The organism is Bradyrhizobium sp. HKCCYLS2038 (assembly GCF_051167655.1).
Classification (GTDB): Bacteria; Pseudomonadota; Alphaproteobacteria; order Rhizobiales; family Xanthobacteraceae; genus Bradyrhizobium.
The window spans coordinates 394,875-452,545 of the sequence record NZ_JBNPTM010000004.1; the positions used below are offsets into that span (position 1 = coordinate 394,875).

Sequence of the window (57,671 nt, forward strand, 5' to 3'; positions counted from 1 at the left end):
AGGTGCGCTTCTTCTGGTATTCGCGGCGCTCGCGATCTGGATCGGGACTGACATGGTCCAGGAATGGCCCGCGCCAGATGCGGAAGCGCTCGCTTTTGCCGTTCGCGCCACCGCCGATTGTCTTGCCGTCCTCGGAGGTGATGGCGGCCGTGAATGCGATGTCGTCGCCGTCGTCCTTGATGTCGTCGAGCGTGACGAACATGCCGTTGACCAGGCCGACATCATTGCGGTTCTTCAGGCAGATCAGTTTTTCGCCGGCGCCTGTCGGAAACACCTCATCGAACCCGGCGGCGCGCTTCATCGCAACGTTGAGCTGGATGCGGGTTACGTTCCGCCCGCAGATGACCTGGTCGGCCCTGAGGAGCTGCTCCGGGCTGACGTCGGAGCGGCGCATCTTCCAGACGAAGTCGTCGTGGTGCCCGTAAGGGATCCACTGGCCTTCACGGGCGAGCGTCGCCAGCCGCAGCACGGCGCTCTCACCGGCCTGCCGATGCACCTCGGTCAGGAGCACGTCCGGGGTTGGCGTATCGAACGCGCCTTCGCCCTTGACCGGCGGCAGCTGCCCGGGATCGCCGAGCACGAGGGTCGGCTTGCCGAAGGCGAGCAGGTCACGCGCCATCTCGGCGCCGACCATCGAAACCTCGTCGAGAACGAGGAGCTTGCAGTCGCGGACTGCGGATTCGGTGTTGAGCACGAAGCGCGGCTTGTGCGCATCCTTCAGCCGCAGTTCCAGCGAGCGCAGCTGGGCCTCATCGAACAGTCGCTCGGCGACGCCGAGAGTGTGGAGACGAGCACGGATGTCGGCGGCTTCCTTTTCGAGCTTCTCGATCTCCTGCGGCGTTGCTTCCGAGACCCGGTAGACCAGCGAGTGAATGGTGGAGGCCGGCGTTCCCTTGCGGGTCATCACGAGAGCAGCCTTGCCGGTGAAGGCGGCATAGAGCACTTCGCCCGGCTTATCCGCCGAGAGGCCCAGCTCTTCGATGGCGTATTTGACGATCGTCGACTTGCCGACGCCGGCATAGCCGAAGACGCGGCAAACCTGCTGCTCCCTGGTCCGATTGGTGTACCAGTCCTTGATCGTCGCGATGGCCGCGCGCTGCTTGTCCGAGATGGAAATGGTCATGCCGCAGCCCTCCGATGCTGGTGACAGCGACGCGCGTAGGGGCACATCCGACAGACGTAGTGTTCGGGATCGTCAGAGATCCGTGGCAGCAGATGGCGGGACTCCACCGACCGAATGACAGCGACCGCGCGATCCGAAAGAGCCTGGGCGTCAGCGGGATCGAACGCGATCAGTTCGGGATAGAGCTGCATGGTGTCGCGGTTGAGCGCGACGAACAGCGTCCAGGCGACCGAGAGATAGGCCATGTAGATTTGGACCTGGGCCCAGTAGACCGGCTTCGAGATTTCGACGCCGCGCTTGACCGTGTCCTGCCAGGATTTTGCCGACAGCGCCTTGTGCTCGAAGAGGATCGGATAGGGCGCGCCGATCTCAGGACCGTCGACGATCACGCCATCGATGTGTCCCCGGAACCGCCCCTGCGCCGTGGCAAACCCAAATTGCGATCCGTCGCGACGTTCATTGCGCAGAGCAAAGCCGGCGAGCCGCAGCCAACGGATCGACATGTCCTCAAACCGATGGCCGGCCTCGAAGACCCGCAGGATACGGCCGTCGAATGCTGCGTCGGCATCGACCGGCGTGCCGCCGTACTCGAAGCAGAGCCTGCGCAGGCACGGCTCGCCGATCCGGGATGCGCCGAGGTAGTCGCGTGACGGGGACGCGTTGCGCTCAGTCGTGAGCGCTTTTTCCAGCAGCGCATCGAGCTGGTCGGCCAGCGCTGCACGCGGACCGCGTCCGCCGTAGACAAAGCCGGAGCGGTGATTGAGATCGATCATTGGCAGCCGCATCAAAAAGGCACATCGTCGTTCAGCGCGAGGCGGCCCATCGCCTCGCGAAACCCGTCGACGCAGGCCTCGATGATCCGGTCGATCTCGGCCGCGGTCCGCCCATCGAATGCCGGCATCAGGCCGAGTTCGCCGATGACTTCCGCGAAGGGCCGGCGGGCCTCCTTGATGGCTTTGGTCTCGATTGCAGTCTTGTCGATCATGCCGTTCATTCTTCCTGCGATGGCCGCACCTGCCCGTTGGCAGGCAAGCGAACAGAAGGCGTAGGTCGGGTGGAGATCCGGCCGCAGCGCGTGGGTGAAGAAGAAGCCGCGCGCGGACCGCGCGCAGATGGTGCAGGGTCTCAACCGATCAGCAGTTGCGAGAGCTTCCGCGACCCTGGTGCGTCCGGCGCCTGTGCGATCCGCTGCGAAGCGAGCGCGATCCAGCGGCTGGTGGCTGCCTCCGCGATGTTCTCGAGTTCGCAGGAGGTCAGGCTGCGGATCGGCCGGTTGAGGCGAACCGCCCCTTCGAGCCACTCGGCGACGGCCTTTGCGCATTGCTGTCTCACGTGATCGGCCCAGAGATCGTCGGGGTTGCGGCTCGTCGGCCCAGTCGCGGCCATGGCTCACTCGTTGAGCCAGGCGGGACCGGAGCGCTGTTGCGCCTGATGGGACGCGGCCGCCTGGTTCTGCTGCCAGGCGGGCGCCGCGCCGGCAAAACCGGTGTTGCCGTTTGCCGGCCCCGTGGCGGCCGTACGTGGGGGTGACGCGTTTCTGGCCGGCGTGGCCGGAGAGGCGGCCTGCGCGCGCCAGGCGGGCGCCGTGTCGGCCGGCGTTGCCGCGGCTTTCGGCGCTCGGCGTGTGCCAGGGCGCGGCGGCACGTCCTCGCCCTTCATCACCTTCGACCATTCCGGCAAGTCTGGGGTGACCGCGATGTCGAGGCGGTTCTGATCGGACTGACCGTCACGACCCGGCTCGACCTTGATCTTGGCGATGAAGGTGATGCCATCCAGCGCTTTGAGCGCCGGCAGCGTGCGCTTGGCCTTGGCCTGCGGGCTTTCATCGCTGGGATCGAGCCCGAGCGCGCTCTCGATCATTCCGCGAATGGTGCGCTTGGTGATGAGCCATCCCATCGAGACGCCCTTCTCGTCGACCTTGCCGCCGGACACCGTCAGTGCCTGCCAGAACTTGCGGCGGATGTGAGGTCCCTCGGTCACAGTGAATTCGCAGTCCAGCATCCGGACGTCGGAGCCGGGCTGGGTCGAGGCCTTCAGCAGCCCCGCATCCATCGGCGTGTTGCCGTCGATGCCGCCAGGACGGATGGCCATCACCACCTTGGCGAAGGATCCGTCGGGAATGAGATCGGAGGAGCGCTGCGGTTCTGCGTCATTGAGATCGAGCATGGTCATGCCTTCTGTGGTTTGCTGTGCTTGCGAAAAGGGGGCGATCAGGCGGCGCGATCGAACGGCGGCTTGGCGCCATTGATCTTGTCGAGGACGGCCATCAGGTTGGGATGCTCGGTGGGATCGAGCCGTCCGGAGCGGTCCTTTGCCGGCAGGCTCCAGGGATTGCCGGATTGGCAGACCAGGCGCCGCGTCGATCCGCTCGTGATGTTGTGGCGCCAGGCGCCGCCATCTGAACCTGGATCGGGATCGAACAGCGACAGCGTCATCACCTGGTCGACGATCCCCGGCAGCTCGCGGCCGACCTTGCCGCCTTCCATCTGCGGCTGGAAATGTTCGCGACCGAACTCGTCGACCACGCGCTCCAGGATGCCGACGAAGATCACGGTGCGGCCGGGCGCATGCTGCAGATGCTTCAGGAGCGATATGGTCTCCCGTGCGAGCAGCCCGTACGCGCCTCGCGTGTCCGGCTTGCCGGTCCGATCCGAGAACGCCTCAGGCCGAGTCTTCGCCCAGGCCATCACCTGTCGCGTTAGATCGGTGATGGAGTCGACGAAGACATACCGCTTCCTCGCGATCATCTGCGCGAGATCGGGGTATTCGGCGACGACGTGCTGGTAGTGCGCTTCGGAGAAGAACCCCTGCGCATCGGCTGCGGGATCGATGCCCCCGACCAAGCAAGCCACGTCGGCTGCATCGGGGAAGGTACGGACCGGGATGGAATCGCCACCCCAGCCTTGGAGGGATTTCATGCCGGCTTCGAGGTCGATGACGACTGTCTCGTCGGGCGGGAGCGTCCGCGCCAGAGACGTCTTCCCGGCGCCAGCCGGTCCGAAGATCGCGACCGTGGTCTTGGCATTGGCGACAGCGAGCCGCTCGTCTGCGGTAACGATGCGGAGCGCCATCACGCAGCCCTCGCCTGCTGGAATTGGGCAGAGTTCGTCTTGCGAACGTTCGCGCCTTCGAACTCCTCGATGTCGGCAACGCGGTAGGAGACCCTACCCCCGAGCTTGAAATAGACCGGGCCTTGCCGAAGCCAGCGCCAGCGTTCCAAGGTCCGAGGCGACAGCCCCCAGCGCCGCGCGAGCTGCTTCTGGTTGAGGAAATGATCCGACACTGTTTTCTCCGGGTCGCGAATTGCTTCGACCGGGAGCTAACCACTTCTCAGGGCTACCTACCGTGGGCGCCGGAGAGGGATGCGGTGTGGGATCAGAGTGGGATGGCGTGGGGTTCGGGTGGGATGCCGTGGGAGCACGCGCTGGCGGCCACGGCGCCCTTATCGACCACAGCAGCCAATTGGGCGTGACGTCAAAAAATCCAGCGTGGTCGCGGATACTCACTTTGGTCGCGCGCCCGGTTCGTTTCAAGAATCGTATCAGGTCCGGAAAGGGTCCAGAAGCCGACTTCGGTCCCTTCGAACTGGTCTTTGGGCTTGATTTCACGCGTAAAACGGGAAGATCACGTCAGCATGTTTTCGATCATCTCAGCCAAGGCTTCGACCTGGAATAGCTTATGAACGCTGCATGATGTTGGTACCCGTCCGGGCGACCGTACGAGCCGTAACCGCTGCGAAAGAGAACGGTAGGCTGCGAGCTACAGGCAGATCGGCGCGTAACCAGCTCCTTGGCAGCCCGAGCACCGGTTGTGCCTTGCTTCGCCAGCCGTCTCTTTCAAAACCCCGTTTACAATTTGAACTGATCGCGCAATGATTGCTTGCTTTAACAGCGCATTCTTTGATGGGTAGGTTGCAATGAAATTCATTTCAAACGTCGGCTTTCCTCTCAGTATTTTCGTCAATTTCTGTTTATTAGCAGAACACAGCCTGGCAGCACCATGTGACCTTGCACCTGTGACTAGCAAGACTCCGACCTATACAAGTATCGATTTAATGGGCCAAAGCACAGAAGTTATAGTTCGCGTCAGCTGGAAGTTTGAGGAACAGAAAGACGGCCTCATAAGAATTCTCGAGGTAGCCAGCGCAGAGCTGAAAGACTTCAACAATAAGGTTCTGCCGTTGATCGCATCCAAAGCCGCTATCCCACGCGACGACTGCGACGTGAACTCTTCAATAGATGGATATAGCGCTTCTCCTCGAGGGCCGTCGCTACTGTTACGCTTCGACATATCCGCAACCAAGTGGACTTGTCCAGGGATGGATGTGCCGTGTCCAACTTTTAGCCAGCCCCTACGGTTTTGTTATAAGCGACTTGCGAAGACTGTTCTCGGGAAAGGAAACGGATGGTACGAGGCGACCTTCGTCCCAAAATTTAAAGGCAATGACATTCTGTTAGACGTTACGGAAAACAGCGATTTCTCAGTCAACAATGTCTTGGGATTAGGGGGCACATTTGGAAGCATGTTTGGCGGCATTGCCAACAGCTTGGCGAATGTCGGAAAGTTCTCCGTCCCTTATCCAGAGCTAAAGCTTACAAATGATGATCTGCAAAGCGGCGATAACGCGCTCCCCGTAAAGTGGAATTGGGCAAATGAACGCGCGTATTTTAGATCAGTGTCTGAGCAGACACCCGGCGGGCCTCAGAATGGCGCACTCGAATTGGTACGAGAGCGCTCAACTGCTCAGAGGCCCGCGGTCACTTGCGTGTTTCGAGATGAAGTCCAGCACTAAATCATTTTGAGCCCACATCGATTGGAGCGATGATGGACATTAAACGAACTATAGTGGGCTCAGCCGCAGTTGTTGTTAGTTCACTTTGGCTGTCGGGTTGCGGCAACCTCGATTTATGCAAAAACAAGTGCGATTACCCCAAAGTCCATGACAGCTTTTGTGGTTGTCAAGACTACACTAGTCCTTCCAATGGCGGAGCCCCTCGCTCAGGTCCGTATGCTGACTGCATCTGCAGCTACAGTTCTGGCCTTGTTGGCGCTTGGTTTCCATATCGCCCCCCAGGGTACGGCTCTTCTCTCCAGACTATTGACGTCTACGCAAGCACGTGTACGTCGACAACGGTGTGCGAGTTGAAGAAGGACTCACAAGGCGAACACTGGGATTTTATTACGGGCAAGGTTACCATTGCTAGGCCAACTTGGTATCAAAGCACTAACATAGAAGGCCACACTGTTTGGGCTATTTTCGGCAATCCACAGCAACACGGTTCACTTGAGCTGAACTACACGCCAGTTCTATACACAAAACTTGCGAGAACGCTCGCTGACTTAGTCTCGCCGGCGGCATTCGAAAACACTTCCGAGGGTTGCCAAGTCGCCTGTGACAGCAATAGCCCGTTCTGCCAAACCTTTACTTTAGAGCCTGGACAGGCTTCTGGCCTTACCACCCTGACGAATCGTTTGCTTGATAAACCGGGAACGCTTTCTGCATCTGAGCTTCGAGAAATGTTCGAATTAGAAAGCGATCCATGTGGTCGAGGAGAAACATCCTTTAAGGACGGAATAGTCAACAACGTGGGCGAAGAGGCATGCGTGCTCCGGGCGGATGGCGACGCCGCTCGCTACAACGCAAAAATTTCGGTTCCTGTAAATTTGCAAGGAGAGTTCAAAGTAACAAACGGCGCGGTTAGCTTCAGCTTTCCGTCTCCGGAGACGCGTGCCGAGTTACACTTTCTACCAGATGAAGGTGAAGGAGACAAAAGAAAAGCTAGTTTGCTGAAGGCCTTAGACGAGGAGCAAGGAGGCCCGATTAAAAACGTTTACGCGAACAGAAAGTACGTCGATTTTTCGGTTGGAGATAAGAGCTGTTTCCGAGTTTCCCTTCCTCAAAACCGATGACTCCAGCGTAGCGACTAACCAACGAATCTCGAAAGACTAGCTGTTCCGTAGTCTTCTTGAGACAGCGTACGCTATCTAAAGTAACGCAAAACTCTAGTTATGGGTGCCCAAAGTTCGGCCTCAGCATTGCCGTGTTATGGCCAGAACTGTCTAAGGTGATGAAGTATGGGCGGATAAGGCAGCATCAGCCTGACATTCTTTGCCCGCATGACAACGTCATTTTTTCAGCGCGGAAGCGCTCTTTAGCTATTGACCTCTCAGGTCGTGCTGTCAGAATGATTCAATCCTTACTTGATCAGCTTTTTCAGCAGTTCTGGGGGAAATCATGCTTAGGACGCTAGTCGCCGTTGTGCTTATCGCGAGTCCTTGTGCTGCCTACGCCGAAAACGGATCAAAGCTCGCTGCATTGCTGAGCCCGCTAAAGCAGGTGCCGAACGCATCTATGATTTACCGTGTAAAATCCTGTAACGGGTCCTGTGGTGGTAAAGAGTATAGTTGGACGTGCCCCGACGACAAGTCGTGTTACATGGATTGCGCCGCTAAGCAGGGAAAGTGTAATTGACAGAACTTCAAGGAGGCAGCCATCAGCCGTGGCGCGCCCAGTTTAGTCGACGAGCTTCAACACTAGGCGGTCAGATTTTGCTAGGCTGCAACTTGCCTTGACCGCCTCATAGCTAAACGGAGCCTATCAGAACGACCTATTGAGCAGATGGAAGTCGACGCCATCGGCCCGGTGATCGCGACCTACGCATTCGCGTCGCTGCTTCGCCCCGAGTTTGGACGGCCACCGCGTATCCGGTTAGGTGGCGATCTCGGACCATTGGTTGCCGGGCTCAGAAATTGTTCTGGCTGCGCACCATTGAGCACAGAGATTGCGAGGCGATTTTGATCGCAAACCGCCGATACGCGCGATGCGCGGTCCGTGCTGCGGCGCGAGCCGGAACGTTGAGACGGTAGTATCCGCGCCCGTCGGAAACAATCAGCGTGCGCCAGTTGCGCTTGGCCTTGAACAGATCGACCATCCGCATAGTCGACGCATTGCAGTTCATCAGCAGTTCTTTTCCATGACGCCAAGGGTTGTCCGATTGAGCTGCATGATGAAGCTCGCGAACGACGGACGCCTGCAGGATCCCAAGCCGAAATATCTCGCCGTTGAGGACGACCTCCGCATAGTTGTTGCGATGGAGAAATGCGTCGCCGCTCTGAACATTGGCTTCGGTCGGCTGTTCGGCGGAGCGAGTTGTGCCGATGCCGTGGGCCGCCTCGAACCGGTCGCGCTCTCTCCGCGTGACCAGGAGGTCAGCTATTCGCACTCGGATAGGCTGCTCATCCGACGCGAGATCAATAAAGCCGTCAGGCGTGTTCGGCTTGAAACGCGCAATTGCGCCGGAACCTACGCGAAAGATGGGCCAGAGATCGGATGAGACGACAAGCTGAGGTCCGTGCAAGATCCTCTCGGACTCCAGGATTCGCACCATCCCGCGGTCGCCGGCCTCGAACCTGCCGGTCTCGACACGCGTGCCGATGGTCATCACCGCGATCTCCAGCAACCCGTCGAGCGTATAGCAGGCGAAATCTGGTATCGACGCGCCCCAGCAGTTTGCGATCTCATCCAGATGGAAATAGCTCTTCGGAGGCAACGCCATTTCTGCTCCTGCCGTTCGGCTGGGGTGACGAGGTTAGATGCTGGTCACCAGGCCATATTTCTGGAAGCGAACGAGCATGAACGTTGCCGAGACGCCGAACAGCTCGGCCATTTCAAAAGCAAGCGTCTCGATCGCGTCGAACCCTGCCTTGTACCCGTTGACGACCGGCAAGCCATCTGACTGTGGCACCTCCATCAAGGGAACGCGGAGCGCCGCTGCTCGCTTATGCAGTCGCACGTGCAGCAGGGAGCATGGCACCAGGAATGCGCCCATGAATTCGTTGGCGCGCCATTCCGACCAGTCGATACCGCCGTCGCTCGCCCCCTCGCCCGGAACAGACTGCTGAAAATGCCGCATAGGAAGCGCCCCCGCCTCAGGCGGTCGGGACTGCCCGCGCCTGATCCATGACGGGGCATCAAACACGGCGTGACCGAGCTCGTGGACGACGGTGCTACGGGCAAGGTCCTCGCGATCGCCTATAAGCTCACCATTGACGGAGATCATCGCGGCCGACGGCCAGCTCTCGTCGTATTCGATCGCGCCCATGACGGGATGGCCGGCATCGTCCGTCACGGATCGCCCGATTTCCCAATGGGCCTCATAGCTGAGGCCGTTCACCGTGAAGCGATTGGAGCGCGCGACGATCCGCGAAAGCTCGATCTTCGGGCGCGACATTCGCCCTCCGATCTGCTGCCGCGCGATCTCTCCGATTTGCCAGATCTCTTCGCGGCGCAGCCTGGCTGGCTCCAGCGACGGCCGGAGGTGGGGATAGTTCAACATCAACATCGCCACTTCTCTCAGCGTGAGGCCCGGCGGTAGAGCGCAAAGACCTCCGACGCCCGGCTCTGCAGGTCGGGAGGTAAACGGCGAGCAGCGGCGAAGGCCTCGTCTTCCGGAATGTCGAGGGCCCGTGCAAGGCGCTCGATCAATTCGTCACGCGGCGCGCGCTCCCGATCACGTTCGATCCGCGAAAGATACGGCACCGAGATCTCAAGGGCCGCAGCGACGTCCAGCAGGGTGAGACCGCGCTCGCCGCGGCGCTCTCGAATGAATGCACCAAAGCTCACGTGTGCCTCCGACACCCTTTTTGCTCCTTTACGCAAATCTGCAATCTCCGGTCGCACATTCGCGAAACGAGGTCACAAACTGCCGACCTCAATGTTCTTATTTTGTTCCATCGAACTTTGTCGAGTCGAATCTTGAAAGCGCACGTGCGAAATCGATCGTCGCGCGCTTTTCGCGCGTCTGCGCGGGCCCACCATTGTTGCCGCAGCATTTCGCCAAGCGATTGATACGACTTACGAACGTTTGCCGCGTCGTGCCATGGTCAGCGCTTCCCCTTGAGGACATGGGCTTCCCTGGATGAGCCGCACAATTCGCCCCGAGACCACCTCAGAACGGCTCGGAGAGATCGCTGAGATCCTGGTCGCCGGCCTGACGCGGCTCCAGGCCCGGAAGTCCAGTTCTTTATCTCGCAACTTTGGAGAGAGTTCACTCGACTGTTCCGAGCACCAGAGCGGTCATGCCGACCGGAAATCTCTGGAGGCAGATTGATGAAGGACAACGTACTCGCTCGGATCGCCGCGCTGAAAACGATGGCAGCTCCGCAGCTCAAGCAGCAATGGCGCGAACTGTTCGAGGCCGAGCCGCCGCCCTACAACCGGCGCTTCCTGGAGAGTCGGCTGGCCTATCGGATCCAGGAACTGGCCTATGGCGGGTTGAAGAAGGAGACCGTCGAACGGCTGCGGGCGCTCGCCAAGCAGTATGACGGCGGCAAGCCCAGCGCGAAGTCGAAGTTTCGCAACGATCGACTCCCGGTTGCCGGCACACGGCTGATCCGGGAATGGGAAGGCGTCGAGCACTGCGTCACCGTGCGCGGCGATCATTTCGAGTATGAGGGACGGCCCTACAAATCGCTGTCGTCAATCGCTCGCGAGATTGCCGGCTCGCGCTGGAACGGCTGGGTCTTTTTCGGCCTGAAGAACAGCCGGGGCAAAGCATGAGCCGATCAGCGCGACCAAGCCCGGCGTATGGAGGCAATCCAAGCGGACCGGTATCCGACAAGCGTCGCTCAGCCAACGCTAGCACGATCCGCTCTCCGATTCGGAAGATCCGCTGCGCGGTCTACACGCGGAAGTCGACTGAGGAAGGGCTGGAGATGGAATTCAACTCCCTCGACGCCCAGCGGGAGTCCTGTGAGGCGTATGTCGCGAGCCAGCGCGCCGAAGGCTGGCTGCTCCTGTCCGATCGGTACGACGACGGCGGATTCTCCGGCGGCACGCTGGAGCGGCCGGCGCTCAAGCGCCTGCTCGCAGATATCGAAGCCGGAGGCGTCGACGTCGTCGTCGTCTACAAGATCGACCGGCTATCGCGGTCCCTCATGGACTTCGCCAAGCTCGTCGAGGTGTTTGACCGCCGAAACGTGACATTCGTGAGCGTCACACAATCGTTCAACACGACGACCTCGATGGGCCGACTGACGCTCAACGTGCTGCTGTCCTTCGCCCAGTTCGAGCGCGAGGTGATCGGCGAACGCATTCGGGACAAGTTTGCCGCCTCCCGCCGCAAGGGCATGTGGATGGGCGGCTGGGCACCGCTCGGCTATGAGGTTCGGGACCGCAAGCTGATCGTCAACGAAGAGGACGCCAAACTCGTCAGATCAATTTTCCAGCGCTTCCTGAAAACAGGGTCGGCGACGATCCTGGCCCGACAGCTTGTGCAGGAGGGAGTCCGAAACAAATACGGCAAGCTGATCGACAAGGGGATGCTCTACAAGCTGCTGCACAACCCGGTCTATATCGGAGAAGCCGTCCACAAAGGCGTCAGCTATCCCGGCGAGCACGACGCGATTCTGGATCGAAAGACCTGGGACAAGGTGCAGGCGCATCTGCAGATCGATCCGCGCAAGCGATCCAACGCGGCAAGAGGTCAGACCCCAGCGCTGCTGAAGGGTCTCATCCATGGCCCGGACGGCACCGCTATGTCACCGTCGCACACGCGCAAGAAGGGCATGCTTTACCGCTATTACGTCAGCCAAACGATCCTGAAGCAGGCGCGGACCGATATGCCAGTCGGGCGGGTGCCGGCCGCTGAGGTCGAGAAGATAGTGGTCGACCAGGTCCGCATTCTGCTGCGATCTCCGGAAATCATCGTCAGGACGTGGCGGCAGGCGCGCGAGACGTCGCCAGAACTGACCGAGGCCGAGGTGAGGACGGCGCTGGTCGAATTCGAGCCGCTATGGAATGAACTGTTTCCCGCGGAGCAAGCGCGCATCGTCCAGCTTTTGGTCGAGCGGGTTGATGTCGCCGCCGATGGCATAGAGGTGAACCTGGGCATCGAAGGTATCGGCACCCTCGTCGCAGAACTCACGGCCAAGTCGCGCAGCCAGCAGGACGCCGCATGACGGATGAGGCCGAATCTCCCAAGATCAGCATCAGTAGGGATGAGCGGACAGTCACGGTGCGTATCCCCGTTCGGTTTCGGCAACGCGCTGGCCGGAAGCAAATTCTGACGCCCCGGGGTTCAGTCCCTTGGTCGCCCGCACCGCGCGTCGACCATTCCCTGCTCAAGGCCGTTGTCCGCGCCCACCGCTGGCGCGAAATGCTGGAGAACGGCGAATACAGCTGCGCGGCCGAACTCGCCAAGGCGGAAAAGGTCAACGATTCCTACGTCAGCAGGATTCTGCGGCTAACTCTACTGTCCCCCGACATTATCGAGGCGATCGTTGATGGCAGGCAGCCGCCCACGATGCAGGTGGATGATCTGCTGAAGCCGCTGCCGGTGGAGTGGGAGGAGCAAAGGCATCTCCTATTCGGCGAGCAATGCGCCATGCCGCATTAGCAGATACTATTTCTTGCCCTCCATGGTGTCGCGTTCCGGACAATCTCGGGCAGCCGCGTCAATGCCGCACCCTAAACCCTCAAGCGTCATATTTTCTGCGATTACGTCGTGAGGAATGAGAGCATAGGTCCAAGGCTTGCCTCCATGACCAAGGGCATGATCTGAAGCATGCTTGCACCAGCTGACGGCTGCATCCCGCTTCGCCAGCACCTCCGAATCGGTCATCTGGTTGGCCGCCTTCGGTTCCAACATGAAGATTCGATCCCGAGTCTCGGCCACGAAATCGGGCTGATACTCTGGATTGTCCGCACCCCATTTGTAGTAAATTTGGAATTGGCCCTTGGCAGGCTTAAACCACTTCAAGGCTTCGCGCTCCAGGATGATGGCGAGCTTTCGCTCAGCGTCGGACTGGAACTTCTGGACGGGGTAGAGGCATCTCGCAAAACCGCCGAAGAGGTACTTCGACATGTTGCTTTTATCGGCGGGGGACGTCCTAAAATCGAGTGGCTGCTCCCCTGCGGCAGCAGTGTAGGCGCTAGGCCGAAGCGCCGTGAAGCCCCGTGTGACGACTACCTCGTATTCGACTTCGGTGTCTTGCCAGAAATGGCTCTGCATCTGTGCGTGAACGAAGCGCGCAATTTCCTTCTGGTGAAGTCTCAGGATCTTACGAACCCCGTCCTCGGGATGCGTCGCCAACAGGTGGGTTGCGACCTGAGACGCTAGATCATAAAGCAAATCGGCATGCTCGTCGTAGGCCACGTCGTCGAAGTCGACCAGACCGCTGACGACGTAATCCTCCAACTTTTGCTCATCGATGTTGCCAGCCCCGAGGCCGATCCGATCGACTTGCCCGGTCCGCAGATGGGCAGCCCATAGCGTTTCGTTCGGCACTTCGTAGCGCATGCGCGATAGATCGAGCGTGAAGTGATGGAAGCCTGACTTCACCTCGCCCTTGGGCGTGACAAGGATACGGGGAATATCGATCGTTTGCTGGACCACAAGATCGACGGTCCTGGCGACGATTGCCGTGAGATCGGGTTGCTTAGCAATCCCCTCCAGCTCCATCTGAGCAGGCCGATACTGGCTTTGGACCTCCCGCAGAACCGCCGCCTGAACCTCCGGATTTTGAAGATGCGCGACGCCGGGCAAGCGCGACGGCTCGGTTTCCATCTTGCGGATCACGTCATAGGCGATCCGAACAACCTGCTGCTCCTCATGCGTGAATTCGGTCGGCGCTTCCTGAAAGCTCGATGCTCCGTTCGCCGCCGTATCGGAGCGCAGGCCAAGCTTCGCGGCAAGTTGAGGCCGGGACTCGACCGTGATCGTCTTCTGCTGCAGTTGCTCTTCGGTGAGGATCACCTGCTGCAGGCGGATGGCAGAGTCCGGCTTGCGTGCTTCGTCGACGATCTCCTGGAAACGGTCATGCGCCACAATGTTCAGGCGATCGACGGCGGTCACCCCTGTCCGCCGGCCATAGGGAAGTCGAAGCCCACGCCCGATCGATTGCTCGATCAGCGTGCGCGCATTGGCGGCGCGCAGGGGCACGATCGTGTAGAGATTGGTGACGTCCCAACCCTCTTTCAGCATGTTGACGTGAATGACAATCTCTGTCGGCTCATCCGGGCTTTCGACTTTGAGCAGCCTTTCGATCGTCTCCTCCTCCTTCACGCTGGAGTCGACCTGGATGACCTTGTCCGCATAGCGTCCCTCGAAAAATGCGGCGGACTTCACCAGTGTCATCAGCTCCGCTGCGTGCGTCGTGTCGCGAGCGATCACCAGCATGAAAGGCTTGACGATCCGCTCGCCGACCTGGCGCGCATACGTTTCCAATTCGACCTTGACACTTTCATGGAGGCGCACGCCATCTTCCAGCTTGATCTGCTGAAGCTGCTCGGGCGATTTCCCGGCCGCGACGAAGTTCTCGCGGGTGACGACAGCGGGCTCCTTCACGAAGCCGTCCGCCATGGCGCGGCCGAGCGGATAGTCGAAGATGACGTTCTGGAACGGCGAAGGTCCACGCGTCGTCTCGACAAACGGGGTGGCCGTCAGCTCCAAACCCATGACCGGTTTCAGCTCATTTATGGCGCGCACGCCCGCAGTCGCGCGGTAGCGGTGGGACTCGTCCATGATCAAGACGAGGTCATTCTGGGAAGCCAGATAGTCGAAATAGCTGTCCCCGATCTCCTCCTTGAAGCTGCGGATGCGCGGGCTCCGGCCACCGCGCACCTCCGAGTTGATCTTGGAGATGTTGAAGATGTTGATCGTAACCGGGAACAGATTTCCACCACTCGCGATCTGCCGCTCGAAATTGTCACCCGTCGTAATGACAGGCGGCGAAATCGCAAACTCTGCGATGCCCTTCAGGACATACTTCGGCGTGTTGGGCGTGAAGTCTGCGATCAGCTTGCTGTAGATCGTTAGGTTCGGCGCGAGCACGAAGAAGTTGTTCAGGCCGTGCGCCAGATGCAGATAGGCGATGAACGCGCCCATGAGCCGGGTCTTGCCGACGCCCGTCGCCAGCGCGAAACACAGGCTCGGGAAGTCGCGCTCGAAATCCGTGACGCTCGGAAATTCGGCTCGGATCGCCGCAAGCGCCGCCTCGAGATCGGCGTCCTTTCGCGGCAGCGACAGCTCGGTGACACGGTCGAGAATTTCAAGAGATTGCCGCTGCGGAGCTCGGAGACTGAGACGGCCAGCGATGGCGTTGACGTGACGGTTCATTGATCGTCTCCCGCAACATCGAACAGGCCCGGCTGGGAGGCGTAACGAGGTGATGCCTTGTCGATAGCCTTGGGCGAAGGCGACGCTTTTGGGAGGTTTTCGACATTGAGGCTGTAGTCATCATGACCCCATTCGCAGCGCTGGCGAATGTAGTTCGGGATCTTTTTAACCGTAAGGTTCGGCCATGCGGACAAGTTGCCGCGGAAGGCCGCGCAGAGAACGAGCAGTGTGCGTCCCTCGCCAACTTCCTCACTCAAGGCATCAAGGTGCTCCGGCGAGAGTGTCTGGGTCGTCACATAGATGAAGTCGCGTTCGGTCGAAGTGCCGTGCTGCCAATACATGTTGTCGCTGGGCGCATAGGTGAAGCCCTCGATCTTGCACAGCGCTTCGGCCAGCATCTCGGCGTTGTATACCTTGCTGATGACATCGCGGCCCCATTTGTCCTTTTCGAGGAGCGACGGCGCAAGCTTGAAATAGCGGAACCCCCCACCGCCTTTCCAACCGGTCGCCTCCGTCACGCCACCCTGGTCCTCACCGTCGATGACCGTCTTCAGCCGAGGGATGATATGCGTGTGGCAATGGTCGCCCAGCTCCACCATGATCCAGCGGCGCCCCATCTTGTGGGCGACTGCACCCGTCGTGCCGGAGCCAGCAAAAGAGTCGAGGACAAGGTCGCCCGGGTTGGTCGCAATGTGTATAATCCGCCTCATTAAACGCTCGGGTTTAGGAGTGTCGAACAGTTCGACCTTCGGGAAAAGGTTAATCATCTCCTTCTTCGCTTCATCCGTGTTCCCAACTTCTGTATGGGGCCACCAAGTCCACGGAACAGCACCAGGAACCTCAGACAGGTAACGGATCGTGGTAGGCTGGCTATTTCCGTCCCGTCCGAAATAGATGCGGCCCTCAGCCAGCATCCTGTCGAAAACATCCTTTGAATATCGCCAACAGTTTCCAGCAGGAGGATCAAATGACTTTCCCGTTGGACCAACAATTGTATAAAATTGAGATTTTGTTGCGTGGCCAGCCTGCGCGGTAATTGGTATTGTACGCCATGGCCCCTTGGGGTCGTTCGTAGGGTTTTTATATACCTTTTTCTGCTCGTCAGTAAGTTCGAGCATGTTACGATCTCTCTTAAAGAAATCCGGCGATTTTGCATAAACGACTATGTATTCGTGCACGTCACCAATCGCTTCACGGTTTTCGCGTGAATAGCGCTTTTGCCAAACGTTCGTTGCAATGTGATTTGAGCGTCCGAAAATTTCGTCCATTACGACGCGTAAATAGGGCATCTCGTAGTCGTCGATTGAAATCCAAAATGACCCTTCTGGAGACAACAGTCGCCACAAAATTTGCAGTCTTACGCTAATTAGTGACAACCACGTAGAGTGCTCTAGACCATCATCATAATGCTCGAAAGCGCTTCCCGTGTTGTATGGAGGATCGATATAAATGCACTTCACCTTGCCGGCGAATTCCTGCTCCAGCGCCTTCAGCGCAAGCAGGTTATCCCCGAAGATCAACCGGTTGTCGAAAATGTCATCGTCGCTCACTCGATGTTTCGCGTGATAGGACTTCTCCGGGTTCTCCAGCAGAATTCGCGGCTCCAATCGCGGCCGATTTTCTTTTCCGACCCAGGTTAGTTCGAGTTTTTGCTTTTTGGTCACGCTTGGTCCGTGGAGGCTGCGGCCGTTGCCGGCGCAGCCGCGCTAGCAGGGGCCTGTGGGTTCTGAGCGGCATCCAGTTCGCCCAACCGAAGGAGAACCTTCTCGGCAAGCGGTTGCGCGTCGGTGAGATTGCGGAAAATGGCAAGAAAGCCACGATCGATTTGCATAGCCTTGGAAGTCGCAAAAATCACCTCGGAAAGATGATTGGTCTGCTGCGAAATCTCGCGCTCCTCCTCGGCGGTGAGGCTAGGAGCGGCCTTTGCGATAAGCCCCGGGAGACGATGTGCGACCAAGCTCATGACAAGGTAGCGGCCGTGCCGGAAAAACATTCGCCGATCGTAGGCTGTCTCCGCCCGCTCACTCCCGGCCAGAATACGGTCAATGAACTGGTAGATGCGCACGAGCCGACAGATCCGAACGCCGGACAGCGACGCCGGAAAGAGCTGCGCGTAAATCGAGCCATCCTGTTCCCAGAGGCGGCCGATTTCACGCTTGGCGGTGACGACGAGATCGACCGCGTTCGTACCTCTTTGACCCCTTCGCTGACCATCTGGAACAGCGAATGAAAGGCAGGCCAGCGCAAGCGCCGCCTCTTCCAGCGTGAACGCGTCGTCCTGCCTGATCCGTGATTCAACTGACGGACGGTAATGGTAGCGAATACCGACGGCAGCGAGTTCCTGCCGGATGCGCTCCTGATTGGGATCGAGCGCAGCAAAGTCGACCCCTCGCACCTGGTTCTGATAGTTCCGCGCTTTCGTTACGCGCACGGCGAAATCGTCGGCAGGATCTGGGACCTCGATGATCGTGATGTGCAGCTTCGCGTTCTCGGAGATCGCGGCCGCAAGCGACGCCGTCGTGATGGAGCCGGCGGTCTGAGCGCCATTGACGATCGAGAATGCGGTGAGCCTGAACACACACCGGTCGGGTGAACCCAGCGCTTGCGTGATGGCCGTCGTGACAGCCGTAATGCCGTTGTTCAGGTAGAAGAAATCCTCCGGGCGTCGCCGGACCGTCTCTTCGATTGCAACGTTGACGCCGACCGAGCCGAGATAGTGCCGGATGTTGCGCTCGAAGAGCGCGGTTCCGTGCTCGGTCACGAGCGCCGCAAGTTCTTGGCCTTTCACCAGTCCATAGACCGCCTTTCGCGGTGCGGTCACGCTCGACCATTTCTCCAGGGTGAGACGGACGTCTACTGCCTGGTTTGCCTGCTCGGCAACCATCCAGTCATAGGTCTGGGTGATGCCCACAACAGTGGCACTCATGCAGTCCGAAAGGCTGTTGCACTGAGCGACGTAAGCGTCGAGGTCAGCCTTCGCGTGGCCGTCCAATGCTTCGCCGAGGAATGGAAGTACGAGGCAGATCTTCACGCCCGGGGTGTCCAGAGCTTCCTCTATTTCGTCCAGACGATTCCTGACCGCCGCATTGAACCCGTCGAAGCGCCGCTCCATGAGCGCTTTGGTGCCATTGATGAACTTGAGAGTTTCCGCTTGATTGGGGCCTGTGCCCTGCGGGTTCTCGGCGTTGTTCGGCCGCTTATACTTGGATTGAACCACCAGCAGTCGCTGACCGGCCCGATCGAAATGAAGCGCGTCGATACCACCGTCATCTCCTCCGTCGACCAGCGCACCTGCGGCAATTGCATCGGAGATCCCGCACGCCCCGCAGAGTGAATAGGCAGCCAGCGAACGCGAGCAACGATCAACATCGTGTTGCTCTGGTGTCCAACGCTGGGCGCGCTCTGGCACCAGCGGGAAGAATCGGCGCCGGAGCGCAGCTTCGATGTGGGCGATTTTCTCCGCAGCGTTGGGCATCGTTTTCAAACCAACTTCCAGCGGATCGTAAAGAGCGGAACAACATCGGCTTTTTGTTCCAATTTCGCCTCGATCTGTGCAATGAGCTCTGACCGCTGCTTATCGATCTGGTCCTGCGCATCAAAAAGGGCTCGTCGCTTATGATTTCTTAGCGCTTCCAAGGATTTGATCTGCTTCTGCCCCGCAAGCTTTTCCTCCAGCGTCAATGCGGTCGTCGCAGCGCGCCGCGCATCCTTGATTTGCCTGTCGATCTCTTTGATTTCCCGTTCAAGGCCGACTTTGAGGTCATCCGCCCAGCCGTCAAGCTTGTCCGCTTCGGCTTCGAAGAAGCGTGCATTGCGCTCCGAGATCGAATGCTGGACGCCCTGCTGCTGGAGACGAATAGCGCCATTCAGCCGATCCATCGTTTGCGCTGGGGCGACCACCTCTGGCCCGACCTCTCCTGCCAATGTCAGGAGGCGTAACGCGGCATCGTCGCTCAACAGTTCGCCAGCGTCCGACAAGCCGGACAAGAGCAGGTGGTCTTCGGCCTGGTCGAGGGCTTCGATGGTAAGCGCCGACGCCACAAGCCATCCTGCCTGACCCTTATGTGGATCAAGCGCGCTAACTTTCCCAGCGTGATTGGTGTAGTCGAAAGTCAGCTCCGCCGGCGCGAGCTTTCGCGCCTTCGCTCGTTCGACGATTGCTTCGCCCAAAGGGTGGCTCAGCCGGTAAAGGTGAGCCTCACCCGATCGGCGTGGCAGCTCGTAGAGGCCAAGTGGAATTTCCCGGCCATCCGCCCATGCCGGTTTGGAAGCTAAACGGAAAGACGAGGCGTTTAGGAATTCGGCGCAACCATTCAGTTCATGCCGTGTGACACGCATGAACAATTGTTCAAAGCGGTCTAGGTACACTTTCGCATCTTCATCACGAACTTTGAGCTTCTCGCGAACCTCATCATCGAAATTCTCAAGTAACTTCTTTCGAGTTTGGCTCATTGCCTCGTTGATTTCGAGGCTGAGCTCCAGTTGGAGCTGGTCAAAAGCCGTTTTGATCTCTGCCGTTTGCCGGCACTGCTGATAGATGGCGCTGATCCGCTTCTCGAAGTCTACGCCAGACTCGATGGCCCCCAACACCTCGTCACTCGCTCCGAATACGCCTTCGAACAACTTGAATTTTTCGGACAGAAGCTGATACACGCGTTGATCGGCTTCGTTCTTGCGATTGAGGAAGTTGACTACCACAACGTCGTGCTTCTGGCCGTAGCGATGGCACCGGCCAATTCGCTGTTCAATCCGCTGCGGATTCCAGGGCAAGTCGTAGTTCACGACCAGCGAGCAGAATTGAAGATTGATACCCTCCGCGCCCGCCTCGGTCGCGATCATGATATGGCCTTCTTCGCGAAAATAGTCGACCAAGGCCGATCGCATGTCTGCGGTCTTCGACCCGCTAACGCGATCCGAGCCTTGATGACGCTCGATCCATCTGGCGTAAATTTGCTTCGAGCGATCGTCAGTGTTCGTGCCGTTAAACAGCACAATACCATCGGCATATGGGCTGTCGGCTAAGATCCGTAGCAGATACGCCTGAGTCTTTCGTGACTCAGTGAAGATGATTGCCTTTGGCGCGGCGCCAAGTTCCTTGGCTTTGGCGAAGCCCACATCCAGGGCCTTCAGAAGCGCCTTTCCCTTCGCATTATGTTCGATCGAGGTGGCGAGCCGAGCAAACTCATTCAGGTCGGCGATTTCGGACTCGATCGCCATGCGATCGGTTTCGGTAAGCGGTTCAAGTTCCTCGTCCTCTGTCCACTCTTCAGCCGTAGTCTCAAGGCTCTCGTAGTCCTCAGCGAGTTCGTCTTCGAGTGTCGCTCGGACCTCATGCTTCTTCAGCTTGCCTTGCATGCGCTGCGACATTGAAGACAGCGCGCCAGCAATGGCAAAGGTAGAAGACGCGAGCAGCTTCCGCAGAACGAGAGTCATCAGGGAACGCTGACTGGCCGGCAAGGCTTGGAGATTATCTCGTCGCAGATACTCCGATACGAGTTCATACAGCCGATCCTCTCCGTCGGTCGGCGTGAACTCTTCAATCAGTGCCAAGCGACGCGTGTACGGGACGTAGGCTGTCACCTGCCGACGTAAGGTCCGGTGGCAGAGTGGCTTCAGGCGCTCTTTGAGAACATGAAAGACGCGATCCTGCTTCAGATTGGCAAATTGTTCACGGAAACTTTTGATATCTCCGAATGCGTGTTCGTCGACAAAACTCACCAGACCAAAAAGCTCCAACAGAGAATTCTGCAGTGGAGTCGCCGTCAGCAGCAGTTTCTGCTTCTGCCCGAGCGCATGCTTCAACGTGTTGGCGATCACATTGGACGGCTTGTAGACGTTCCGAAGCCTGTGGGCTTCATCGATCACAACTAAGTCCCACGGCATGGCATGAACATCTGACGCTTTGTTTCGAGCGAATTGAAACGAGCAGATGACCACCGTATCTTCAACGTCAAAAGGACGAAAACGACCCGACTTGATTGCCTCGTTGTAGGAACGTGACTCAAGGATCGTACACGGAAGAAAGAATTTCTCGCTTAATTCCTGATACCACTGCTTCCGCAGGTTTGACGGGGTAATGATGAGAACGCAGCGCTTTCGCTCCGCCCAGCGCTGCGAAATAACAAGCCCTGCTTCGATAGTCTTCCCAAGGCCCACCTCGTCGGCCAGGAGCGCACCTTTCGAGAGGGGCGATGAAAATGCGAAAAGCGCCGCGTCAACTTGATGCGGATTGAGATCCACCTGCGCCCCGGCGACAGCGCCAGCGAGCTTCTCGGCACTGTCGGGGGCACATCTTCGGGTGAGTTGGTGGGCAAAGAGTTTGGCTTGATAGTCGGTGATGGGCATCGAAGACTCGTCCACGCATAATATCCCATCCGCTGTTGAAAAGCTTCGATTGCCACCGAGGAATATCATGTGTTGCAACAATCGAACGGCTCACGAACCAAACACTGAACCGCATGTCAACTGTAGCGCGAGTTTCGAGGCCATACATCGTCTTTAAGGCCCCCGGCTGTGTAACGCTGAATTTCAGGAGACCTGCGCTAAGGCGTCAAATGCGAGCTCGACCATGGGCCCGGATTGGCTCGATGCCTCCCTCCCCATCCAACAGCAATTGCGAACCAAACCCCACTGACCATCTTGTAAGATACTGAAACCAAGGTATTTTTCAAAACCGTACTGAATCCGCGCAGTTCAGAGGTCCGGAGAAAAACTGCCCGTTCGGAGAAAAATTGGCCCCTCGCCTAATTTGGGCATCCGAACCCAAAACGAAAAAAGCCCGCAAAACCCGGGCTTTTTCGCCGCCAACATCGCCCGGAGAACCGGCGCCATAGGCCATTCTGGCGGAGAGAGTGGGATTCGAACCCACGGTACGGTTTCCCGCACACACGCTTTCCAAGCGTGCGCCTTAAGCCACTCGGCCATCTCTCCGGCGGCCCTCTCTTGGCGGGGTCGGGGGCGTTTTGCAAGCGGGGTGGAGCGGTTCGGGCCAAATTTCCTCCAAATCCTTGAGAAAGATCGAAAATCGGGCCGATCTCCAAGCTGGAGCGGTGCCCCGTCAGAGGCCTGCGGGGCCTGGTGAACCGGCCGCTGCGATGGCGCGACCACTGATTTGCGCTCCCTGGTCGGGGCGGCCCACGAGAGGACATGTGCCCATGCCGCAATCCCCCCGTTTCCGCTCCGTCCTGATGCTGACCGCGGCGCTCTGCCTCGCCGGGGGTGGCGCCGCACGGGCCGATCAATGCACCCGGCAGGGCGTCGACGTCACCTGTGACGATGGCCGCAAGGGCATCTGGCAGGGCGACGCCATCCTGTGGCCGGACGGGACCAAGTCCAGCCTCAAGCCGCACCCGTCGGTCATCGTCGGCAACAAGGCCTCGGTGGTGGTCGGGCCCGGCGTGTTCGTCGGCCAGGGCAACGGCATGGTGCCGATGGACAATCCGAGCTCGCCAAACAAGCTGCGCTGCGCGGTGCTGGACGGCGTCTCGTACTGCCATTGAGGGACGGCTGAGGGCGCAACGGCGCGCTCAGCCGCAAAGGCTCAGTGATAGCGCGCGCTCGATGACGCTAGGCGTCCGGCGAGGAAGCCGGCCGACGGCGCCGGCAGGGGCTCGATCTCGGCGCTAGCGGCGGCATCGCCGTCCTGCAGCGCCTCGAGGAAATCGGCGAACCATTGCTGGATGGAATGGCGCCGCAGCTTGGCCATCAGGATCTCGTAGCGCATCCGACGCTCGTTGAGCGGCATCGCCAGCGCCATCGCGATGGTGCGGGCCATGCCGTCAATGTCATGCGGATTAACCAGGAGCGCGGCATCGAGCTCGTTGGCCGCGCCGGCGAATTTCGACAGCACGAGAACGCCGGGATCGACCGGGCTCTGGGCGGCGACATATTCCTTGGCAACGAGATTCATGCCGTCATGCAGCGGCGTCACCACGCCGACCTGCGCGCTGCGATAGAGTCCCGCGAGAACGCTCTGGCCATAGCCCTTGTTGAGATAGCGGATTGGCGTCCAGTCGGCCTCGCCATGGCGGCCATTGACCTCGCTGACGAGCCGCGCCACCTCGCCTTGCAGCTGTCCATAAGCCTCGATCGCCTCGCGCGAGGGCGTCGCGATCTGCAGCAGCGACGCAGCACGCAGCAAGGCCGGGTGCATCGTCCACATCCGGTCGAAGGCGTTGATGCGATTGACGAGACCTTTGGAGTAGTCGAGCCGGTCGACGCCGATCGCGAGCTTCTCGCCATGCAGGCTGCGGCGCAGCCGCGAGACATCGGGATGCGCGACCGCCTTCGCCGCCTGCTGCGCGAATCTGTCGGCATCAATGCCGATCGGAAACACCGCGAGACGGGTGCGGCCATGCAGCGACTTGACGACGCCGTCGCGCACCTGCAGGCCGAGATCGGCGCGAACGCAGGCGGTGAAGTTGTCGCGGTCGTCCTCGGTCTGGAAGCCGATCAGGTCATAGGCGAGCATCGCGGTGATGAGATCGCGGTGATTCGGCACGCTGTCGATGACGCCGCGCGCCGGCCACGGCGTGTGCAGGAAGAACCCGAGCGGACTCTTCACGCCCAGCGTGCGCAGCTCGGCCCCGAGCGAGAGGAAGTGATAGTCCTGGATCCAGAACAGAGTATCCGGCTTCTGAAAGCGCAGCAGCGCACGCGCGACGAAGGCGTTGACCTCGCGATAGGAGTCGTAGTCGTCCTGCGAGACGCGGATCAGGTCGCTGCGCGAATGCAGCGCCGGCCATAGTGCGGAATTCGCGAAGCCTTCGTAGTAGCCGGCATAATGTGCCGCCGGCAGATCCAGCAGCGCCAGCGCGCCCTCACCGAGTTGTTCGATCTCGGCGATCGGTTCCATCTGCGCGCCATCGCGCACACGACCAGAGGAACCCACCCACACTGCCCCGGATTTTTCCACAACGGGCAGCAGAGCTGCCGCAAGTCCGCCGGTCATTGGCTCGTTGGCTTTGCCACGCGCCACCCGATTCGAAACCACGACGAGGTTCACAGCTCCCCTCCTGTTGGTCATGTCGGTTAACAGCTGTTCATCAATATGGTTCCGGGCCACCCTTTCAACCAATTGAAACCAAATTCAGGCAGCCGCGCGATGTCATCGCAGCGTGCGGCAACTCAGAGCATTTCTAATCGAAAACATGCTTACGCTGTGCGAACACAACGCAGGTGGAACTACAAGGTTTAGCGTGAAGCTATCGAATTAGTTCCGAGTTGCGCCAATTGCGAAAGAAATGCGCGCACATGATCCGGTGCGTCGAAATGTCCGTCGACGCCGATGGCGCGGCGTCCAACCGAGAATGACAGGCCTGCGAAGTCAGGCATGATCGCAAACACCGATTCGTCGGTGACGTCGTCGCCGATGAAGAACGGCTTGCGTCCTTCGAACGGCGCATGCCGCATCAGCTCGCGCACGCCGCTCGCCTTGGTGAATCCGGCCGGCTTGATCTCGCAGACGCATTTGCCCGGCAGCACCTCGATCGGCGCCCCCGGCAGCTCGGCGCGGATGCGCGAGACCGCTTCGTAGATCGCCTTCTCCGCTTGCGGCGCGAGCCGATAATGCAGCGCCAGCGAATAGCCCTTGTCTTCGAGCAGAATGCCGGGACTGAGCTTCGCGATCGCCGCAAGCCGGCGCTTGAGTTCCTTGTCCAGCGGCGGCGCCTTGATCGCGTCGGCCTCGCTGCCACCCGCCAGACGCATCTCCGCGCCATGACCGCCGACGGCCGGAAACATGTCGGGCGCGAAGATCAGATCGATGTCGTTCAACGACCGGCCGGACACGAGTGCGAGCGCGCCGGAGGTGCGCTGCATCAGGACGTTCAATGTCTCGGACAATCCCGGCGGCACCCACACTTCGCGCGGCGTCGGCGCGAGATCGAGCAGCGTGCCGTCGATATCGAGCAGGATCGCGACCTCGCGCAGATGCGGCACCAGGCTGACCGGCGCCGGAACGATTTCCGCGGGCGCGGAGGTCTGAGAGACGATCAGCTCGGAATTGTCAGACATGCGCGACTACTCCAACACAGCCAGCGGCCGCGCGACCTGCTCGAGCGACTTGCGCTCGGCCGCGATCGCATAGCGCCACGCCACGAACGCCGCCACGCCCATCAGCGCGGCACCGAACAGATAGCCGGCGAACACTGCGCCCCGCGCGCCGCTGTCGAGCAGCGCACCAAATAGTGCCGGCCCCGCGACGCCACCGATGCCGGTGCCGACAGCATAGAACAGCGCGATCGCGAGCGCGCGCACCTCGAGCGGAAAATTCTCCGACACGGTGAGATAGGCCGCGCTGGCCGCGGGTGAGGCGAAGAAGAAGATCACCATCCACGCGACGGTCTGGGTCTGCGCGCTCAACACGTCGATCGAGAACAGATAGCCGGTGACCGCGAGCAGCGCGCCCGAAACGCCATAGGTGAACGTGATCATGGCGCGGCGGCCGAGCGTGTCGAACAGGCGGCCGAGCAGCAGCGGGCCGAGCACGTTGCCGGCCGCGAAGGGCAGGATGTACCAGCCGACGTGATCGGCCTTGATGCCGTAGAAGTCGGTCAGCACCAGCGCGAAGGTGAAGAAGATCGCGTTGTAGAAGAAAGCCTGCGCGATCATCAGGGTCAGGCCGACGAAGGAGCGCTGGCGATAGACCGAAAACAGCGTGCGTGCGACCTCGGCAAGCGGCGTGTGGTCGCGCATGCGCAACTTGATCTTCGGGAGCGATTTCGCGCGCTCCTCGCGGTCGTGGCCGGTGACGTTGCGCTCTATCGCCGTGACGATGTCATGTGCCTGGTCCGGGTAACCGTGGATCATGAGCCAACGCGGACTTTCAGGAATCCACATCCGCATGATCAGCACGACGAGGCCGAGACAGGCGCCGATCCCGTAGGCCAGCCGCCAGCCGATGTCGGGGCCGGCGAACGCCGGATCGAGCAGCACGATGGCGCCGACTGCGCCGAGCGCGGCCCCGAGCCAGAAGCTGCCGTTGATCATCAAGTCGGTCCAGCCGCGATAGCGCGCCGGCACCAGTTCCTGGATCGTCGAGTTGATCGCGGTGTATTCGCCGCCGATGCCAGCGCCGGTGAGAAAGCGAAACAGCGCATAGGTCGCGACGTTCCACGACAAGGCGGTGGCCGCGGTCGCGGAGAGATAGAGTGCCAGCGTGATGAAGAACAGTTTTCGACGGCCGATGCGGTCGGTGAGCCAGCCGAAGCCGAGCGCGCCGAGCACGGCGCCGGCGAGATAGGCGCTGTTGGCAAGCCCGATGTCGAGATTGGAGAAGTGCAGGCTCGGGCTCTGCTTCATCGCGCCGGACAACGCGCCCGCGAGCGTCACCTCGAGCCCGTCGAGCACCCAGGTGATGCCGAGCGCCAGCACCACGCGGGTGTGGAACGGACTCCAGCGGAGATCATCGAGCCGCGCGGGGATGTTGGTCTCGATGATGCGGTCGTCGTCGGCCGACGGTTTCCGCGCGGCCTCGCCGGGCGGCTCCGATGTGATGACGCGCAGATTGGGGAACGATGCCTGCCGGGGTGCCATGGAATCCCACTGCGACGGCGCGAGACAGCACCGACAACTTGACCGGAGAGGGTGAAGCAATTGCGGCAGCGATGTCCTGCCGCTGCGACTCAACGTCCCGTCCGGCGGTGGGTTCCGGGAATGGAGGGGGAACTCGGAACACAGCGCTTTCGGCCAGCGCAGGGCGGCAGGGAGAGCCCGGACGGCGCGACACTTTCAGGTGTCGTCCCGGGCAAGCGAGCGAAGCGAGCGCGACCCGGGATCCATACCGCGTGATGCCAGATCAGGGCAGGCGATCAGTACCACGCGCCACATAACCGCCGCGGCGTATGGATCCCCGCGTTCGCGGGGATGACAGCGGAGGACTGGGCTGCGAGCCCGGCACAGGAGTGCAGAAGCCACGCCCAAAAGCCAATCCCCGCCCGTCCTCACGCCGCGCGGATGTTCGCCATGAAGCGGCTGAGCTCTTCGCGCAGCCTTGCGCTCTCCGAGGACAGCGACTGGGCCGAGCGCAGCACCTCCTCCGAGGCTTCGCCGGTCTGGGTCGCGCCCCGATTGACCTGGGTGATGTCGGTCGCCGCGGCCTGCGTGCCGGCGGCGACGCTCTGCACGTTCCTGGCGATCTCCTGGGTCGCCCCACCCTGCTGCTCGACCGCGGTCGCGATCGACGAGGCGATGGTCGAGATCTGGCGAATGGTGCCACCGATCTGCTTGATGGCGGTCACCGACTCCTGGGTCGCGGCCTGCATGCCGGAAATGTGGTTGGAGATGTCGTCGGTCGCCTTGGCGGTCTGCTCGGCCAACGACTTGACCTCGGAGGCGACCACCGCGAAGCCGCGCCCGGCATCGCCGGCGCGCGCCGCCTCGATGGTGGCGTTGAGCGCCAGCAGGTTGGTCTGCTCAGCGATCGCGGTGATCAGCTTGACCACGTCGCCGATCTCCTGCGCCGCCCGCGACAATTTGCCGATGCGGCCGTCGGTCTCCTCGGCCTGCGCCACGGCGGACTCGGCGATACGATTGGATTCGCGAACCTGGCGGCCGATCTCGTTGACCGAGGCCGACAGCTCGTCGGTCGCGCTCGCCACCGACTGGATCCGTCCGGTGGCCTGATCCGAGGAGCCGCTGACCCGGCTCGCCAGCGACTGCGTCGTCTCTGCGGTGCGGGTCAAGGTCGAGGCGGCATGTTCGAGCTGCTGCGCGGAGGTCGAGACGTTGGACACGATGGAGCCGACGGCGGTCTCGAACTGGTCGGCAAAGCGGATCAGCTCGGCCCGGCGCGCCGCGCCGGCGGCCTTGTTCTGGGCGTCCTGGCTGGCTGCGTCACGCTCCGCCTTAGCCACCGCCTGCACCTTGAACTCCTCGACCGCCGCGGCCATCTCGCCGATCTCGTCGGCCCGGCCGAGGCCCGGCAGGCGGACGTCGAAATTGCCCGAGGCGAGCTCGCGCATCGCCTTGCACATCGTGATCATCGGCTTTGAGATGCCGTTGCCGAGCATCAGCGCCAGCGCCGCGCCGAGCGCCAGGCCGCCGATCGCCAGGATCGCAATCAGCCGCTCGATCTCGCCGATGGTCGCCTTGCTGGCGGCCTCGATCCGCTGCTGGTCGGCCGCGAGGTCGGACCGCAGCCCGCCCGACAGGCCGAGAATCTCGGTCGCCGCGCTGCCCATGTCGTGCACCAGTTTGGTCAGCGCCTTCGAATTGTCCGAGAACTTGATGAAGGCGGCACGATATTGCTTGATGAGGTCGCCGAGCTCCGCAACGCGCTGGGTGATCTTCTCGTCATTGGCGTAGATCGTAACCAGCGACGTCTCCAGGAAGCGCGTCCGGGCGATGGCACCATCGGCCGTCTTCGGATCCGGCTTGGCCAGGAAGGTGCCGACCAGGGCTGAGGCGGTGAGATACTGGCCGGTCAGGTCCTTGGCCGTGGTCTGCACTGTCGGAAGCCCCGCCAGCGCCGCCGTGTCGGCGAGATCGTCGAACTTGAAGCGGATCTTGTTGCCAAGAATCCCGATCTGATCCGTGGCCAGCTTGGCGTTGTCGCGCGTCAGCGTGACGATCTCGGAAAAGATCTTGGCGAAGGTCTGAAACTGCGCTTGCAGCTTGCCGAGCTGGGCGCGCCGGTCCGCCGCGCCGGCCGCCGCCAGCGACTTGTCGATCGCGGTCTGCAACGACTGTTGAGCGGCGGTGGCCGCCGCCTCGTCCTCCGGCTTTCCGGTCAGCGCAAAATAGCGCGCGAGCGCCTGATAGGAGACGAGCTCGCGGTCGATGGTCCTGGCCGCATCGGCCTCGGCGACGCTGATCCGGTAGGATTCGACGGCGGCCGCCACCTTCTCGAAGCCGACATACGCAAACCCGATGCTGGCGGCGGAGATCGCCAGGACGACCGCAAAGCCGAGAAAGATCTTGGCGCGGAATCGCAAGGCAAGACCGTTGCCACGCCGCGACTGCGGCGCCAAACGCGCAGACATTCCCAACCCCCGACGTCGATTCTCAAATGTGACCAGAACGGGCCAGCCAAGGGCAGCGCACCCGAACGTGATCAAAACTAGGTCACAATGGCTAAGGTCCAGTAAATGGGCAGCACCCGCATACAGTCCCGGCGTCGACGCCGCACCGAACCGGCGTCCCCCGGCGCGCGCGCCCGCGGCGACAGATGCGACCGAATCGCGACGGCTCGTACAAGACGTCGCAATGACATCTCAGACGAAAATTCGAGTTGCAAAGTTCTGAGGGCGCTGTTTCTAATCAGAATAAGAATAATTCATCGGGAGGTTACTCGTGTCGACAGTCAAACTGACAGTGAACGGCAAGGCGGTCTCGGCTGAGGTCGAGGATCGCACCCTGCTCGTGCACCTGTTGCGGGATCATCTGAATCTCACCGGCACCCATGTCGGCTGCGATACCAGCCAATGCGGCGCCTGCGTCGTCCATATCGATGGCCGGGCCGTGAAGTCCTGCACCGTGCTCGCCGGCCAGGCCGCGGGCGCCAACGTCACCACCATCGAAGGCATCGCCAAGGGCGACGAGCTGCACCCGATGCAGGCCGCCTTCCGGGACAATCACGGCCTGCAATGCGGCTACTGCACCCCCGGCATGATCATGTCGGCGATCGATATTGTGCACCGCCACGGAGGGGAGCTCGACGAGGCCACCGTCCGCGAGCAGCTCGAGGGCAACATCTGCCGCTGCACCGGCTATCACAACATCGTCAAGGCCGTGCTCGACGCCGCGGGCCGCATGAAGGTCGCCCAGGCCGCCGAATAATAAAGGCTGCCGGACCGCCGGCTTTCGACGTCTTCAATCAAATACCGAGACCACGACCGCTGCGCGATGGCCGCGGCGGGACAGCAAAACTCCGGTAGGGGAGAGATTCGCATGGGTATGGAAGGCATTGGCGCAAGCGTCGTCCGCAAGGAGGACAAGCGTTTCATCACCGGCAAGGGCCGGTATGTCGACGACATCAAGCTTCTGGGCATGACCTATGCCCATTTCATCCGCAGCCCGCACGCGCATGCCAAGGTCAAGAGCATCGACTCCTCGGCCGCCGCGGCGATGCCGGGCGTGGTCGCGGTTCTGACCGGCCAACAGATCGTCGACGACAAGGTCGGCAATTTGATCTGCGGCTGGGCCATCACCTCCAAGGACGGCTCGCCGATGAAGATGGGCGCATGGCCGGCGATGGCGCCGGAGACCGTGCGCTTCGTCGGCCAGGCCGTCGCCGTCGTGATCGCCGACAGCAAGAACCTCGCGCGCGACGCCGCCGAGGCGGTCGTGGTCGAATATGAGGAATTGCCGGCGGTGGCCGACATGCCCTCCGCCCTGAAGGCCGGCGCGCCGCAGCTCCACCCGGAAGCCCCCGGCAACGTCGTCTATGACTGGCATATCGGCGACGAGGCCGCCGTCAACGCCGCCTTCTCCAAGGCCGCCAACGTCGTCAGCCTCGAGCTGACCAACAACCGGCTGGCGCCGAACGCGATGGAGCCCCGCGCGGCGATCGCTGATTACGACGCCGCCGAGGAGCACTTCACGCTCTACACCACGTCGCAGAACCCGCACGTCGCCCGCCTCGTGCTGTCGGCGTTCTACAACATCGCGCCCGAGCACAAGCTGCGCGTGATCGCGCCCGACGTCGGTGGCGGCTTCGGCTCCAAGATCTTCATCTATCCGGAAGAGATGGTGGCGCTGTGGGCCTCCAAGAAGGTCGGCCGTCCGGTGAAATGGACCGGCGACCGCACCGAGGCGTTCCTGACCGACGCGCACGGCCGCGACCATATCTCAAAGGCCGAGATGGCGTTCGACGCCGACCACAAGATGCTCGGCTTGCGGGTCAAGACCCACGCCAATTTCGGCGCCTATATGTCGCTGTTCTCGTCGTCGGTGCCGACCTATCTGTACGCGACCCTGCTGTCGGGCCAGTACAACATCCCGGCGATCTATGCCGAGGTGATGGGCGTCTACACCAACACCACCCCCGTCGACGCCTATCGCGGCGCCGGACGTCCCGAAGCGAGCTACCTGCTGGAGCGGCTGGTGGAGACGGCGGCGCGTCAGCTCAAGGTCGATCCGGCCGAGCTGCGCCGCAAGAACTTCATCACCCAGTTCCCGCACCAGACCCCGGTGATCATGGCCTATGACACCGGTGACTTCAACGCCTCGCTCGACGCGGCGATGAAGGCGATCGACTATGCCGGCTTCCCGGCGCGCAAGGCGGCCGCCAAGGCGCAGGGCAAGCTGCGCGGCATCGGCCTGTCCTGCTACATCGAGGCCTGCGGCATCGCGCCGTCGAAGGCGGTCGGCAGCCTCGGCGCCGGCGTCGGCCTGTGGGAATCGGCAGAGATCCGGGTCAACCCGGTCGGCACCATCGAAGTGCTGACGGGCTCGCACAGCCATGGCCAGGGCCACGAGACCACCTTCTGCCAGCTGATCGCGGAACGCCTGGGCGTGCCGATCAGCCAGGTCTCGATCGTCCATGGCGACACCGACAAGGTGCAGTTCGGCATGGGCACCTACGGCTCGCGCTCGGCGGCCGTCGGTCTCACCGCCATCCTGAAGGCGATGGAGAAGGTCGAGGCCAAGGCCAAGAAGATCGCGGCGCACGCGCTGGAGGCCTCGGAAGGTGACATCGTCATCGAGAACGGCGAGTTCAAGGTGACCGGCACCGACAAGTCGATCGCGCTGCCGATGGTCGCACTCGCGGCCTACACCGCCCACAACCTGCCGGACGGCATGGAGCCCGGATTGAAGGAGAGCGCCTTCTACGATCCGACCAACTTCACCTTCCCGGCCGGCACCTACATCTGCGAGCTCGAGGTGGATGAAGCCACCGGCAAGACGTCGTTCGTCAACTTCGTCGCGGCCGACGATTTCGGCCGGCTGATCAACCCGATGATCGTCGAGGGCCAGGTTCATGGCGGTCTCGTCCAGGGCATCGGCCAAGCGCTGCTGGAGCATGCCATGTATGACAGCAATGGCCAGCCGGTGACCGCGTCGTTCATGGACTACGCAATGCCCAGGGCCGACGACGTGCCGTCGTTCAAGCTGAGCCACACCACCACCCTCTGCCCGGGCAATCCGCTCGGCGTGAAGGGCTGCGGCGAGGCCGGCGCGATCGGCGCCTCGGCGGCCGTGATCAACGCGATCACGGATGCGATCGGCAACAACAAGCTCGCAATGCCGGCAACGCCGGATCGCGTCTGGCACGCGATCCACGGCAACGCCTGATCGAACGGAGGAGCAACCATGTACCAGACGACCTATCATCGCGCCTCCTCGGTCGACGAGGCTGCAGCGCTGTTCGCCAAGGGCAGCGAGGCCAAGTTCCTTGCCGGTGGTCACACCCTGATCCCGGTCATGAAGCAGCGCCTCGCCAGTCCCTCCGATGTCATCGACATCGGCAAGATCAAGGACCTGATCGGCGTGCAGCTCTCGGGCGACACGCTCGTCATCAAGGCGGCGACGACCTATTACGACATCATGACCAATGCCGACGTGAAGAAGGCGATCCCCGCGATCGCCCATCTCACCTCGGTGCTCGGCGATCCCGCCGTGCGCTCGCGCGGCACGATCGGCGGCTCGATCGCCAACAACGACCCGGCGGCGGATTTCCCCGCGGCGTTGGTGTCGCTCGGCGCCACCGTGAAGACCAACAAGCGGTCGATCTCGGCGGATGATTTCTTCAAGGGCCTGTTCACGACGGCGCTGGAAGACGGCGAGATCATCACCGAGGTGTCGTTCCCGGTTCCCGAGAAGGCCGGCTACGCCAAGATGCGCCACCCGGCGTCGCGCTTCGCGCTCACCGGCGTGTTCGTCACCAAGACCAAGGGCGGCGACGTCCGCGTTGCGGCGACCGGCGCATCGCAGAGCGGCGTGATGCGGGTGTCGGCGATTGAGGCGGCGCTGAAGTCGAACTGGTCGGCATCGGCCATCGACGGCGTGAGCGTGTCGGCGTCGGGCCTGCTCAGCGACATCCACGGCTCGGCCGATTACCGCGCCAATCTGGTGAAGGTGATGGCGCAGCGCGCGGTGCAAGCCGCGGGCTGAGTGCACGACGCGGGTCATTCCGCATCACGGCACAACAAATTCCAAACGGCGCGCAGCAATGCGCGCCGTTTTGCTTTGCGGCATACAGCGCGCTTGCGTTGGCCTGATGCACGCAGGACAATTGCGGATCAGGATACGCAAGCGACAAGACGCGCGAAGCAAGGACACAACGACGTGCTCGACAAGACCGCACCAAACACTCAGACCCGCGCCACCGGCCCGCTCGCCGGAGTTCGCATCGTCGAGTTCGCCGGCATCGGCCCGGGTCCGTTCGCCTGCATGCTGCTGGCCGACATGGGCGCTGAGGTCGTCACGCTCGATCGCGTCGGCGCGCGCAAGACCATGAAGTCCGTCGCCGGCCGCGGCCGCAAGGTGATCGAGCTGGATCTCAAGGACAAGGCCGTGATCGCGGATGTGCTCGACCTGCTTGCCGGCGCCGACGCGCTGATCGAAGGCTTCCGTCCCGGCGTGATGGAGCGTCTCGGGCTCGGTCCCGATGTCGTGCTCGCGCGCAATCCAAGGCTGGTCTACGGTCGCATGACCGGCTGGGGCCAGGAAGGACCGCTGGCGCAGGCGGCCGGCCACGACATCAACTACATCTCGATCACCGGCGCGCTCGCCGCGATCGGCCCGAAAGAACGCCCAGTGCCGCCACTCAACCTGGTCGGCGATTTCGGCGGCGGCGCGCTGTATCTCGTGGTCGGCGTGCTCGCGGCACTCTTGGAAGCGTCGAAGTCCGGCAAGGGCCAGGTGGTGGATACGGCGATGTGCGACGGCGCCGCCTCGTTGCTGGCGATGTTCTTCGACCTCACCGCGATGGGCCGCTGGACCGAGGGCCGCGAGCGCAACTTCCTCGACGGCGGCGCACATTTCTACGGCGTCTACGAATGCGCTTGCGGCAATTTCATCTCGATCGGCTCGATCGAGCCGCAATTCTACGCGCTGCTGCGCCAGCACGCCGACCTCTCCGATCCCGCCTTCGACGCCCAGATGGACCCGCGCGCCTGGCCGGCGTTGAAGGACAAGCTGGTCGCGGTGTTCAAGAGCAAGACGCGCGAGGAGTGGTGCGCGATCATGGAAGGCACCGACATCTGCTTCGCCCCGGTGCTGACGATGGCGGAAGCGCCGAAGCACGCCCACATGGCCGCGCGCGGCGTGTTCGTCGAGCGCCACGGCGTGACCCAGCCCGCGCCCGCGCCGCGATTCTCGCGGACACCGTCCAACATCCGCGAGCCGGAGGTGACAGAGATCGGCGCGCTGGTGAATGCGTGGAAGGCGGGACGGTGAGCTAAGCGTCCCGTCCGCGCACGACGCAACCACTCCAATCGAAATGAGTTGACGACACTCGCGCCTCAATTTCAGTGTCATCCCCGCGAACGCGGGGATCCATAACCACAGGCCGTAGTGGGACGAAGATCGTCTGCCACCGTGCGTTACCGCGGCATCACGCGGTATGGGTCCCGGCGTTCGCCGGGACGACACCATTTGTGGAGCGACCGTATGCCTCCAACGCTCACCGCTATTGCGAGCGAAGCGAAGCAATCCCAGGGCCACGGCGATCGCGTCAGCGCCAACAACACGCACCGACCAACCGCCCTACTCCGCCGCCTCCACCTTCAGCACACCGCGGCGGATCTGGTCTTCCTCGATCGATTCGAACAGCGCCTTGAAGTTGCCTTCGCCAAAACCGTCGTCGCCCTTGCGCTGGATGAACTCGAAGAAGATCGGGCCGATCGCGTTGGCGGAGAAGATCTGCAGCAGCACCTTGGTGTGGCCGCCCGCAACGACGCCCTCGCCATCGATCAGGATGCCGTTGCGCTTCAGGCGGGTGATATCCTCGCCGTGCTTGGGCAGCCGCGCATCGATGCGCTCGAAATAGGTGTCCGGCGGCGACGGCATGAACGGCAGGCCGGCGCTGCGCAAACCTTCCACCGTCGCGTAGATGTCACGCGCCCCGCAGGCGATGTGCTGGATACCCTCGCCGCGATAGGTCTTGAGATATTCCTCGATCTGGCCGGCATCGCCGGCGTCCTCGTTGATCGGGATCCGGATCTTGCCGTCAGGGCTGGTCAGCGCGCGCGAGAACAGGCCGGAGGCGCGGCCCTCAATGTCGAAGAAGCGGATCTGGCGGAAGTTGAACAGTTTTTCGTAGAAGCCGGCCCATACGTCCATACGGCCGCGGTGCACGTTGTGGGTCAGGTGATCGATGTAGTACAGGCCTGATCCCGCAGGCCGCGGATTGCGCGCGCCGGTCCACTCGAACTCGAGATCATAGGCCGATCCCTTAGGCCCGTAGCGATCGACCAGATACAGCAGGCTGCCGCCGATGCCCTTGAGCGCGGGCACGTCCAGCGTCTTCTGCTGTGACGGCAGATCCGCCGGCTCGGCGCCGAGCGCGATCGCCCGGGCATAGGCCTTATCAGCATCGACTACGCGAAACGCCATCGACGGCGCACAGGGGCCATGCGCGGCGACGAAGTCATGGCCGTGGCTGCCGGGCTCCTCGTTGACGAGGTAGTCGATGTCGCCCTGGCGGTACAGCGTGATCGCCTTGGTCCTGTGGCGCGCGACCGCCGCAAAGCCCATCAGCTTGAACAGCGCATGCAGCTCGCCGGCGTCGGGATGGGCGTATTCGACGAACTCGAAACCATCCGTGCCCATCGGGTTGTCGGCGGAGATGGTGGCAGGCGGCGCGTCGTGCGGAAACGGACCCATCGGCGGAAGCTCCCTTGGCTGTCTTGGCCAATGATCTCCCGGAACGCGCGCACGGAGCATGCAAACCATTGTCATTTTCGCCTGGATATGCACGATCCGCGCACAATCTTGGAGAATAACGCATGATCTCCGTCGACAGCTTCGATCTCCGTCTCCTCGCCGCGCTTCAGGACGACGGCCGCCTGACCAACCAGGAGCTGGCCGAGATCGCAGGCCTCTCCGCCTCGCAATGCTCGCGGCGGCGGATGCGGCTGGAGGAAGACGGCGTCATCGCCGGCTATCGCGCCCAGCTCGCCGCCCGCGCGCTCGGCTTCGAGCTGATCGCCTTCATCCAGATCACGCTGGCAACGCATTCGCCCGACAACGCGCAAAAGTTTCGCGCGCTGGTCAACCGCGTCGACGACATCCAGGAGGCCTATGCGCTCACCGGAGATTCCGACTATCTGCTCAAGATCGTGCTGCGCGACCTCAAGAGCCTGTCGGACATCGTCAACAACGTGCTGATGCCGCATCAGAGCGTGGCGCATGTGCGCTCCTCGATCGTGCTCGACCGGCTCAAGGAGAGCGCGAAGCTGCCGCTGGGATCGCTGTCCCCAGGCTGACCGGCGTGTCGCGAAACGAGGGAATTGTGCCATTCCCGCGCGCCACGGCTTCTGCGACAATCGTCCCGTTCCCAGACCCGCGAGACGACCATGGCACTGCAGCTTCGGCCCAACTGTGAATCCTGCGACAAGGACCTGCCGCCGTCCGCGACGGATGCGCGGATCTGCTCGTACGAATGCACGTTCTGTGCTGACTGCGTGGAGACGAAGCTGTTCAACGTCTGCCCGAACTGCGGCGGCGGCTTTGCGCCGAGGCCGATCCGGCCGTCGCGGGAATGGCGGCCAGGCGTCTGCACGGCGAAGCAGGCACCGTCCGACAAGCGCGTGCATCTGAAATACGCGGCCGAGGAGGTCGCGGCGTTCGTGGCTGGGGTGAAGGACGTCATGCCGGAGAATCGCTGATCTCTCTCCTCGTCATTCCGGGGCGGCACGCAGGGCCGAGCCCGGAATCCATAGCCACCACTGGACGTGTGGATGGAATGCATAGCCACGAGCAGCTCGCACGACATGTCCGCCTGTGAGTATGGATTCCGGGCTCGCGCTGCGCGCGCCCCGGAATGACGGCGGTGGATGAGGTGGCTATTCGGCGGCGGCAACGATGGTGCCCTCGACCTCGCCGAAGCCGACGCGGTAGCCCTGCCCCTGACACCAGCCGCGCATCACCAGCGAATCGCCGTCCTCCAGGAACGCGCGCTTCACGCCGCCGGCGAGTTCGAGCGGCTCGGTGCCGTTCCAGCTGATCTCCAGCAGGCTGCCGCGCTGATGCTTCTCCGGGCCGGAGATGGTGCCGCTGCCCAGGAGATCGCCGACACTCATGGCGCAGCCGGAGGAGGCGTGGTGCATCAGCTGCTGCACGCTCGACCAGTACATGTATTTGAAGTTGGTCTGCGAGATGGTCTGCGCGGAGTTGCTGCCATCAGCACGCAGGGCAACGTCGAGCGCGAGATCGTAGTTCTGCGCGGCCTTCTGCTGCAGATAGGGCAGCGGCGTCGGATCCTGCGCCGGTCCGGCGACACGGAACGGCTCCAGCGCTTCCCGTGTCACGACCCATGGGCTGATCGAGGTCGCGAACGCCTTGGCCTGGAACGGTCCGAGCGGCACATATTCCCATTGCTGGATGTCGCGCGCGCTCCAGTCGTTGAGCAGCACGAAGCCGAAGATCATCGCCTCAGCCTGCGCCTCGCTGAGCATCTCGCCGAGCGATGAGGACTGGCCGATGACCACGCCCATCTCCAGCTCAAAATCCAGCCGCTTGCACGGGCCGAAGCTCGGCACATCGGCGCTTGGCGGCTTGAGCTGGCCGCGCGGCCGGCGCACCCTGGTGCCGGAGACGACGACGGTCGAGGCGCGGCCGTTGTAGCCGATCGGCATGTGCAGCCAGTTCGGCTGCAGCGCATTGTCCTTCCCGCGGAACATCACGCCGACATTGGTGGCGTGCTCCTTCGACGAGTAGAAGTCGGTATAGCCGGCGACATGGAACGGCAGGTGCAGCGTCACGTTCGAGCGCGGCAGCAGCGCCCGGCTGCGCAGCGGCTTGTCGTCGCGCAGACGCGGATTGTCATCGCGGAGCAACGTGCTGATCGCCGCGCGGGTCTTCGACCACACGGCAGGGCCGAGCGCCATGAAGGCGTTGAGCGAAGATTGGGCGAACACCTCATAGGCCGGCGACAGGTCGAGCAGGCCTTCGTCCTCCAGCACGGCGAGATCGAGCACGAAGTCGCCAATGGCGACGCCGATGCGTGGCTTCGGAGAGTCGGCGGCGGAGAACACGCCGTAGGGCAGGTTCTGGATCGGGAAGTCGGACGAGGGATCGACCGGGATGAAGGAGCGGAGCGAGGGGTCGTTGGGGTGGGGCACGTCGTGTTCCTGCGTTCGCGCCAAGCCTTCCGGTGTCGTTCCGGGGCGGCCCGCAGGGCCGAGCCCGGAATCCATAGCCACAGGAAGATGTGTGAGGCGAGTTGGTTGTGGCTCAACTTTCCATACACACGGTCTGTCGTGGTTATGGATTCCGGGCTCGCCGCTATCGCGGCGCCCCGGAATGACGGCGAGAGTCTTTGTTATGGTCGGTTCGGATCGAACCGCTTCTCCAATCCGTTCCAGCAATCTGCGTAGTCGCTCTGCAAGGTCCCGGACTCCGCGGCGTGCTTGGTGATCCGCTGCGGGAAGCGGGTTTCGAACATGAAGGCCATGGTGCCCGTCAGCTTGACCGGCTTCAGCTCGCCATTGCTGGCGTGGTCGAACGCCTCGCGATCCGGGCCATGCGGCAGCATGCAGTTGTGCAGCGACATGCCGCCGGGCACGAAGCCTTGCGGCTTGGCGTCGTAGACGCCGTAGATCAGGCCCATGAACTCGGACATGATGTTCATGTGATACCACGGCGGGCGGAAGGTGTTGTCGGCGACCATCCAGCGCTCGGGGAAGATCACGAAGTCGATGTTCGCGGTGCCGGCCGTCTCCGACGGCGAGGTCAGCACGGTGAAGATCGACGGATCGGGATGGTCGAAGCCGATGGCGCCGACCGGCGAGAACGTCCGCAAATCGTATTTGTATGGCGCGTAGTTGCCGTGCCAGGCGACGACATCGATCGGCGAGTGCTTCAGCTCGGTCTTGAACAGCGCCCCGCCCCATTTGACGTAGAGCTCGGTCGGCGCGTCCTTGTCCTCATAGGACGCCACCGGCGTCAGGAAGTCGCGGGCGTTGGCGAGGCAGTTGGCGCCGATCGGGCCGCGCTCCGGCAAGGTGAAGGCCCCGCCGTAGTTTTCGCAGAGATAGCCGCGCGCCGGTCCCGCGGGGATCTCGACCCGGAATTTCACGCCGCGCGGGATCACGACGATCTCGCCGGGCTCGGCGTCGATGCGGCCGAACTCGGTGACGAACAACAGGCGGCCCTGCTGCAGCACGAACATCAGCTCGCCGTCGGCATCGTAGAAATGCTGATCGACCATCGACTTGGTGATGACGTAGACATGCGTCGCCATGCCGGCCTGCGTCGCGGCGTCACCCGCCGTCGTCATCGTCTGCACGCCCTGCAGGAACGTCACCTCGCCCGCCGGCAGCGGCGTCGGATCCCAGCGCAGCTGCTGGACCGTGATCTCCTGCTCGTGGCAAGGCGCGGTGCGCCACAGCCCGGCATCGACCTTCGTGAAGCGACCGGAGTGCTTCACCGAGGGACGGATGCGGTACAGCCAGGAGCGCTCGTTGGAGCCGCGCGGCGCCGTGAACGGCGAGCCTGAGAGCTGCTCGGCATAGAGCCCGTAGGCGCAGCGCTGCGGCGAGTTGCGCCCGATCGGCAGCGCGCCGGGCAGCGCCTCGGTCTCGAACGAATTGCCGAAGCCGGACATGTAGCCCGGGGTGACCTGCCCGGTGGCGCGGTTCAGCTGGCCAGGTGATGTGTTGACGTTCATCATCCTTCTCCTTGCAGGCGGGCCCACATCTCGCGGTCACGCTCGGCGGTCCAGATCACGGGATCGTCGATGCCACTGGCTTCGTCATAGGCACGCGACACGTTGAACGGCAGGCAGTGCTCGTAGATGGCGAAGCTCGAGAATTTGGGATCCATCACCTCGCGCGTCGCCGCCATCGACTCCTTGAGGCTGCGTCCCTTGGCGACCGACATCTCAGCGGCCCCATACAGCGAGGAGACGAAGTCGCGGGTCATCGCGATAGCTTCTCGCACGGTCGACTCGCCCTTCAGCGCGTCACCACGGCCGGGCGCGATCGCCTTTGGATTAAAGTCGCGGATCTCGTTCAGGGTCGACGGCCATTCGCGCAAATACGCATCGCCGCAATAGCAGGCCGAGTGGTATTCGATGAGATCGCCTGAAAACATTACCTCGGCGTCAGGCACCCAGGCGACGATGTCGCCGGAGGTGTGGCCGGCGCCGAGCTGGATCAGCTGCACCTCGCGCTTGCCGAGATGGATGGTCATCTCGCCCTCGAAGGTCAGCGTCGGCCAGGTCAGGCCGGGAATGCTCTCGGCGTCCTGGAACAGCCGGGGAAAACGGCCGTACTCCGAATCCCAATCCTGCTGGCCGCGCTCGACGATCAGCCGGTGCGTCTCCTGCGAGGCGACGACCCCTTGCGCGTGATACGCCGAGGCGCCGAGCACGCGCACGGCGTGATAATGCGACAGCACGACATATTTGATCGGCTTGTCGGTGACCGTCTTCACTCGCTCGATCACCTTGTTGGCCATCGCCGGCGTCGCCTGGGCGTCGAACACGATGCAGCCGTCGTCGCCGACGATGACCGCCGAGTTCGGATCGCCCTCTGCGGTGAACGCGTAGAGATCCGGGCCGATCTCGGAGAACGTGACCTTCTTCTCGGCCATGTCGGTGGTGGACGCGAAACCTTTCGCCATCAGTTCATTCCCTGTGTACGCCGCAGCCTATTGCTGCTGCTGTTGTTGCTGTTGACTGGTGTCGGCCATGCTGCGTTTCGCGAGCGCGATCGCCTCGTGCAACACGCCGATGTCACCGATGTGATTGGCGAGGATCAGGACCAATGCCGCATCGAGATCGGCGCTTTCGAGGTCCGAGAGTCCCCGATGGGCTTCGACGATGGCGCGAAAGGCGTCGTCGGGCTTGGCGAAATTGGACGCGGTCGAGAGTGACATGGCCGCGGCTCCCTCAGTTGATGCCGGAAGCGCGCGCGACCGCGGCCTCGATCGCGGCACGGCTCGGATGCCGGAAGCGCGCCGCGACATAACCGTCCGGGCGCAACAGATAGGATGTGCCGGGATCGGCACCGTAGCGCCGGCCCGCAAAGCCCTCGCTATCGGCGAAGCCATCCGGGCCGCCGATGCTCACGACACCGACGTCGTCGGGCACGTCGGTAGCCGCGCCATTGGCAAACGACAGCAGGGTGAAGCGACGGCCAAGAGCATTGAACGCATCGGTGAGATGAAGCTGACGTCCGTCCGCGGCCCTCAGCGGCGCATCCGGCATTGATGTTCCCGGACAGGGTCCGGCCTGCCAGACCGCGTCGTCCTCTGTCGACAACGGCGTATCATAGACCGAGGGCACCGACAGCCGGCCGCCATTGACCATGCGCTTGCCGAACTCGGTTTGCCGAGCCAGCGCGAGCACGACCTTGCGCAGCCGGGCTTCCTGGTGCGAGTTCGGCGCCATGAAATCCGTCGCCCTTGTGGACTCCCGGATGTTTTCGTCGGCCGCCGCGCTCCGCTCCAGATGATAGGTCTCGAGCAGCGCCTCGGGCGAGGATCCGCTGAGCACGCGATCGAGCTTCCAGGCCAGATTCTCCGCGTCCTCGAGACCCGAATTGGCGCCGCGCGCTCCGAACGGCGACACCTGATGGGCGGAGTCGCCCGCGAAGATCACGCGGCCGTGGATGAACCGCTCCATGCGCCGGCACTGGAACTTGTAGAGCGAGATCCATTCGAACTCGAACTGATCGTGGCCGAGCATGCGCGCAATGCGCGGACGGACGTTGTCAGGCTGTTTTTCCACGGTCGGGTCGGCAAAGCGGCTGAGCTGCAGGTCGATGCGCCAGACAGCGTCGGGCTGGCGATGCAGCAGCGCCGAGCGTCCGGCGTGGAACGGCGGATCGAACCAGAACCAGCGCTCGGTCGGGAATTCAGCGGTCATCTTGACGTCGGCGATCAGGAACTGATCCTCGAACACTTTTCCCGAGAAGCCGGCGCCGACCATCTGGCGCAGCGACGAGCGCGCGCCGTCGCAGGCGATGACATATTGCGCCGACAGCCGGTACGGTCCCTCCGGCGTCTCGATCGTCAGCACCGCGCGGTCATTGCGTTGCTCCAGCGCCGTCACCTTGTTGCGCCAGCGCAGCGAGATCGCCGGCAGCTCGTTGACGCGGTCGACCAGATAGGCCTCGGCGTAGAACTGCTGCAGGTTGATAAAGGCCGGGCGCTTGTGGCCGGGCTCCGGCAGCAGGTTGAACTGATAGAGCTCGGACGGGCCGTGGAAGATGCGGCCAACGTTCCAGACGACGCCCTTGTCGACCATGCGGTCGCCGACGCCGAGGCGGTCCCAGTAATCCAGCGAGCGCTTGGAGAAGCAGATCGCGCGCGAGCCCTCGCCAATGCGGTCGGCATCGTCGAGCACCACGACCGCATGGCCGCGTTGCGCGAGATCGATCGCGAACGACAGGCCGACGGGACCAGCGCCCACAACGACGACGGGATGCTCGGCCGGCGTGGCCTGATCCTGATCGCCGTGCCTGATATAGCCGAACTGAACCTTTGCCTGGCTCGCGCCCTGCCCCGGATTGGTCTGCACCATGGCTTGCTCGCCTTATGGTTTCTTGAAGATCGAAGCGACCGACATTTCCTCAGGTGAGGCCTGCGTCCAGCATGCCAGACGACCGACTTCCAGATTGTCTTGCCAGATAGTCTCACCTGCAACTATTCTAAAGCCGACGGCCTCGGCCGCGTCAACTCAAAAAAATCGGAGCGCGAACGTGGCGACCTCACCCACCGCGGCGTCCAGGCGGCCGGCGAAACCCGCCGACGGCGAGCAGAATGCCGCACTGCCGCAGGGCGAGGAGCGGCTCGATCTGTTCAAATTCGCACCGTTCCGGCTGAACCGGCTCGCCGCCGAGGTCAGCGCCGCGCTGGCGAGCGAGTATCGCGAGCGCTACGGGCTCGACATTCCGGAATGGCGGGTGCTGGCGACGCTCGGCTTCCGCCGCGAGGCCTGCAGCGCGCAATATGTCGCAGCCTGCACCCGCACCCACAAATCGACCATCAGCCGCGCCGTGACGTCGCTGCTGGAGCGCCGCTTGATCGAGCGGGTGGAGAATGCCGAGGATCGCCGTGAGTTTCGCCTGCGGCTGACCCGCAAGGGCAAGACCCTGTACGAGGAAATGATCCCGCGGCTGCAGCAGCGCGAGCGCGAGATCATGGCGTGCCTGTCGGCGGACGAGCGCAAGCTGTTCGACCGGCTGATCGGCAAGATCGAGACGAGCCTGGATCTGATCCAGACCAGCGAGGAAGCCGACGCCAAGCAGGCCTATTAGTTGTGAGCGCGTAGGGTGGGCAAAGCATCGCCGAAGGCCAAGCGTGCCCACCGTTCTTCGTCAAACGACCGCGGTGGGCACGGCGCGCGACAGCATAGTCCAACAACGAACACCTCCCAGGCGCCTTTGCCCACCCTACGGCAGCTGGGCGTCACAACCGATCCCTCCGCCGTCATTGCGAGGAGCGAAGCGACGAAGCAATCCAGAACTGCATACTCGGCCCCTGGATTGCTTCGCTGCGCTCGCAATGACGGGTGTTGAACCAGCGTCACAGCTAATATGCATTGCATGCATTGAGTAGCCGAACGAAAACTGCATCAACATACTCCGCCGTCATCCCGGCGAACGCCGGGATCCATCACCACAGGGAGTGGTTTGGGGCAGGCTGGTGGTTGGCATCTCGCAACTCACGTCGGCTGCGGCGTGGGTCCCGGATCGGCGCCGCGACGTGCTTCGCACGTCGCGGCTTGTCCGGGGACGACGGCGGAGGATGGGGCGGATTCACGGTTCAAACAACTGCTGCGTATTCGGGACATGTCGGCGCAGTCTCGCGGCAGACTCTGCCCGAGATGATCCATCAGTTCGTCCCTCGCGAGAACGCAAGGGCGCAGGGAATGCCGGGTGAAGGCCTCACCCATGGCCCGCCTGCGAAAAAAATGCAGGCGGCGAGAACCACAGGTTCAGCCGAACATCCGGCATTCCCTGCGCGACGGGCTTACGGCTGCTTCGCGATCTCCCCGGTGCGCCGGCTTGTTGGCCACCGTATCGCGACAATGCGCTTGCGCGCATTGCGCGGACCTCAGCGTCGGGAGGCCAGGACCACGCGACTTGACCGTCCGCAAGCGCCCGTTCGTCCGCACATCCGGTCAGGACATGCTGCGAGCTCTCGCGGCCATCGCATCCCCGCCTCGCGTGTCGTGACGATCGCGCGCTACGCCCCTTGCATCGAGACGGGATGCGCGGAGATAATCATAATTTCCGATAATACGCAAGAGATTTATTTTTATCGGAAATGATATGGCCTCATGGTTCGAGACGCGTCGCAAGAGCGACGCTCCTCACCATGAGGGGCAAGAACTGAGACCGGGCTGCAAGCCGCCATGAGCGTGCTCATAGTCTGCTCGCGTCGATCGGCTGCCATCAGCATCTCCCCTCACCCTGAGGAGCCCGCGCACGCGGGCGTCTCGAAGGGCAAGGCCCGCGCTGCGGCCTCATGGTTCGAGACGCGTCGCAAGAGCGACGCTCCTCACCATGAGGGGTCGGAGCGGAAACCAGGGCTGGACGGGCTAAGATAGCGCTCATATTGAGGACCGCGCACGGGCCGCCTTCGGCGACGCCTCAGTCACGGCCTCATGTTGCCTGTGACCGGCGCCGCTCCGCTGCCACATCGACGGTCTCGGTGCCGTCTTCACGCCAGCGCAGGATCTCCATCGCCAGCACCGGGTGGTTGAAGCCCTTCAGATGCAGATCGTCGATCGGCCTGGCGTCGACCTGGTGCTCGACGACGCCGAACACGCGGCGCGAGACGATCACCTGGCCGGCCTTGGCCTCGTCGCACAGCCGCGAGGCGAGGTTGGTCACGCTGCCGATGGCGGCATATTCCAGCCGGTGCTCGAAGCCGACCTGGCCGATCGTGGCGTAGCCGAGCGCGATGCCGACGCCGAAGCCCAGGCTGTGGCCGCGGTTCTTCCAGCGCTCGGTCAGCCCGCCGATCTCCTCGCGCATCTCCAGCGCCATCTTCACCGCGCGGGTGGCGTGGTCGTCGAACGGGATCGGCGCGTTGAACAGGATCATCACGCCGTCGCCGGCGTAGCGGTCGAGCGTGCCCTCATATTTAAAGATCAGCTTGCCGAGGGCTGCGTGATATTCGCGCAGCACGTTCATCGCTTCTTCCGGCTCGGTGGTCTCGGTGAACGCGGTGAAGCCGCGCAGATCGCAGAACACCACCGTGACCTCGCGGCGATGGCTTTCCAGCAGCGCATCATGGCCATCCGACGAGGCGATGATCTGCGCGACCTGCGGCGCCAGGAAGCGCTCGAGGCGGCGAATGCGCTCGATCTCCGCGAGCTGCTTCTCGACTCTTTCTTCCAGCGACTTGTTCCATTCGCGCAGCTGCTCGGTCTGCTCGGTGAGCTTCGCCGCTTGCTGCTGCACGGTGCCGTGCGCCAGCGCCAGCTCGCGGCCCTTCTGATCGACCTCGGTGAACAGCCGCGCGTTGCGCATCGCCAGCACCGCCTGGTGGGCGAAGGTGCGCATCAGGCCGATCAGGTTCGGCGGAAACGCGCCGGCCGCCCGCCGGAGCACGACGAGCGCGCCGAGCACGCCCTGCTGATCGACCAGCGGCGTGAACAGCACGGCATGAAACCCGGCTGCCACTGCAACGTCGCGCAACGGATGGTCGGGCGCGGTCGCGAGCTCGGCGATCGCGATCGGCTCGCCGCTGCGGACCGATTCGGCCAGCAGGCTCGCTTCCTCGTCGAGCGTGTTGTAGGCCGCATCCTGCGCACGCTCGATGCCCTTGGCTTCCACAAGCTTGAAGCTGCGCGTAACAGCCTCATAGGAATAGATCAGGACCGCGTCGGCATGGGTGATTTCGAGCGCGCGCGCCGCCACCGTGGGCAGCACCGCGTTGAGATCGAGCGAGGACGAGACCGCGCGCCCGACCTCTTCCAGCACCTTCAGCTCGTTGATCGATTGCGCGAGATCGCGCGTGCGCTCCTCGACCTTAGCTTCGAGAACGGCATAGGACTGCGCGAGCTGTCCCGCCATGCTGTTGAACTGATCGGCCAGCTCCTCCAGCTCGTCATGGGTCTTCACCTCGATGCGCTGCTCGAAGTCCCCCGCGCCCAATCGGCGCGCACCGGCGCGCAAGGCCGTGATCGGAACGAGCATGCGGCGCGCCAGCAGCGAGCCGGCGAGCGTCGCCACGGCGAGGCCGAGCGCGATCAGCAGCGCACCACGCAGCAGCTGATCGCGGATCGGCGCCAGCGCATGCGCGGTCGACTGCTCGAAGAACACCGCCCAGCCGAGCTTGGGCAGCGTCGCGGCTGCCGACAGCACCGCGTGTCCTTCTCCGTCGGTGCCGGAGGCCAGCGGCTGCCCGTCGGGCGCGAGCACGGCCGCGACCTGCGGCAGCTTGGACAGATCCTGTCCCACCGCCGGCCCCTTCGCCGAGCTCGCCAGCACCAGACCCTTGGGATCGATGACATAGGCGGTGCCGACCTTGCCGACCTGCGCCTCGGTCATGAAGTCTTCGAGAAAGTCGAGATCGATGTCGGCCACCGTCACGCCGGCATTGAAGCCGGAATGCGCGACCGAGATCGACATCATCGGCTGCGCGCCCTTGAAGGTGACGGCCGAGAAATTGCTGCCATGGGTGACGGTTTCGGTGAAGCGCAGGTCGCGCGACAGGTCGGTGCCCGACGAGAACGAGATCGCGGTACGGGAGACCCGGAGCTGCTCGCGTCCCTGGCCGTCGAGCTGATAGAGCTGCCGCACGGCCGGCGCCTGGCTCAAGAGCTGGACGTAGTCGGCGCGACGGTCCTCCAGCGTCTTGGCACTCGCGCGCGTCACCCAGCTGATCTGGCGCTGCAGGTCGGAGACTGCCTGGTCGATCCGCCGCGCACTGGCATCGGCCTTCTCGGCCATGGCGGCCGTCAGGCTCGCTTTGGTGGCCTGATAGCTGATCCAGGTCTCGGTCGCGCCGTTCACGGCCAGCACGAACACCACGAGCCCGACCAGCGAGACGACATATTTGGCGAACAGGCCCTGCCGCAGCGACCAGCCTCTGTTCTCGACCTCGTTCATCCGGACCCCTCGCGCGTCTTCGCCGAGGCTAAAACCCCGGACGGGCGCGTTCGCTGCCATCCTCGCGGCAGCGACACTCTGGCGGCAGCACCAGTCTGCTCTGAGCGATTTCGCCGCCGGTCGTGGTCTAGCACAGAATGTGAGCTGAGGCGGGCTCGCTGGCGGACGTCGGCCATGTCCATGTGATGGTCGCACGGGCCGCGACCATCCTCCTCCCCCATTCGGAGGAGGCCATCAAAAGATTGAGGTCTTATGCTACCGGTTGAAAATCCGCTTGAGAACGTCGTTCATCGGCTGGCTGTCTTGCGCGCTGTCCGGAGACGGCTCGGACCGATCCCGCGAGGTCTGGTCCGGCTCGGCCTGCGGCGTCTGATTGGCCTGCGGCGGCTGCAGCAGCGGAACGCCGCCCTCGGAAGGCACCACCGTCCGGCCGCGGCTTCTGGGCTGCGGCTGCGTGCCGCCCTGCTGCAGTCCCTGCTGGATCAGATTGCCGATCGCCGCACCAAGCTGGCCGCCGAGCAGATCGGATTGACCCGCAGGGGGTGCCTGCGTGTTTGGAGTCGTGCCTGAGGGGGTAGTGGTGCCGGTGTTGGGCGCGGCGCTGCCAAGCAGGCCGCCGAGGCCGTTGATCAGGTTGTTGAGCCCGGCGCCATCCTTGCCGAACAGGCCCTGCCCCATCTGCTTGAGCTTGGCATAGGCCGCATCCGGATTATCGAGGATGCCGGCCATGTCGGGATAGAAGCGCGGCTGGCTCCACGGACCGTCGATGACGACGGGAATGCCGAGACCGACCGGATCCGAGGCCCGGCCCTGGCCTTCCGTCGTCAGCACCAGCTTCGGCTCGACGCGCATGGCGAGCGCCCGATTGCCGAGATCGATCGTGCCGCCGCCCGTCACCTTCACCAGCGGCCCGATCAGATTGAGGTCGCTGGTCGCGGCCTGGCCGCGCTCGACCTGGAACGAGGCCGAGAGCTGGGTCAGGTCGGTCGACAAGTCCTTGGCGTCCTGCCAGCCCGACAGCGGATTGGTGGTCAGCGAGCGGATCATCTGCGCGACGTTGATGCCGCGGATCACGCCGTCCTGGAACAGCAGAAACGCCGAGCCGCTCAGATTGCTCATGATCGCCTGCTGGCTCGCACCGGTCGAGCGCAGCGCCAGCTTGCCCTGCAGCCGGGCGTCGAGCTTGTCGAACTCGGCGACGTTCTGCAGCAGCGGCAGCGCGCGGATGCCGACGAGATCGCAATGCATCGCATAGGCCGGGTTGCCGGTGGAGGCGTCGACGACGAGCTCACCGCTGGCCTGCCCGCCATAGGCGCCGAGATTGGCAATCGTCGCCTTCAGCAAGCCGCCGGCCAGCGATGCCTCGACATCGAGCGGACCGAGGCGCGCTCCGGCCACGCCGACATCCGTCGCCGACAGCTTCACGCGCGCATCGACATAATTGAGGCCGCGCAGATCGATCGCCGCCGTGCTCCAGCCGGGAGAACCAACCGCGCGCTGTGACGCCGGACTGCCAATATCCAGACGGCGCACGTCGAGATCGAGCTTCACCAGCGGCTTGCTGGCGAGATCGACCGAGGCCCAACCGTTGAAGTCGCCATCCCCAAGCGTGCCGCTGAGGCCGTTGATCATCACCACAGGCCCGTTCAGCCGGACGTCGGCGCGGCCGGCCAGCACGCCGCGGAATGCGCTGGCCATGCCGATCTTGAACTCGACCGGCAGCGTCTGCCGGTCCAACGGCATCGCCGGCGCGGCCGCCGTGATGTCGAACGTCACGGGGCTTCCGCCGGCCTGGGCGGTCCCGGTGACCTTGATCTTGCCGTCGCTCAGCGAGGCCGTCGCGCCGATGCTGTCGAGCCGGTTCTCGACCCTGTCGCGCGGGTTGGACAGAACGACGGCGCCGTCCTTGACCGTGACCCGCTCGATCCGGACGGCGGGCGCCGCCTCCGGCTTCGCCGCCGAGCGGACGCGCGGCGTCGTGTCCCGCAGGCGCTCGCGCAGCAGCGGCATATACAGGGTCGGCTTCTCGATAATGATGTCGCTGATGTCGGGCCGGCCGGACCACAGGCTCGACAGCGTCATGTCCGCCTGCAGCTTGCCGATGGTCAGCCGATTGCTGCCGTCCCGATCCTTCGCATCCTGCAGCGTGATGTCGGTCAGCGTCGCACGCAGCGACGGCCACACGCTGACGCTCGCGGAACCCGCCACGCTCAAGCGATAACCGGTGTCGCGCTCGACGCGGTCCTGGATGGCCACCGTCAGGAAGCCCGCCGGCAGCCCAAAGGCGAGCGCCAGTGCGATCACGACGATGACGGCGCCAACCAAACCGCCAGCGATCTTCAATGCCTTCATGTCGATGTCCCAATCGCGGCGCGCGAGCGGCCTACACGGGTTAGCATGCGGCAACGCCAACCCGGTTCAAAATCAATCTCGGAACCAGAGCCGCCCCGACAGCGACCAAACTAGTCGGAAGCCCATGCGCCTTTATGTGACTTATGACACACTTCTGCCGGAGGGGTTTCGGTAACTGGGGCTTTCACACCATTGCTATGGGTATACCGATGAGCAAGCAGGCCGAATTTGCGGTCATTCTGAAGATGAACCCGATGTTCGCCGACCTCGGTGCCGACGAGCTTCAGCGCATCTCAAACCTGTGCCACACCCAGCACCTCTCCGCGGGCGAGGTGCTGTTCCAGAAGGGCGACCCCGGCAATGCCCTGTTCGGCGTCCGGCGCGGCCAGGTCCGGATCGAGACCGGCGCGACCGATGGCAGCAGGCTGACGCTCAACTTCATGGGACCCGGCGATCTGTTCGGCGAGGTCGCGGTGCTCGACGGGCAGGAGCGCACCGCGGACGCGACGGCCGGCGAGGTCACCGAACTGTTCGTGCTCCGGCGCGAGGATTTCCTGAGCTTCCTGGAGCGCGAGCCGAAGGTCGCGATCAAGATCATCCAGCTGTTGTGCCAGCGCATCCGTTGGCAGAGCGAGCGCATGGAGGAGTCGGTGCTGCAGCCGCTGCCGATTCGCCTGGCCCGCCGGCTGTGCGCGCTGGCCGAGGATTTCGGCTCCGAGGTGCACATCTCGCAGGAGCAGCTCGGCATCTTCGTCGGTGCCGCGCGCGAGAGCGTCAACCGTCAGCTCCAGACCTGGCGCAAGGACAAGATCCTCGACCTGCAACGCGGCCGCATCCTGCTGCACGACCTGACCAGGCTCAACACCATCGCCCGCAACGAGTAGGCGGACGGCGCGCGGCAAATCCGACGATTCCTGGCCGGGCTCGCGGCGGAAACCGCGCGCTATGCTGCGAGAGGTAACGCCGGCGACCAAACATGATCGCATTTGGGCCACCACGGCTCACGATTTGCGACATGAACTATTTTTAACAGTTCTAACCAGGGGTCGATCCGGCAGCGGCGATGTCCCTTCGCCGGTGCGCTCGCGCGCGCCGGCGGGCTTGCCGCGCCAGAACAACTGAGTTGGAAGCGACGTCATGAGCCTTGCGTTACCGGCAATCGTGATCGAGACAGGCGGCTCGATTGCCAGGTGGCGCAGGGCTCTTTCGGCCTGGATCGACGCCGTCGACGACTGCTGGACCGTGTCGTTGCTGATCATCGGTTTCGTTGCGGCCTGGATGGCGTATTTTTCGATTGCCTATGTCGGAGGCGATCTCCACCAGGATGTGATCGAGACCTGGTCGCTGGGGCGCAGCTTCGACTGGGGCTCGACCAAGCACCCGCCGCTGATGAGCTGGGTGGCGCGGGCCTGGACGGCCGTGTTCCCGCTGACGAACTGGTCCTTCAACCTGCTGGCGCTGGTCAACGCGGCGATCGGCTTGTGGGCCGTCGACCTGATCACGCGGCGCTTCGCGCGCGGCGACAAGCGCCTCATCGTGCTGCTGCTGCTGATGCTGCCGCCGATCTATCAACTGCACGCGCAGCGCTTCAACGCGAATGCCGTGCTGCTGTCGACCTGGCCGCTCGCGACCTGGTGCTTCCTGCGCTCGTTCGAGACCCGCCACGCCGGCTGGGCGGTTGCGGCCGGCGTGACCGCCGCGTTCGCCATGCTCGGCAAATACTACTCGATCTTCCTGATCGGCAGCTTCGCGGTCGCCGCCCTTTGCCACCGCGAGCGACGGGCCTATTTCGGCTCGGCCGCGCCGTGGATCGCGTCGCTCGCCGGGCTGGTCGTACTGGCGCCCCACCTGATCTGGCTGGCCGAGACCGGTGCGCAGCCGTTCTCGCACGCGATCGAACATCACGTCGGCAAAACCCGAGCGGCCGCCCTGGTGGAAGCCGCGGGCTTCGTGCTGGCGATGGCCGGCATCGTCGGCGTCCCCGGGCTGATATGGCTGGCCATGACCCGCCCTCGCCCCGCGCGCGTGCTGAACGATGCGCTCAGTCTCGGCTCCGGGCTGCGGCTGCTCGCCATGATCAGCTTCGGCACCGTTCTGTTTCCGGCGCTGGTGTCCGCGACCTTCGGCACCGACATGCCACCGCTCTGGGGCCTGCAGGGGGTGTTCCTGTTCGTCATCGTCATCGTCTGCGGCGCCAGCTATCAGGCTCCGCGCGACCACACGATCAATCTCGCCGCGATCACGTTGGCGATCGCGGCGCTGGCCGTAACCGTGGTTGCGCCGCTGCATGCGTTGTATCGGATCTACGTCCCGCTCAACGAGGGCCGCAATTTCTATGCACCCGCCATGGCCGAGCTCGACCGGCTGTGGCGGACGTCGTCGGACCAGCCTCTCGCCATCGTCGGCGGCGACGATGGCCTGGCGTTCGCCGCGGCGTTCTACAGCGCTGACCATCCGCTCTACGAGATGAGCCTGGTGCATCCGTACGAGCTGCGGCTTCCCGATGCGGCGCTGAACCCGCAGGGCTGGGCGGCGCTGTGCTACGACACCGACGTCTCCTGCATCGCCGGCATGACGGCCGCGGCGGCGCGGGCGAAAGGCTCGGTGCGCGTCGGCTTCACGCTGCGGACCAAGCTGTTCGGCTGGCACGGCGCCAGCCAGGGATTTGTCGCGTTGATCGTGCCGCCGGCGATCACGCCGTCGAAGGAGCGCCCGGCCACTCCCGAGGATGTCAGCGCCCGCAGCCGCCTGCCTGAGACGGACTGAGCAACGCTGTCATTCCGCCGCCGGCGAGATCACCGATGGCGGCGGCTTCGGCGCGTGCTCCGGTGGCGCCGCGTGATCTGCCTCCGCAGCATCGCCTGACGACACCACCAGCTTGCGGCCGATCCGCGCGAACAGCGCGCCGACGTCGTCCATCACCAGGAACATCGCCGGCACGAACAGCAGCGACAGCACGGTCGAGAACACCAGGCCGCCGATCACCGCCAGCGCCATCGGCGAGCGGAATTCGCCGCCGGCGCCGACTGCGAGCGCGCTCGGCATCATGCCGGCGACCATCGCGATCGTGGTCATCACGATCGGCCGCGCCCGCTTCATGCCGGCGTCGACGATCGCCTCGTCGCGCCGGCTGCCGGCGTGGATCGCCTCGATCGCGAACTCGACCAGCATGATCGCGTTCTTGGTGACGATGCCCATCAGCATCATCATGCCGATATAGACCGGGATGGTGAGCTGCTTGCCCGTCAGCATCAGCGCCCCGATCGCGCCGCCGATCGAGAGCGGCAGCGAGAACAGGATGGTGATCGGCTGCAGGAAGGTGCCGAACAGCAGCACCAGCACCGCGTAGACGATCATCATGCCCGCCGTGATCGCGGTGATGAAGCCGGAGGCGAGCTCGTTCAGGCTTTCAGCGTCATCCGACGGGATCAGCTTGACGCTCGCGGGCATCGTCTTTCTGACCGGCAGATCGTCAATCAGCTTGGTCGCATCGCCGAGCGCCGCGAGGCCAACGAGATCGGCCGAGACCGTGGCCTGTCGGCCGCGATCGTAGCGGCTGATGCTGGTCGGGCCCTGATCGAGCTTGATGTCGGCGACGACCGCCAGCGGCACGCCGCCCTTTTCGCCGAACTGGCCGAGCGGCACCCGCAGCTGTTCGAGGATCTTCACGTCGCTGCGCGCCGCATCCTCCAGCTGGACGCGGATCGGGACCAGGCGACCGCCGGCGTCGTATTTGGCGAGCGCGGGCCCGACATCGCCGATGGTGGCGACGCGGATCGTCTGCGACAGGCTTTCCGTGGACACGCCGAGGCGCGCGGCCAGATCGGCGCGCGGCTGCACGCGCAATTCCGGCCGGTCGAGCGAGGTGTCGGACACCACGTTGGAGATGATCGAAATCCGCTTCATCTGCGAGGCGAGTTCGCTCGCGACGTTGTCGACCAGCTTGGGATCTGAGCCGGTCAGCACCAGCTTGATCGGACGCAGGCCGTTCTCGTCGGTGAACCAGAAGCGAATGTCCGGGATGGTCTCCAGATCCTTGGTGATCTCGAGCTCGAGTTCCTTCTGGGTGATCTTGCGCTCGGTCTTCGGCGTGTAGTTGACGATCATCCCGGCGCGGCGGACCTCCATCGCTCCCTGCAGCCGGCCGCCATCGACGAACACGCTGCGCACCTCGGGCCGCTTGCGCAGCCGCGCCACGATGTCCTCGGTGACCTTCTCGGTGTAGGCGAGCTGCGCGCCCGGCGGCAGCTCGATCGCGAGCAGCGAGCGCGCCGCGTCCTGTGCCGGCAGGAAGCCCTTCGACAGCAGCGTCGTGCTCCAGATCGAGGCCGCGAAGATGCCGACGCCGAGCAGGATCGTGATGTAGTAGTGCTTCACCGACCAGGTCACGATGCGCTGATAGGCCCGCAGGATGATGCCCGGCGGCGGATCGTCATGGTCGTGGTGCTTCATGAAGTAGGCCGCCAGCATCGGCGTGACGAACCGCGCCGCCAGCAGCGAGAAGAACACCTGCACCGAAACGGTGATGCCGAACTGCTTGAAGAACTGCCCGGCGATGCCGGACATGAAGCTGGCCGGCGCGAAGATCGCGATGATGGTGAGGCTGATGGCGATGACCGCGAGGCCGATCTCGTCGGCGGCGTCGAGCGCAGCGCGATAGGGCGACTTGCCCATCCGCATGTGGCGCACGATGTTCTCGATCTCGACGATGGCGTCGTCGACGAGGATGCCGGTCGACAGCGTGATCGCCAGGAACGACACCATGTTCAGCGAGAAGCCGAGGATGTCCATTGCCCAGAACGCCGGGAAGATCGAAAGCGGCAGCGAGATCGCCGCGATGATCGTCGCCCTGAGATCGCGCAGGAACAGCAGCACGATGATGACGGCAAGGATCGCGCCCTCGAACAGGGTCGAAATCGCGGCGTCATAGTTGCCTTTGGTGAATTCGACCGACGTATCGATCAGCCGGAGATCGACGTCGGGATGGGCAGCCTTCACCTGGTCGATGCGCTTCTGCACGGCTTCGGCCACGACAACGTCGCTGGCGCCCTTGGCGCGCTTGATGCCCAGCGCCACCACCGGCTCGCCGTTGAATCGCGCGAAGGTGCGGCGATCGGCGATGGTGTCGGTGACCGTCCCGAGATCGGCGAGCCGGACCTCGCCGCCGCCGAACAGCGGGATCATGGTGTTGGACAGCTCGTTCAGCGTCTTGGCGCCGGCGAGCGTGCGGATGGCCTGGTCGTTCTTGCCGATCTCGGCGCGCCCGCCGGCGACGTCGACATTGGTGCCGCGCAGGCTCTGGCTGACATTGACGGCGGTGAGGCCCATCGCCTGCAGCCGGTCGGGATCGAGCGAGACCAGGATCTCGCGCTCGACACCGCCGATGCGCTCGACCTGGCTGACGCCGCGAACGCCCTGCAGCTCGCGCTTGACGACATCGTCGACGAAGAACGACAGCTGCTCCGGCGTCTTGCCCGGCGCGATCGCGGCATAGGTGACGATCGGCAGGCCGATCTTGTCGACGCGTGAGATCAGGGGCTCGGTGACGTTCTGCGGCAGGTCGGAACGGACCCGCGTCACCGCGTCCTTGACGTCGTTGATGGCGCGATCGGTGTTGGTCTCCAGCGCGAAGGTGATCGTCGTGACCGACAGGCCGTCGGTGATCAGCGACTGGATGTGCCGCGCGCCCTCGACGCCGGAGACGCCGTCCTCGATAATCTTGGTGACCTGCGATTCGAGCTCGGACGGCGCCGCGCCGAACTGCGCCACCGCCACCGAGATCACCGGGATGTCGGCGTTCGGCAGCCGCGTCACCGCGAGCTTGGTGAAACTCATCCAGCCGAGGATCAGCAGGATGATCGAGAACAGGATCGACGGCAGCGGGTTCCGGATCGACCATGCCGAGATATTCAGTGCCATCAGCGTACCCGCGTGCGATCGATGTCTTCGGCGAACATGGTCTTGATCTGGTCGCCATCATGCAGCGAGCTGCCGGCGTCGGCGACCACGATCTCACCTTCGGTGAGACCGTCCAGAATCTCGGTCGACGTATCGGACACCAGGCCGACCCGGACCTTGCGGGTCTCGACCGTATTGCCCTTCACGACCTGGACGGTGAGATGGTCGATCGCGGTGTTCGGGATGGCCACCCCGCAGCTGCGCCGCGCATCGATGTTGGCGCGGGCGAACATGCCGGGCTTCAGCGACGGATTGCTGGTCAGCGTGATCCGGACATGGCCGAGCTGGGTCGACCGGTCGACCTGCGGCGAGGCCACGCGCAGCTTGCCGACGATGTCGGGAAGATTGTCGCGGGTGACGCGGACCGGCACGCCGGTGCTGAGCTTCAAGAGGTGAACGCTGGGGACTTCGGCGTCGAGCTCCAGCTCGCCGTTGACGGCGATGCGGAACATCGGCCCGGCCTGCGGTGACGCCGGCGCGCCGACGATGGTGCGGACTTCGGTGACGAGGCCGGCGGCCGGCGCGCGCAGCGACACGGGACGGCCGGCCGCCGCGGCAGGCGCCCCCGGCTGCGGCGGTGGCGGCGTCAGGCGGGCGAGCTCCTGGTTCTCGGTGACGGTGTCGCCTTCCTTGACCAGCACGTCGGTGACCCGCGATCCCTCCTGGTCGGCGCCGACCACCGCCTCGCGGCGGGGCACGACGAAGCCGGTGACGCGGACGAGATCGGAGAAGCAGGCCTTGGCCGCCTTGGTCACCAGCACCTGGGCCTGCATGCGCGGCTCCTCCTCCGAGGGATGCGGGCGATGCTCGTACAAGTAATAGCCCGCAAAGAGGGCCACGAAGACCACCGCGCTGGCCGCGGTTTTGAGCGATTTGGGCAGGGTCATAGAAGAGCGGGTCCGGTCGGCGCGGGATGCGGTTTCACGATGCAGCGGATGCCGGCACTGGCGAGACGGAATCCACTGCGGCAAGACGATGCGCCCCGCAAGCCTGCGGGACGCATCCGGTGACCTCGGTCTCTCGCCACGCGACCCCCGACGGCGTGCAGACGCGGCGCTACTTGGCGGCCGCCGTCTTGCTCTGCATGTTGACGACCTGGACGCGGCGGTTCACTTCGGCGAGTGGCTGAGCCGGGTCCTTAAGCTTGCTCTTGCCGTAGCCCACCGTGACCAGATCGGCGCCGGCGATGCCGAACTTGTCGACCAGATAGCGCTTGATCGCATCGGCGCGACGTTCCGACAGATCCTGATTGTAGCCGTCGCCGCCCGCGGCGTCGGTGTGGCCGGCGACGACGAAGGTCGAGCCCTTGAGATCGGCGCTGGTCAGCGCCCGGCCGAGCGCCTGCACCGAGGGCATCGACTTCTGGCTGATGTTGGCGGAATTGTAGTCGAAGGTGATCTCGAGATCGATGTTCGGCTTGGTCTTGGCCACGGCCGCGATCTCCTCGCGCTCCGCAGTCGACAGCGAGCGCGTCGAACGGCCGCGAATGCTCTGCAGGAACTTGTCCTGCTGCGGGTTCGCCGCAGGCGCCGCCTCTTCGGACGGCGGCGCCATCGACAGCCCGCGGGTGAGCGGCTTCTTCGGTCCGGCAAGCGCACGGACGATCTGATCTTCGGTCACGTCTTCGGCCGCGAAGGCCTGCGTGATGCCGAACGATGCGAACATGCCCAGGCTGGCGGCCACCAGCAGACCGGTCAGGCCGGGGGCTTTGGTCGAAATCTTTGGTGCGGTCATTGCCAATCCTCCTCGCGCGCAACTCACGCGAACTCATGTTCCGCCTCGCCGCGAGCGCCCGCTCGCGAGTCCGGCTGTTCGCGTTTATGTCGGCCCGGCGCGCCGCATGGTTCGAGGCGGCCGGCGGGCGGGCGCAAAAAATCAGCGCACGCCGTAGCTTTCGAATTCGCGGACGATGTTCGGATCCATCGCCTTGGCATTGGCGATGTC

45 protein-coding genes and 1 tRNA gene (2 of these 46 cut by a window edge) are annotated in these 57,671 nt (G+C 63.3%); 15 read left to right on the plus strand and 31 right to left on the minus strand.

The annotated features are described in order from the left end of the window. From ACQR1I_RS19820 to ACQR1I_RS19850, 7 genes are all read right to left on the minus strand, one after another. A protein-coding gene (locus ACQR1I_RS19820; protein WP_434888808.1) for an ATP-dependent DNA helicase crosses the window boundary here: on the minus strand, positions 1 to 1,123 show its 5' portion. The gene continues 170 nt to the left of window position 1, outside the view; the window shows 1,123 of its 1,293 coding nt (coding positions 1-1,123); its start codon is at positions 1,121 to 1,123; its stop codon lies beyond the left edge, outside the window. Beyond that, a complete protein-coding gene (locus ACQR1I_RS19825; RefSeq protein WP_434888809.1) occupies positions 1,120 to 1,896 on the minus strand; it encodes a hypothetical protein in 777 nt (258 codons plus the stop codon). The genes ACQR1I_RS19820 and ACQR1I_RS19825 overlap by 4 nt, the downstream gene beginning before the upstream one ends. Before the next feature lie 11 nt (positions 1,897 to 1,907). Next, a complete protein-coding gene (locus ACQR1I_RS19830) occupies positions 1,908 to 2,117 on the minus strand; it encodes a DUF6511 domain-containing protein (RefSeq protein WP_434888810.1) in 210 nt (69 codons plus the stop codon). 131 nt (positions 2,118 to 2,248) lie between these two features. Then, positions 2,249 to 2,509 carry a hypothetical protein gene (locus tag ACQR1I_RS19835; RefSeq protein WP_434888811.1) on the minus strand — a complete coding sequence of 87 codons (261 nt, stop codon included), beginning with the start codon at positions 2,507 to 2,509 and terminating at the stop codon, positions 2,249 to 2,251. A gap of 3 nt (positions 2,510 to 2,512) precedes the next feature. Next, positions 2,513 to 3,289: a hypothetical protein gene (locus ACQR1I_RS19840; protein WP_434888812.1), complete on the minus strand. Its 777-nt coding sequence runs from the start codon at positions 3,287 to 3,289 to the stop codon at positions 2,513 to 2,515. Positions 3,290 to 3,333: 44 nt separating this feature from the next. Next, positions 3,334 to 4,194: an ATP-binding protein gene (locus tag ACQR1I_RS19845; protein WP_434888813.1), complete on the minus strand. Its 861-nt coding sequence runs from the start codon at positions 4,192 to 4,194 to the stop codon at positions 3,334 to 3,336. Continuing rightward, entirely contained in the window at positions 4,194 to 4,406 is a 213-nt protein-coding gene (locus ACQR1I_RS19850) for a helix-turn-helix transcriptional regulator (protein ID WP_434888814.1), read from the minus strand. Before ACQR1I_RS19850 ends, ACQR1I_RS19845 begins: the two co-directional genes overlap by 1 nt. Before the next feature lie 633 nt (positions 4,407 to 5,039). On the opposite strand from ACQR1I_RS19850, the gene ACQR1I_RS19855 reads away from it, so the two are divergent. After that, positions 5,040 to 5,915, plus strand: a complete 876-nt coding sequence (locus ACQR1I_RS19855; RefSeq protein ID WP_434888815.1) for a hypothetical protein — start codon at positions 5,040 to 5,042, stop codon at positions 5,913 to 5,915. 350 nt (positions 5,916 to 6,265) lie between these two features. Further along, positions 6,266 to 7,033, plus strand: coding sequence for a hypothetical protein (locus ACQR1I_RS19860; protein ID WP_434888816.1), 768 nt, complete (start codon positions 6,266 to 6,268; stop codon positions 7,031 to 7,033). Positions 7,034 to 7,866: 833 nt separating this feature from the next. Here the strand turns inward: ACQR1I_RS19860 and ACQR1I_RS19865 are convergent. From ACQR1I_RS19865 to ACQR1I_RS19875, 3 genes are read right to left on the minus strand one after another with little or no spacing between them, the layout of a single operon-like run. Then, complete coding sequence (locus ACQR1I_RS19865; RefSeq protein ID WP_434888817.1) at positions 7,867 to 8,679, minus strand: hypothetical protein; 813 nt, start codon at positions 8,677 to 8,679, stop codon at positions 7,867 to 7,869. 33 nt (positions 8,680 to 8,712) lie between these two features. Further along, entirely contained in the window at positions 8,713 to 9,465 is a 753-nt protein-coding gene (locus ACQR1I_RS19870) for a hypothetical protein (protein WP_434888818.1), read from the minus strand. Between the two features lie 11 nt (positions 9,466 to 9,476). After that, positions 9,477 to 9,761: a helix-turn-helix domain-containing protein gene (locus ACQR1I_RS19875; RefSeq protein WP_434888819.1), complete on the minus strand. Its 285-nt coding sequence runs from the start codon at positions 9,759 to 9,761 to the stop codon at positions 9,477 to 9,479. Positions 9,762 to 10,232: 471 nt separating this feature from the next. Between ACQR1I_RS19875 and ACQR1I_RS19880 the strand changes: the two genes are divergently transcribed. The 3 genes from ACQR1I_RS19880 to ACQR1I_RS19890 all read left to right on the plus strand — a co-directional run bounded on the left by ACQR1I_RS19880 (position 10,233) and on the right by ACQR1I_RS19890 (position 12,519). Continuing rightward, entirely contained in the window at positions 10,233 to 10,682 is a 450-nt protein-coding gene (locus ACQR1I_RS19880; protein WP_434888820.1) for a DUF2924 domain-containing protein, read from the plus strand. Between the two features lie 86 nt (positions 10,683 to 10,768). Next, complete coding sequence (locus tag ACQR1I_RS19885; RefSeq protein ID WP_434888835.1) at positions 10,769 to 12,082, plus strand: recombinase family protein; 1,314 nt, start codon at positions 10,769 to 10,771, stop codon at positions 12,080 to 12,082. Continuing rightward, positions 12,079 to 12,519, plus strand: coding sequence for a hypothetical protein (locus ACQR1I_RS19890; protein ID WP_434888821.1), 441 nt, complete (start codon positions 12,079 to 12,081; stop codon positions 12,517 to 12,519). Before ACQR1I_RS19885 ends, ACQR1I_RS19890 begins: the two co-directional genes overlap by 4 nt. A 6-nt stretch (positions 12,520 to 12,525) precedes the next feature. Here the strand turns inward: ACQR1I_RS19890 and ACQR1I_RS19895 are convergent, their stop codons facing one another. The 5 genes from ACQR1I_RS19895 to ACQR1I_RS19915 all read right to left on the minus strand — a co-directional run bounded on the left by ACQR1I_RS19895 (position 12,526) and on the right by ACQR1I_RS19915 (position 22,170). Beyond that, the gene (locus tag ACQR1I_RS19895) at positions 12,526 to 15,240 is read right to left on the minus strand and encodes a DEAD/DEAH box helicase (RefSeq protein WP_434888822.1); all 2,715 of its coding nucleotides are present in this window, start codon (positions 15,238 to 15,240) and stop codon (positions 12,526 to 12,528) included. Beyond that, positions 15,237 to 16,904, minus strand: coding sequence for a site-specific DNA-methyltransferase (locus tag ACQR1I_RS19900; RefSeq protein WP_434888823.1), 1,668 nt, complete (start codon positions 16,902 to 16,904; stop codon positions 15,237 to 15,239). The genes ACQR1I_RS19895 and ACQR1I_RS19900 overlap by 4 nt, the downstream gene beginning before the upstream one ends. Beyond that, positions 16,901 to 18,715 (minus strand): AIPR family protein, encoded by a 1,815-nt coding sequence (locus tag ACQR1I_RS19905; RefSeq protein ID WP_434888836.1) that lies wholly within the window; start codon positions 18,713 to 18,715, stop codon positions 16,901 to 16,903. Before ACQR1I_RS19905 ends, ACQR1I_RS19900 begins: the two co-directional genes overlap by 4 nt. A 5-nt stretch (positions 18,716 to 18,720) precedes the next feature. Beyond that, complete coding sequence (locus ACQR1I_RS19910; RefSeq protein ID WP_434888824.1) at positions 18,721 to 21,585, minus strand: SNF2-related protein; 2,865 nt, start codon at positions 21,583 to 21,585, stop codon at positions 18,721 to 18,723. A 495-nt stretch (positions 21,586 to 22,080) separates the two neighbouring features. Then, positions 22,081 to 22,170, minus strand: a tRNA-Ser gene (locus tag ACQR1I_RS19915). Positions 22,171 to 22,427: 257 nt separating this feature from the next. On the opposite strand from ACQR1I_RS19915, the gene ACQR1I_RS19920 reads away from it, so the two are divergent. After that, positions 22,428 to 22,739, plus strand: coding sequence for a hypothetical protein (locus tag ACQR1I_RS19920; protein ID WP_434866637.1), 312 nt, complete (start codon positions 22,428 to 22,430; stop codon positions 22,737 to 22,739). 41 nt (positions 22,740 to 22,780) lie between these two features. Here ACQR1I_RS19920 and ACQR1I_RS19925 read toward each other — a convergent pair whose 3' ends face one another. The 4 genes from ACQR1I_RS19925 to ACQR1I_RS19940 form a co-directional block, all read right to left on the minus strand. After that, on the minus strand, positions 22,781 to 24,244 hold the full coding sequence (locus tag ACQR1I_RS19925) for a trehalose-6-phosphate synthase (RefSeq protein ID WP_434866250.1): 1,464 nt from the start codon (positions 24,242 to 24,244) through the stop codon (positions 22,781 to 22,783). A gap of 188 nt (positions 24,245 to 24,432) precedes the next feature. Continuing rightward, entirely contained in the window at positions 24,433 to 25,254 is an 822-nt protein-coding gene (gene otsB, locus ACQR1I_RS19930) for a trehalose-phosphatase (RefSeq protein ID WP_434866251.1), read from the minus strand. Positions 25,255 to 25,260: 6 nt separating this feature from the next. Beyond that, the gene (locus tag ACQR1I_RS19935) at positions 25,261 to 26,775 is read right to left on the minus strand and encodes an MFS transporter (protein WP_434866252.1); all 1,515 of its coding nucleotides are present in this window, start codon (positions 26,773 to 26,775) and stop codon (positions 25,261 to 25,263) included. Positions 26,776 to 27,182: 407 nt separating this feature from the next. Next, positions 27,183 to 29,222 (minus strand): methyl-accepting chemotaxis protein, encoded by a 2,040-nt coding sequence (locus ACQR1I_RS19940; RefSeq protein WP_434866253.1) that lies wholly within the window; start codon positions 29,220 to 29,222, stop codon positions 27,183 to 27,185. Positions 29,223 to 29,532: 310 nt separating this feature from the next. Between ACQR1I_RS19940 and ACQR1I_RS19945 the strand changes: the two genes are divergently transcribed. The 4 genes from ACQR1I_RS19945 (at position 29,533) to ACQR1I_RS19960 (ending at position 34,581) form a co-directional block, all read left to right on the plus strand. Beyond that, on the plus strand, positions 29,533 to 30,018 hold the full coding sequence (locus tag ACQR1I_RS19945) for a (2Fe-2S)-binding protein (RefSeq protein WP_434866254.1): 486 nt from the start codon (positions 29,533 to 29,535) through the stop codon (positions 30,016 to 30,018). A 111-nt stretch (positions 30,019 to 30,129) separates the two neighbouring features. After that, positions 30,130 to 32,475 (plus strand): xanthine dehydrogenase family protein molybdopterin-binding subunit, encoded by a 2,346-nt coding sequence (locus ACQR1I_RS19950; RefSeq protein WP_434866255.1) that lies wholly within the window; start codon positions 30,130 to 30,132, stop codon positions 32,473 to 32,475. 18 nt (positions 32,476 to 32,493) lie between these two features. Beyond that, positions 32,494 to 33,294: an FAD binding domain-containing protein gene (locus tag ACQR1I_RS19955; RefSeq protein WP_434866256.1), complete on the plus strand. Its 801-nt coding sequence runs from the start codon at positions 32,494 to 32,496 to the stop codon at positions 33,292 to 33,294. A gap of 174 nt (positions 33,295 to 33,468) precedes the next feature. Then, on the plus strand, positions 33,469 to 34,581 hold the full coding sequence (locus ACQR1I_RS19960; RefSeq protein ID WP_434866257.1) for a CaiB/BaiF CoA transferase family protein: 1,113 nt from the start codon (positions 33,469 to 33,471) through the stop codon (positions 34,579 to 34,581). Between the two features lie 309 nt (positions 34,582 to 34,890). Here ACQR1I_RS19960 and hppD read toward each other — a convergent pair whose 3' ends face one another. After that, a complete protein-coding gene (gene hppD, locus ACQR1I_RS19965) occupies positions 34,891 to 36,009 on the minus strand; it encodes a 4-hydroxyphenylpyruvate dioxygenase (RefSeq protein ID WP_434866258.1) in 1,119 nt (372 codons plus the stop codon). A gap of 122 nt (positions 36,010 to 36,131) precedes the next feature. On the opposite strand from hppD, the gene ACQR1I_RS19970 reads away from it, so the two are divergent. Further along, positions 36,132 to 36,611: an Lrp/AsnC family transcriptional regulator gene (locus tag ACQR1I_RS19970; protein WP_434866259.1), complete on the plus strand. Its 480-nt coding sequence runs from the start codon at positions 36,132 to 36,134 to the stop codon at positions 36,609 to 36,611. 90 nt (positions 36,612 to 36,701) lie between these two features. Continuing rightward, positions 36,702 to 37,013 carry a DUF1272 domain-containing protein gene (locus ACQR1I_RS19975; protein ID WP_434866260.1) on the plus strand — a complete coding sequence of 104 codons (312 nt, stop codon included), beginning with the start codon at positions 36,702 to 36,704 and terminating at the stop codon, positions 37,011 to 37,013. Positions 37,014 to 37,190: 177 nt separating this feature from the next. Here ACQR1I_RS19975 and fahA read toward each other — a convergent pair whose 3' ends face one another. From fahA to ACQR1I_RS20000, 5 genes are all read right to left on the minus strand, one after another. After that, the gene (gene fahA / locus ACQR1I_RS19980; protein WP_434866261.1) at positions 37,191 to 38,468 is read right to left on the minus strand and encodes a fumarylacetoacetase; all 1,278 of its coding nucleotides are present in this window, start codon (positions 38,466 to 38,468) and stop codon (positions 37,191 to 37,193) included. 200 nt (positions 38,469 to 38,668) lie between these two features. Further along, positions 38,669 to 40,015, minus strand: coding sequence for a homogentisate 1,2-dioxygenase (gene hmgA / locus ACQR1I_RS19985; protein ID WP_434866262.1), 1,347 nt, complete (start codon positions 40,013 to 40,015; stop codon positions 38,669 to 38,671). Then, a complete protein-coding gene (locus ACQR1I_RS19990) occupies positions 40,015 to 40,971 on the minus strand; it encodes an MBL fold metallo-hydrolase (protein WP_434866263.1) in 957 nt (318 codons plus the stop codon). Before ACQR1I_RS19990 ends, hmgA begins: the two co-directional genes overlap by 1 nt. A 27-nt stretch (positions 40,972 to 40,998) precedes the next feature. Then, a complete protein-coding gene (locus ACQR1I_RS19995; protein ID WP_434866264.1) occupies positions 40,999 to 41,226 on the minus strand; it encodes a DUF2783 domain-containing protein in 228 nt (75 codons plus the stop codon). Positions 41,227 to 41,239: 13 nt separating this feature from the next. Further along, positions 41,240 to 42,874, minus strand: a complete 1,635-nt coding sequence (locus ACQR1I_RS20000) for an FAD-dependent oxidoreductase (RefSeq protein WP_434866265.1) — start codon at positions 42,872 to 42,874, stop codon at positions 41,240 to 41,242. A gap of 178 nt (positions 42,875 to 43,052) precedes the next feature. Here ACQR1I_RS20000 and ACQR1I_RS20005 point away from each other — a divergent pair, with 178 nt between their 5' ends. Continuing rightward, entirely contained in the window at positions 43,053 to 43,610 is a 558-nt protein-coding gene (locus ACQR1I_RS20005) for a MarR family winged helix-turn-helix transcriptional regulator (RefSeq protein ID WP_434866266.1), read from the plus strand. Between the two features lie 1,350 nt (positions 43,611 to 44,960). Here the strand turns inward: ACQR1I_RS20005 and ACQR1I_RS20010 are convergent. After that, positions 44,961 to 47,417 (minus strand): adenylate/guanylate cyclase domain-containing protein, encoded by a 2,457-nt coding sequence (locus tag ACQR1I_RS20010; protein ID WP_434866267.1) that lies wholly within the window; start codon positions 47,415 to 47,417, stop codon positions 44,961 to 44,963. A gap of 255 nt (positions 47,418 to 47,672) precedes the next feature. Continuing rightward, the gene (locus tag ACQR1I_RS20015; RefSeq protein WP_434866268.1) at positions 47,673 to 49,769 is read right to left on the minus strand and encodes an AsmA family protein; all 2,097 of its coding nucleotides are present in this window, start codon (positions 49,767 to 49,769) and stop codon (positions 47,673 to 47,675) included. 209 nt (positions 49,770 to 49,978) lie between these two features. Here ACQR1I_RS20015 and ACQR1I_RS20020 point away from each other — a divergent pair, with 209 nt between their 5' ends. Continuing rightward, positions 49,979 to 50,653, plus strand: a complete 675-nt coding sequence (locus ACQR1I_RS20020; protein WP_434866269.1) for a Crp/Fnr family transcriptional regulator — start codon at positions 49,979 to 49,981, stop codon at positions 50,651 to 50,653. Between the two features lie 253 nt (positions 50,654 to 50,906). Continuing rightward, the gene (locus ACQR1I_RS20025) at positions 50,907 to 52,535 is read left to right on the plus strand and encodes a glycosyltransferase family 39 protein (RefSeq protein ID WP_434866270.1); all 1,629 of its coding nucleotides are present in this window, start codon (positions 50,907 to 50,909) and stop codon (positions 52,533 to 52,535) included. 9 nt (positions 52,536 to 52,544) lie between these two features. On the opposite strand, the gene ACQR1I_RS20030 is transcribed toward ACQR1I_RS20025, so the two are convergent. The 4 genes from ACQR1I_RS20030 to ACQR1I_RS20045 all read right to left on the minus strand — a co-directional run. Then, positions 52,545 to 55,688, minus strand: coding sequence for an efflux RND transporter permease subunit (locus ACQR1I_RS20030; protein WP_434866271.1), 3,144 nt, complete (start codon positions 55,686 to 55,688; stop codon positions 52,545 to 52,547). Next, complete coding sequence (locus tag ACQR1I_RS20035; RefSeq protein WP_434866272.1) at positions 55,688 to 56,614, minus strand: efflux RND transporter periplasmic adaptor subunit; 927 nt, start codon at positions 56,612 to 56,614, stop codon at positions 55,688 to 55,690. Before ACQR1I_RS20035 ends, ACQR1I_RS20030 begins: the two co-directional genes overlap by 1 nt. A gap of 169 nt (positions 56,615 to 56,783) precedes the next feature. After that, positions 56,784 to 57,461: an OmpA family protein gene (locus ACQR1I_RS20040; RefSeq protein ID WP_434866273.1), complete on the minus strand. Its 678-nt coding sequence runs from the start codon at positions 57,459 to 57,461 to the stop codon at positions 56,784 to 56,786. A 141-nt stretch (positions 57,462 to 57,602) separates the two neighbouring features. Continuing rightward, a protein-coding gene (locus tag ACQR1I_RS20045) for a caspase family protein (RefSeq protein ID WP_434866638.1) crosses the window boundary here: on the minus strand, positions 57,603 to 57,671 show its 3' end. Its footprint extends 1,500 nt past the window's final position; the window shows 69 of its 1,569 coding nt (coding positions 1,501-1,569); its start codon lies beyond the right edge, outside the window; the stop codon is at positions 57,603 to 57,605.

Bases quoted from the DNA above. Each gene is read 5' to 3' on its own strand.
- ACQR1I_RS19845 (WP_434888813.1), bottom strand. From the start codon at position 4,194: ATGGCGCTCCGCATCGTTACCGCAGACGAGCGGCTCGCTGTCGCCAAT.
- ACQR1I_RS19880 (WP_434888820.1), top strand. From the start codon at position 10,233: ATGAAGGACAACGTACTCGCTCGGATCGCCGCGCTGAAAACGATGGCA.
- otsB (WP_434866251.1), bottom strand. From the start codon at position 25,254: ATGTCTGACAATTCCGAGCTGATCGTCTCTCAGACCTCCGCGCCCGCG.
- ACQR1I_RS19830 (WP_434888810.1), bottom strand. From the start codon at position 2,117: ATGAACGGCATGATCGACAAGACTGCAATCGAGACCAAAGCCATCAAG.
- ACQR1I_RS19870 (WP_434888818.1), bottom strand. From the start codon at position 9,465: ATGTTGATGTTGAACTATCCCCACCTCCGGCCGTCGCTGGAGCCAGCC.
- ACQR1I_RS20025 (WP_434866270.1), top strand. From the start codon at position 50,907: ATGAGCCTTGCGTTACCGGCAATCGTGATCGAGACAGGCGGCTCGATT.
- ACQR1I_RS19855 (WP_434888815.1), top strand. From the start codon at position 5,040: ATGAAATTCATTTCAAACGTCGGCTTTCCTCTCAGTATTTTCGTCAAT.
- ACQR1I_RS19990 (WP_434866263.1), bottom strand. From the start codon at position 40,971: ATGGCGAAAGGTTTCGCGTCCACCACCGACATGGCCGAGAAGAAGGTC.
- ACQR1I_RS19995 (WP_434866264.1), bottom strand. From the start codon at position 41,226: ATGTCACTCTCGACCGCGTCCAATTTCGCCAAGCCCGACGACGCCTTT.
- ACQR1I_RS19950 (WP_434866255.1), top strand. From the start codon at position 30,130: ATGGGTATGGAAGGCATTGGCGCAAGCGTCGTCCGCAAGGAGGACAAG.
- ACQR1I_RS20000 (WP_434866265.1), bottom strand. From the start codon at position 42,874: ATGGTGCAGACCAATCCGGGGCAGGGCGCGAGCCAGGCAAAGGTTCAG.
- ACQR1I_RS20035 (WP_434866272.1), bottom strand. From the start codon at position 56,614: ATGACCCTGCCCAAATCGCTCAAAACCGCGGCCAGCGCGGTGGTCTTC.
- ACQR1I_RS20030 (WP_434866271.1), bottom strand. From the start codon at position 55,688: ATGGCACTGAATATCTCGGCATGGTCGATCCGGAACCCGCTGCCGTCG.
- ACQR1I_RS19970 (WP_434866259.1), top strand. From the start codon at position 36,132: ATGATCTCCGTCGACAGCTTCGATCTCCGTCTCCTCGCCGCGCTTCAG.
- ACQR1I_RS19905 (WP_434888836.1), bottom strand. From the start codon at position 18,715: ATGCCCAACGCTGCGGAGAAAATCGCCCACATCGAAGCTGCGCTCCGG.
- ACQR1I_RS19955 (WP_434866256.1), top strand. From the start codon at position 32,494: ATGTACCAGACGACCTATCATCGCGCCTCCTCGGTCGACGAGGCTGCA.
- ACQR1I_RS19975 (WP_434866260.1), top strand. From the start codon at position 36,702: ATGGCACTGCAGCTTCGGCCCAACTGTGAATCCTGCGACAAGGACCTG.
- ACQR1I_RS19825 (WP_434888809.1), bottom strand. From the start codon at position 1,896: ATGATCGATCTCAATCACCGCTCCGGCTTTGTCTACGGCGGACGCGGT.
- ACQR1I_RS19890 (WP_434888821.1), top strand. From the start codon at position 12,079: ATGACGGATGAGGCCGAATCTCCCAAGATCAGCATCAGTAGGGATGAG.
- ACQR1I_RS19840 (WP_434888812.1), bottom strand. From the start codon at position 3,289: ATGCTCGATCTCAATGACGCAGAACCGCAGCGCTCCTCCGATCTCATT.
- ACQR1I_RS20040 (WP_434866273.1), bottom strand. From the start codon at position 57,461: ATGACCGCACCAAAGATTTCGACCAAAGCCCCCGGCCTGACCGGTCTG.
- ACQR1I_RS20010 (WP_434866267.1), bottom strand. From the start codon at position 47,417: ATGAACGAGGTCGAGAACAGAGGCTGGTCGCTGCGGCAGGGCCTGTTC.
- ACQR1I_RS19935 (WP_434866252.1), bottom strand. From the start codon at position 26,775: ATGGCACCCCGGCAGGCATCGTTCCCCAATCTGCGCGTCATCACATCG.
- ACQR1I_RS20015 (WP_434866268.1), bottom strand. From the start codon at position 49,769: ATGAAGGCATTGAAGATCGCTGGCGGTTTGGTTGGCGCCGTCATCGTC.
- ACQR1I_RS19940 (WP_434866253.1), bottom strand. From the start codon at position 29,222: ATGTCTGCGCGTTTGGCGCCGCAGTCGCGGCGTGGCAACGGTCTTGCC.
- ACQR1I_RS19865 (WP_434888817.1), bottom strand. From the start codon at position 8,679: ATGGCGTTGCCTCCGAAGAGCTATTTCCATCTGGATGAGATCGCAAAC.
- hmgA (WP_434866262.1), bottom strand. From the start codon at position 40,015: ATGAACGTCAACACATCACCTGGCCAGCTGAACCGCGCCACCGGGCAG.
- ACQR1I_RS19910 (WP_434888824.1), bottom strand. From the start codon at position 21,585: ATGCCCATCACCGACTATCAAGCCAAACTCTTTGCCCACCAACTCACC.
- ACQR1I_RS19920 (WP_434866637.1), top strand. From the start codon at position 22,428: ATGCTGACCGCGGCGCTCTGCCTCGCCGGGGGTGGCGCCGCACGGGCC.
- ACQR1I_RS20020 (WP_434866269.1), top strand. From the start codon at position 49,979: ATGAGCAAGCAGGCCGAATTTGCGGTCATTCTGAAGATGAACCCGATG.
- ACQR1I_RS19895 (WP_434888822.1), bottom strand. From the start codon at position 15,240: ATGAACCGTCACGTCAACGCCATCGCTGGCCGTCTCAGTCTCCGAGCT.
- ACQR1I_RS19835 (WP_434888811.1), bottom strand. From the start codon at position 2,509: ATGGCCGCGACTGGGCCGACGAGCCGCAACCCCGACGATCTCTGGGCC.
- hppD (WP_434866258.1), bottom strand. From the start codon at position 36,009: ATGGGTCCGTTTCCGCACGACGCGCCGCCTGCCACCATCTCCGCCGAC.